Annotated in this window: 46 protein-coding genes (2 of these 46 cut by a window edge); 6 read left to right on the forward strand and 40 right to left on the reverse strand. The window is 48.9% G+C overall.

Features of this window, described 5'->3' with window-relative positions; genetic code table 11:
- The 7 genes from AC506A_RS17540 to AC506A_RS17570 all read right to left on the reverse strand — a co-directional run.
- Window positions 1-785 carry the start of an alpha-glucuronidase family glycosyl hydrolase gene (locus AC506A_RS17540; protein WP_495462299.1) on the reverse strand. 1291 nt of this gene lie to the left of the window's left edge, so the window shows 785 of its 2076 coding nt (coding positions 1-785); the start codon lies at window positions 783-785; its stop codon lies beyond the left edge, outside the window.
- Window positions 786-864: 79 nt separating this feature from the next.
- The gene (locus tag AC506A_RS17545; protein WP_495462300.1) at window positions 865-1989 is read right to left on the reverse strand and encodes a family 8 glycosyl hydrolase; all 1125 of its coding nucleotides are present in this window, start codon (window positions 1987-1989) and stop codon (window positions 865-867) included.
- The gene (locus tag AC506A_RS17550) at window positions 1989-2909 is read right to left on the reverse strand and encodes a carbohydrate ABC transporter permease (protein ID WP_495462301.1); all 921 of its coding nucleotides are present in this window, start codon (window positions 2907-2909) and stop codon (window positions 1989-1991) included. The genes AC506A_RS17545 and AC506A_RS17550 overlap by 1 nt, the downstream gene beginning before the upstream one ends.
- A 13-nt stretch (window positions 2910-2922) precedes the next feature.
- Window positions 2923-3873 carry an ABC transporter permease gene (locus AC506A_RS17555; RefSeq protein ID WP_495462436.1) on the reverse strand — a complete coding sequence of 317 codons (951 nt, stop codon included), beginning with the start codon at window positions 3871-3873 and terminating at the stop codon, window positions 2923-2925.
- A 127-nt stretch (window positions 3874-4000) separates the two neighbouring features.
- Window positions 4001-5710: an ABC transporter substrate-binding protein gene (locus AC506A_RS17560; protein WP_495462437.1), complete on the reverse strand. Its 1710-nt coding sequence runs from the start codon at window positions 5708-5710 to the stop codon at window positions 4001-4003.
- A 143-nt stretch (window positions 5711-5853) separates the two neighbouring features.
- On the reverse strand, window positions 5854-7572 hold the full coding sequence (locus AC506A_RS17565; RefSeq protein WP_495462302.1) for a sensor histidine kinase: 1719 nt from the start codon (window positions 7570-7572) through the stop codon (window positions 5854-5856).
- Between the two features lie 23 nt (window positions 7573-7595).
- Entirely contained in the window at window positions 7596-9170 is a 1575-nt protein-coding gene (locus AC506A_RS17570; RefSeq protein WP_495462303.1) for a response regulator transcription factor, read from the reverse strand.
- A 253-nt stretch (window positions 9171-9423) separates the two neighbouring features.
- On the opposite strand from AC506A_RS17570, the gene AC506A_RS17575 reads away from it, so the two are divergent.
- Window positions 9424-10002 (forward strand): GNAT family N-acetyltransferase, encoded by a 579-nt coding sequence (locus tag AC506A_RS17575; protein WP_495462304.1) that lies wholly within the window; start codon window positions 9424-9426, stop codon window positions 10000-10002.
- Between the two features lie 282 nt (window positions 10003-10284).
- Here the strand turns inward: AC506A_RS17575 and AC506A_RS17580 are convergent, their stop codons facing one another.
- The 4 genes from AC506A_RS17580 to AC506A_RS17595 form a co-directional block, all read right to left on the reverse strand.
- Window positions 10285-12336: a tetratricopeptide repeat protein gene (locus AC506A_RS17580; RefSeq protein ID WP_495462305.1), complete on the reverse strand. Its 2052-nt coding sequence runs from the start codon at window positions 12334-12336 to the stop codon at window positions 10285-10287.
- Between the two features lie 25 nt (window positions 12337-12361).
- Entirely contained in the window at window positions 12362-13204 is an 843-nt protein-coding gene (locus AC506A_RS17585; protein WP_495462306.1) for a carbohydrate ABC transporter permease, read from the reverse strand.
- Between the two features lie 17 nt (window positions 13205-13221).
- Window positions 13222-14136, reverse strand: a complete 915-nt coding sequence (locus tag AC506A_RS17590; RefSeq protein WP_495462307.1) for a carbohydrate ABC transporter permease — start codon at window positions 14134-14136, stop codon at window positions 13222-13224.
- A gap of 83 nt (window positions 14137-14219) precedes the next feature.
- Window positions 14220-15662 carry an ABC transporter substrate-binding protein gene (locus AC506A_RS17595; RefSeq protein ID WP_495462308.1) on the reverse strand — a complete coding sequence of 481 codons (1443 nt, stop codon included), beginning with the start codon at window positions 15660-15662 and terminating at the stop codon, window positions 14220-14222.
- 315 nt (window positions 15663-15977) lie between these two features.
- Between AC506A_RS17595 and AC506A_RS17600 the strand changes: the two genes are divergently transcribed.
- Genes AC506A_RS17600 through AC506A_RS17610 form a run of 3 tightly spaced genes read left to right on the forward strand, consistent with a single transcriptional unit; the run spans window position 15978 to window position 20825 of the window.
- Window positions 15978-17777: a sensor histidine kinase gene (locus AC506A_RS17600; protein ID WP_495462309.1), complete on the forward strand. Its 1800-nt coding sequence runs from the start codon at window positions 15978-15980 to the stop codon at window positions 17775-17777.
- Window positions 17770-19218, forward strand: a complete 1449-nt coding sequence (locus AC506A_RS17605; protein WP_495462310.1) for a response regulator transcription factor — start codon at window positions 17770-17772, stop codon at window positions 19216-19218. The genes AC506A_RS17600 and AC506A_RS17605 overlap by 8 nt, the downstream gene beginning before the upstream one ends.
- A 5-nt stretch (window positions 19219-19223) precedes the next feature.
- Window positions 19224-20825 carry an extracellular solute-binding protein gene (locus tag AC506A_RS17610; RefSeq protein WP_495462311.1) on the forward strand — a complete coding sequence of 534 codons (1602 nt, stop codon included), beginning with the start codon at window positions 19224-19226 and terminating at the stop codon, window positions 20823-20825.
- Between the two features lie 55 nt (window positions 20826-20880).
- On the opposite strand, the gene AC506A_RS17615 is transcribed toward AC506A_RS17610, so the two are convergent.
- The 15 genes from AC506A_RS17615 to xylB form a co-directional block, all read right to left on the reverse strand.
- The gene (locus AC506A_RS17615; protein WP_495462312.1) at window positions 20881-22887 is read right to left on the reverse strand and encodes a carbohydrate-binding protein; all 2007 of its coding nucleotides are present in this window, start codon (window positions 22885-22887) and stop codon (window positions 20881-20883) included.
- 307 nt (window positions 22888-23194) lie between these two features.
- Window positions 23195-25201 carry an RICIN domain-containing protein gene (locus AC506A_RS17620; RefSeq protein ID WP_495462313.1) on the reverse strand — a complete coding sequence of 669 codons (2007 nt, stop codon included), beginning with the start codon at window positions 25199-25201 and terminating at the stop codon, window positions 23195-23197.
- 72 nt (window positions 25202-25273) lie between these two features.
- Window positions 25274-25798, reverse strand: a complete 525-nt coding sequence (locus tag AC506A_RS17625; RefSeq protein ID WP_495462314.1) for a hypothetical protein — start codon at window positions 25796-25798, stop codon at window positions 25274-25276.
- 114 nt (window positions 25799-25912) lie between these two features.
- Window positions 25913-28021, reverse strand: coding sequence for a glycoside hydrolase family 36 protein (locus AC506A_RS17630; protein ID WP_495462315.1), 2109 nt, complete (start codon window positions 28019-28021; stop codon window positions 25913-25915).
- An 11-nt stretch (window positions 28022-28032) separates the two neighbouring features.
- Window positions 28033-28878, reverse strand: coding sequence for a carbohydrate ABC transporter permease (locus AC506A_RS17635; RefSeq protein ID WP_495462316.1), 846 nt, complete (start codon window positions 28876-28878; stop codon window positions 28033-28035).
- 4 nt (window positions 28879-28882) lie between these two features.
- A complete protein-coding gene (locus AC506A_RS17640; protein ID WP_495462317.1) occupies window positions 28883-29773 on the reverse strand; it encodes a carbohydrate ABC transporter permease in 891 nt (296 codons plus the stop codon).
- Window positions 29774-29898: 125 nt separating this feature from the next.
- Window positions 29899-31248: an ABC transporter substrate-binding protein gene (locus AC506A_RS17645; RefSeq protein ID WP_495462318.1), complete on the reverse strand. Its 1350-nt coding sequence runs from the start codon at window positions 31246-31248 to the stop codon at window positions 29899-29901.
- A gap of 101 nt (window positions 31249-31349) precedes the next feature.
- Window positions 31350-32975 (reverse strand): response regulator transcription factor, encoded by a 1626-nt coding sequence (locus tag AC506A_RS17650; protein ID WP_495462319.1) that lies wholly within the window; start codon window positions 32973-32975, stop codon window positions 31350-31352.
- Window positions 32953-34710 carry a cache domain-containing sensor histidine kinase gene (locus tag AC506A_RS17655; protein ID WP_495462320.1) on the reverse strand — a complete coding sequence of 586 codons (1758 nt, stop codon included), beginning with the start codon at window positions 34708-34710 and terminating at the stop codon, window positions 32953-32955. The genes AC506A_RS17650 and AC506A_RS17655 overlap by 23 nt, the downstream gene beginning before the upstream one ends.
- A gap of 244 nt (window positions 34711-34954) precedes the next feature.
- Window positions 34955-36826 carry an RICIN domain-containing protein gene (locus AC506A_RS17660; RefSeq protein WP_495462321.1) on the reverse strand — a complete coding sequence of 624 codons (1872 nt, stop codon included), beginning with the start codon at window positions 36824-36826 and terminating at the stop codon, window positions 34955-34957.
- Between the two features lie 736 nt (window positions 36827-37562).
- Window positions 37563-38687 (reverse strand): sensor histidine kinase, encoded by a 1125-nt coding sequence (locus AC506A_RS17665; RefSeq protein ID WP_495462322.1) that lies wholly within the window; start codon window positions 38685-38687, stop codon window positions 37563-37565.
- A complete protein-coding gene (locus AC506A_RS17670) occupies window positions 38680-39375 on the reverse strand; it encodes a response regulator transcription factor (RefSeq protein WP_495462323.1) in 696 nt (231 codons plus the stop codon). The genes AC506A_RS17665 and AC506A_RS17670 overlap by 8 nt, the downstream gene beginning before the upstream one ends.
- A 63-nt stretch (window positions 39376-39438) precedes the next feature.
- Window positions 39439-40308: a M15 family metallopeptidase gene (locus AC506A_RS17675; protein ID WP_495462324.1), complete on the reverse strand. Its 870-nt coding sequence runs from the start codon at window positions 40306-40308 to the stop codon at window positions 39439-39441.
- Between the two features lie 95 nt (window positions 40309-40403).
- Entirely contained in the window at window positions 40404-42266 is a 1863-nt protein-coding gene (locus tag AC506A_RS17680; protein WP_495462325.1) for a glycosyl hydrolase, read from the reverse strand.
- Between the two features lie 17 nt (window positions 42267-42283).
- Window positions 42284-43783 (reverse strand): xylulokinase, encoded by a 1500-nt coding sequence (xylB, locus tag AC506A_RS17685; RefSeq protein ID WP_495462326.1) that lies wholly within the window; start codon window positions 43781-43783, stop codon window positions 42284-42286.
- Between the two features lie 159 nt (window positions 43784-43942).
- Here xylB and AC506A_RS17690 point away from each other — a divergent pair, with 159 nt between their 5' ends.
- Window positions 43943-44554 carry a nitroreductase family protein gene (locus tag AC506A_RS17690; protein WP_495462327.1) on the forward strand — a complete coding sequence of 204 codons (612 nt, stop codon included), beginning with the start codon at window positions 43943-43945 and terminating at the stop codon, window positions 44552-44554.
- 72 nt (window positions 44555-44626) lie between these two features.
- On the opposite strand, the gene AC506A_RS17695 is transcribed toward AC506A_RS17690, so the two are convergent.
- The 8 genes from AC506A_RS17695 to pdxR form a co-directional block, all read right to left on the reverse strand.
- Window positions 44627-44854, reverse strand: a complete 228-nt coding sequence (locus AC506A_RS17695; protein ID WP_495462328.1) for a DUF896 domain-containing protein — start codon at window positions 44852-44854, stop codon at window positions 44627-44629.
- Between the two features lie 16 nt (window positions 44855-44870).
- Entirely contained in the window at window positions 44871-45482 is a 612-nt protein-coding gene (locus tag AC506A_RS17700) for a flavin reductase family protein (protein WP_495462329.1), read from the reverse strand.
- 31 nt (window positions 45483-45513) lie between these two features.
- On the reverse strand, window positions 45514-46128 hold the full coding sequence (locus AC506A_RS17705) for an alpha/beta hydrolase (RefSeq protein WP_495462330.1): 615 nt from the start codon (window positions 46126-46128) through the stop codon (window positions 45514-45516).
- Window positions 46125-47075, reverse strand: coding sequence for a ring-cleaving dioxygenase (locus AC506A_RS17710; protein ID WP_495462331.1), 951 nt, complete (start codon window positions 47073-47075; stop codon window positions 46125-46127). The genes AC506A_RS17705 and AC506A_RS17710 overlap by 4 nt, the downstream gene beginning before the upstream one ends.
- 97 nt (window positions 47076-47172) lie before the next feature.
- Window positions 47173-47571, reverse strand: coding sequence for a DoxX family protein (locus tag AC506A_RS17715; RefSeq protein WP_495462332.1), 399 nt, complete (start codon window positions 47569-47571; stop codon window positions 47173-47175).
- 71 nt (window positions 47572-47642) lie between these two features.
- Window positions 47643-48044 (reverse strand): DoxX family protein, encoded by a 402-nt coding sequence (locus tag AC506A_RS17720; RefSeq protein ID WP_495462333.1) that lies wholly within the window; start codon window positions 48042-48044, stop codon window positions 47643-47645.
- Window positions 48045-48123: 79 nt separating this feature from the next.
- Window positions 48124-48570 carry a MarR family winged helix-turn-helix transcriptional regulator gene (locus tag AC506A_RS17725; RefSeq protein ID WP_495462334.1) on the reverse strand — a complete coding sequence of 149 codons (447 nt, stop codon included), beginning with the start codon at window positions 48568-48570 and terminating at the stop codon, window positions 48124-48126.
- A 557-nt stretch (window positions 48571-49127) separates the two neighbouring features.
- Window positions 49128-50567: a MocR-like pyridoxine biosynthesis transcription factor PdxR gene (gene pdxR / locus AC506A_RS17730; protein WP_495462335.1), complete on the reverse strand. Its 1440-nt coding sequence runs from the start codon at window positions 50565-50567 to the stop codon at window positions 49128-49130.
- Between the two features lie 189 nt (window positions 50568-50756).
- Here pdxR and AC506A_RS17735 point away from each other — a divergent pair, with 189 nt between their 5' ends.
- The gene (locus AC506A_RS17735; protein ID WP_495462438.1) at window positions 50757-51419 is read left to right on the forward strand and encodes an MOSC domain-containing protein; all 663 of its coding nucleotides are present in this window, start codon (window positions 50757-50759) and stop codon (window positions 51417-51419) included.
- A 7-nt stretch (window positions 51420-51426) separates the two neighbouring features.
- Here AC506A_RS17735 and AC506A_RS17740 read toward each other — a convergent pair whose 3' ends face one another.
- The 6 genes from AC506A_RS17740 to AC506A_RS17765 form a co-directional block, all read right to left on the reverse strand.
- Window positions 51427-52578: a Ger(x)C family spore germination protein gene (locus AC506A_RS17740; protein ID WP_495462336.1), complete on the reverse strand. Its 1152-nt coding sequence runs from the start codon at window positions 52576-52578 to the stop codon at window positions 51427-51429.
- Window positions 52575-53681: a GerAB/ArcD/ProY family transporter gene (locus tag AC506A_RS17745; RefSeq protein ID WP_495462337.1), complete on the reverse strand. Its 1107-nt coding sequence runs from the start codon at window positions 53679-53681 to the stop codon at window positions 52575-52577. Before AC506A_RS17745 ends, AC506A_RS17740 begins: the two co-directional genes overlap by 4 nt.
- A gap of 17 nt (window positions 53682-53698) precedes the next feature.
- Window positions 53699-55189 carry a spore germination protein gene (locus tag AC506A_RS17750; protein WP_495462338.1) on the reverse strand — a complete coding sequence of 497 codons (1491 nt, stop codon included), beginning with the start codon at window positions 55187-55189 and terminating at the stop codon, window positions 53699-53701.
- 111 nt (window positions 55190-55300) lie between these two features.
- The gene (locus tag AC506A_RS17755; RefSeq protein ID WP_495462339.1) at window positions 55301-55906 is read right to left on the reverse strand and encodes a CDP-alcohol phosphatidyltransferase family protein; all 606 of its coding nucleotides are present in this window, start codon (window positions 55904-55906) and stop codon (window positions 55301-55303) included.
- 3 nt (window positions 55907-55909) lie between these two features.
- The gene (locus AC506A_RS17760; RefSeq protein ID WP_495462340.1) at window positions 55910-56971 is read right to left on the reverse strand and encodes an ABC transporter ATP-binding protein; all 1062 of its coding nucleotides are present in this window, start codon (window positions 56969-56971) and stop codon (window positions 55910-55912) included.
- A gap of 3 nt (window positions 56972-56974) precedes the next feature.
- On the reverse strand, window positions 56975-57671 hold the 3' portion of the coding sequence (locus AC506A_RS17765; RefSeq protein WP_495462341.1) for an ABC transporter permease. 116 nt of this gene lie beyond the right edge of the window; only the last 697 of its 813 coding nucleotides appear in the window; its start codon lies beyond the right edge, outside the window; it ends in the stop codon at window positions 56975-56977.

Consider the following 57671-nt stretch of genomic DNA (forward strand, 5'->3'; position numbering starts at 1 on the left):
GTATCCAGTCCTCCAAGCTCCATCGGACTCGCATAGTTAACGCTCAAGTAAAGCCGGATGCCATACTCGCGGAAAACATCCGCCGTCTTCGCTACCTCCGGCAGAAACTCGTCGGTAATGAGCTTCGATTCCTGGCTGTGCACATTAACGTTATTAATCGTAAGGGCATTAATGCCTCCTGATGCCAGCAGCCTTGCGTAGTCCCGTACACGATCCAAGTCCCCGATAAATCGACCCTCATGGAAGAAAATACTTCTCCCGGCATACCCGCGCTCAATCGATCCGTCCATATTGTCCCAATGGTTGATCATGCGAAGATCATTGCTCGGCAGCTCGTGAATAGCGAGTTTCTCGATACTCTCCCCGGTTTGCAACAGCCGAATCAAATGAAAGACCGCATACAGCACGCCTTTATCCGCATCAGCTGACACATAGATCCGTCGATCATCGGATGCATGAATGACATACCCTTCCTCGCCCAGCTCATCGAAATTATAGAGGCTGGCCAGCGGGTTCAAGAGTTCGGAGCTGCCAATAGTACCGACCACAATAGTCGGCAAGCCCCCGTCAGCATCAGCAACATCCTCCACCTCTTGCGGAGCTTCTCCGAGCATCGCACTAAGCGCAAGCTTCAACTCTCTACGAGCCGCTTGTATCAGCGGTGAATTTCCTGTAATCACAAGCTGCGAGCATAGCTTCCTATATCCACTGCGTATTGGTTCATTCGCGATAAGCTTATAATCAAGCCAGCATGCATAGCCGCTCTCTGTTAATCTTCTATTCATGTCTGCAACAACCTGCCTCTCATTTGGTTAAATGAAAAGAGCCTCCTGTAACAGGAGACCCTACCTACTACATATCCATTTATTCTGCTGCTTCTGCTGACCATATTCGGTACTTCCCGCTTAGCGCCAACAAGGCAAATAAGTAGAGACAATTATCATAATAGCGACGGTCACCCTCGCGAACAGGCGTGTTCCAGAACAAGGCCACGCTCTCTCTCGCATGAGGGCCATTTGGCGCTGCTAACGATGCGGCTGCATTCGTCGCGATGAGCCCAATCGGATGAAGCGATCGCTCTTCGAACGGCTCACCGGCAATCGTATACCGCCGGTAATCATCGGGATGCTTATCGGCGAAGAACGCTTGAATAAGCTTCGCCTCCTGCGTCATCCACTTGTTTGCGCCAAACCACAGCGCCTCTAATCCGATATTGGCTGCGACCCGGTAAGAATCGCTGAAGAAATGTCCGTACCCGCGCTCATTGTTAGGCGTTCCGTCGTAATGGGCGTACTCCGGTGCTAGGCCGGTTTTCGGATGGCAAGCCAGCCTCAGATACGCTCTGCTGGCTTCCGCCGCTTCTCTCCAAAACGGGCGATCCGCTTCATTAGCCCATAGAGCGAACAGCTCGTAAAAATGCGGCAGATGATACGACGGATCAGAGTATTCACAGTTAGGCACGAATTTGATTAACTTATTGTCCGGGTTCCACATCGGGTAGCCGATGCCGTCTTCCCCGTTGTGTATGCAGTCATGCAGCAATGCACGCGCCTTTACGCTGTAATCCAGCGGCGCCGCTCCGTCACCCCACCGATGGGAAGCGAAGAATAGCGCAAGCGCGAAATATTCTTCCCCATCCGGCGCCGGTCCGTTCGAGCGCTTCGTTCCATCTGTGTTGCAGGACCAGGCGAAATACCCTTTGTTCTCGCCTGAGGTCATGTACATGTACTGATAACTCCATCTCCAAAGCCGATCGAAGACATCCTTCTGATCCAGCTGTACAGCCATCATCATGCCGTAGGACATGCCTTCGGTCCGAACATCGAGGTTCCCGGTATCGAGCATATAACCCATATCGTCACCGGCCGGGTAATACATTCTCGTCGCTTCATGATCGCCGAACAGCAGCTCCCACGTTTGCTCGACCTTCGCCTCGATATCCTTTGCGTCATAACCGTAAGCAAGCAATAGATTGTGATGCGCCCCCATTAGCCTTTTACCCCTCCGAGCGTCATCCCTTTAACAAAGTACTTTTGCAGGAATGGATAGACCATCACAATCGGCAAGCTCGCGACAATCGTCATCGTAGCTCGAATGGATGTCGGTGTGACGAAGTTAGCAGCCGTTCCGCCTGAGCCATCCATATTGCCGCCGGAAGAGCTGATCGAAGCATTCGAGTTTTGGAGCATCTTCATCAGTTCGTATTGCAGCGTGCTTAGGTTAATATGCGACGAGTTATACAGGAACACATCGAACCAGGAATTCCAGTGGTAGACTGCCGTGAACAACGATGTCGTCGCTAGCACCGGCATCGACAAAGGCATAACGATCTTCAGGAATGTCGTAAACTCGCCTGCGCCGTCAATTCGAGCCGATTCCAGGATGCCTTCCGGCAATGCCTCAATAAAGGAACGAATAACGATGATGTTAAATACGCCGACAATACCCGGAATAATGTAGACCCAATAGTTCCCCATAAGGCCAAGCTCACGAATCAGCAAGAAGTTCGGAATCAATCCGCCATTAAAATACATCGTCAGCACGAATGCCAGCGTAACGAATTTGCGCAATACAAATTCCGGACGGCTGATCGTATAAGCGACCATCGCCGAACAGAAGGTAGAGATGAGCGTGCCGAGAATCGTCCGCGAAGCAGAGACCATAGTCGCGTGCAATATTTCTCCCTGCTTGAACACATAATCATAATTTTCCCAGGTTAATACTCTAGGCCATAAGTAGACGCCGCCTTTAATGGAGTCCCCCGCATCGTTGAGCGAAACAGCCAGCATGTTGATGAATGGATATAGTGTCACGATCATGAGTAGTACCATGAACGTGTAATTGGCGATATCGAACAGCCGATCTCCTGCCGACGAATGACGGGCCATATTTTCTTGCGATTTAGCCATGCTGTTCTCCTCCTTAAAACAATCGTTCTTGGCCTAGCCGTTTTGCAAGGTAATTCGCCGAGAACAATAGCACAATGCTGATGACCGTCTTGAATATCCCTGCTGCGACGGACAGTGAATAGTTGCCCAGATTCATACCATATTTGAGAATGAAAATTTCAAGATTCTCGGAATAATCGAGGTTCGGTCCATTGCCAAGCAAATATTGCGGCTCGAAGCCAGTCTCTAGAATCTGTCCAAGGTTAAGAATAATGAGAATGATAATAACGGGCCGGATGCCGGGAAGCGTAACATGGAAGATACGCTGGAAGCGTCCTGCTCCATCAATCTCGGCAGCTTCATACTGCGCAGGATCGATTGTGGTCATAGCGGCCAAATAAATAATCGTGTTCCAGCCTACGTTCTTCCATACTTCCGAAATCCCGAGAATACCCCAGAAATACTTGCCTTCTCCAAGCCAGAGAATCGGTTCCTTGATGAATCCTAGGCCCATCAGAATTTCGTTCAACACCCCGCCATCTGCAGAGAGAACGGTTTGAATGATCGTAGCTGCGACAACCCAAGATATAAAATGCGGTAAATAACTGATCGTTTGGACGACCCGCTTGAACGCTACTTTTCTTAATTCATTCAATAGAATCGCAAGTGTAATCGCTGTCACGAAGCCCAGAACGAAATTGATTAAGCTCATGGCAAGCGTATTGCGAAGCACCAGCAGAAACCGATCATCGGAGAACATAAACTTAAACTGCTTCAGCCCTACCCATTTCTGATCGCTGAAGGATTTCGCCGGCTTATAGCTCTGAAACGCGATCGACCAGCCCCATAACGGAATATATTTAAAGATAACAAGCCAAATAAGGAACGGAACGGACATTAGAACAAGCGCCCGCTGCTTCACAAGCTTCTCCAGAAATAAGCCGATACCGGATTTCTGACCGAGAAGTATCCGATCGGCGGTCATATCCTGCTGCTTGGTTTTTATCATTGCGATCACTCCTCTCCATACCTACCCGGTTCTATGCGTTTAAAAATTAGGAAAGGCCGGCCCCGTACTGCATGCGAGTTCCGGCCTTCCCCCTTACACTTGATTAACCTTTAATCTTTGCTGTTTTCTCTTTCACTTCTTCAGTCATCGTTTTCTCGTATTCCGCTACAGGAAGCTTGTTGATTTCATCTACATACTCGTTCCACAGGCCGTCGAACTTATCCGGCGATGCAAGGACGATTTTCGCAAAATATTTACGTTGTACGTCTGGTTTCTTAGCGGTGTAGATTTGTGCATCTGTGCCTTGCTCAAGCGCGATGCTCCATGCTGGGTACCATGGACGGTCATCCGGAGCAGAGAACATTTCCGCATACGTTTGAACGCCGTATTTGGCAAGACGATCTTTCTCAGCAGGTGTAAAGGATGCTTGTGCAACTTCCGGTTGTCTGCCTGGGTTTACAGCATTACCATCAGGGAACGTGGAGCCTTGACCGTACATTGGCCAATAGTACTCGAAGTAACCGATACCCACTTGACGTTTGTAGTCGTTATCTTTAAGCTTGTCGATTTCTTCTTGTGTTCTGTACAATCTGCCTTTGTCGTCCACTTCATAGTTCTTGCCTTGAATGCCCCACTGTACCATCTTCTGGTTCTCGTCAGTAAGCAGGTTGTCGAAGAATTTAATGATACGAACAGCGTCTTTTGCGCTTGTCGTGATACCCACGCCGCGGTTGTTAACAAAGGAAGCCGGATCGATATATTGGTCTTTCACGCCTGCGTCGAATACGATTGGCAGCGGGAAGTACTCCAGATCGTCGTTGCCGCCGTTTTTCACCGTTTCGGTTTTCAACGTTTGCAGCGCTTGGTTCACCTGCCAGCCGTAATCGAAGAAGCCAAGTACTTTACCGGAAGTCAGCTTCGCCAAGTATTGATCGTAGTTGTCTACGAAGGAGGACTTATCGAACAAACCTTCAGCATTAAACTCATTCAACTTCTTCAACCAACGTTTCGTGTCATCGTTAGCTGCGTAGATCTTGGAATCCATCGAAGTCATATCGACTTGAACTTCGCCATCATTCGGGTAGCCTGCAAGATGGTTCGGCGGGTTCGTTGTTGCAAAGAAGCGCCAGTCGTGCGTCAGGGACATGAAGCCCGTCAGTTTGTCGTCTTTATGCTTGCCTGCATAATCTTTAATCAGGTTAAAATACTCGTCGAACGTTTTGATTTTCGGATAGCCGGCATCCTTCAGGACGCGGTTTTGCACCCAGAAAGCGCCTTGGTCAATCGTTGGGTTTGGTTTATATTCGCCAACTGTGGCACTGAATGGCAGGAAGTAAATGTTGCCGTCGTCCGCTTTCATCAGGTTCATGTAAGGGCCGTATACGCGCTTGATGTTTGGACCATATTGATCGATAAGATCGTTCAGCGGAATGAATGCGCCCGCTTCCAACACTTTATCGATGCCTGAATCCGGCGCCAGGATATCCGGATATTCGTTACTTGCGATCATCGTTCCGATCTTCGTATTCAAGTCGCCTACAAGATGCTCCATCTTGAAGTTGACGCCCGTTTGATCCTCCAGGATTTTACCGATTTCCGTCTTGTTCGTATCCGTGTCTTTGTTCGCTGTAGCATTGAAAAAAGTAAAGGTTACCGGCTCCTCTTTCGCCGGTTCAGCTGCCTCTGTTGTGTTTGTGTTCGTGCCCGTGTTGTTCGCAGCTGCATTACCTGTTTCCTTTGGAGCGTTTTCATTTGCATTGTTATTGCCGCTGGAACAGCCGACAATACTCATGATTAGCGCGAGCGACATCATGCCTAGCTGCCATTTCTTTCTGTTTTTCAAAGAAAAGTCCCCTTCCTGCTCTATAATTTGTAAGCGCTTCAATTGAACATCTTCAGTATACAAAGTAGAACAATCTTTGTTTACCAGGTAAACTATATGTCGCGCTTAGAAAATTAAAGAGATCGTATTTCGATCCGAATCGACGTCCCCGAACCTTTGCTGCTCTCCAAGTCGAAGGTCGCTTGGTCCCCATAAAACATCTTCAGCCGCAAATACACATTGCGAATGCCAATGCTTTCCCCGCTCTCTTCCTCGGTCGAATACAAGTTTTGCACCAGCTCGTTTCGTTTCTCTTCCGTCATCCCCACGCCGTTATCACTAACCACGCAGAGGAGTCCCACCGGGGATTTGCGCACGCTGATCGTAATGAAACCGGCATTCTTCAGCGGCTCGATGCCGTGGATGCTCGAGTTCTCTACAAGCGGCTGCAGCGTCATCTTCGGAATTTTCTCTGTGATACAGTCCGGATCTACCTCAATGCTGTAATCCAGCTTGTCCCCGAATCGGTATTTCTGAATCTGCAGGAAGCTCTCGACCAAATCGAGCTCATCCTTAACCGTTACCATATCTCTGCCCCAGGATAGAGACTTACGGAAGATCTTCGCCATATGATGAATGATTTTGGCCGTCTCTTCCTCGTTCTTCATCAAGCTCCGCATACGGATCGTCTCAAGCGAGTTAAACAGAAAATGCGGATTGATCTGGCTCTGAAGTGCATGAAGCTGCGACTGATTGCGGCTAAGCTCCAGTTCCTTCTTCTGAATGTCGGCCATATAGACATCGTGAATCAGACTCTTGATCTGCATCGTCATTCGGTTGAATTCCGTTGTCAGCTGGCCGATTTCGTCATTGGTCTCTTCGTTGTCGATCAGCTCGAAGCTGTGGTTCTTCACCCGCTTCATCTGTCTCAAGATCCGGAATAATCGCTGATTCAGCGATCGGGTAAACCAGACGATAATAAGCGTTGGAACAAGAATGTTCGGAAGCGCCATATAAATAACGAATTCTCTCGATTTTCGAACCTCTACCAGCACTTCGCGTTCCTGAAACTTCCCTACAACGCGCCAATTTATCAAATACTCTTTGTTCGCAAAACCTTCTTCGAATACGATGCCGTCATTCTCCGAATTCTCCTCGGTGTACTTCTTGCCGGACGCATACTGAACCTTATCCCCTTCAAGCAGATAGACGCTGCCCTCCAGCGTTACATTGCTTAATACTTGCCGGATGAGGCCGGGATCAAGGTCAATCTTGATGATTTTCTCAAAATTATTTTGCCCCGCAGAGCTGCTCATTCGCCTGACAATGCTGATTCCGGGATCGGATGTCGACAAGTTATTCTTAACGAGGATCGGATTAGCCGTGCCGGAGCTGACCAACCTCTTGTACCATTCTTCATCAGGGTTAATTTGCGAAATAGGCGCGACATAGCCGCCATAAATAATCGTATCGTTATTCGTATAGATGGTAATGTTCTGAATCGCTCTGTATACCGGTGCGTATTTCTCCAGCATGTCCGTAATATAGGAGTGGTAATTCAACACGTAATCAGCCGAATAGACATAGCGTTGATCCAAGTAGTCATTCATGATGGAATCGTTATAAAGGACGGACGAGATGCCGATTACGGCATCGATCTGATACATGAATTCGTTGCGCATCTGCTCAATAGCCAGCGACAAGTCCTTCAGCTTCTGATTCTTCACGTTATTCGTCGTAATATTGTAGAAGATGACGTTCGTGAGAACGACCGGAATTAACACGGATAGAAAATAAATCATCAGCATCTTGCTTCGAAGCCTGATGTTATGGAAGGCGCTGCTTATTCTCATGAAATTGAATCCTCCCGCGCCTTCTATGTTTTGGCAATCATCGCATTTTTGTATTCGGTCGGGGTTTTCCCTTCCACTTTCTCGAATTGACAGACGAAATAATCCGCATTGCCGAACCCGACGTTTGCCGCGATCTCATAAATTTTCTTATCCGTCTGGCGAAGCTGACTCTTCGCTTCTTGAATCCGGATTTGCAGCAGAAACTCATTGAAGTACATGCCATATGACTTCTTAAAGAGCTGCCCTAAGTAGACCGGATTCATATAGAAGAGTTTGGCAATGCTCTTCAGGCTGATATTGCTGGCGTAGTGGCTTTCGATATAGCTTTTGATTTTGCCAATCTCGCCTTTCCCTATCTTGCTGCGCAGCGACGCCATATATGCCGTGCATTCCGTTAGAAATTCCATCAGCAGCCCTTTCACGCTCTCCAATGTTCGAGGCTCATTATACCAATGCATGATCGAATTGAAGGCCGCCAGCTTGTTCACGTCGCCTTGCATCGTCTGGATGATGCGAGTTGCGCCGTGTACGCATCTGGAAATCGAAGCGCGTATCGATTCCGAGGCGATTCCTTGCTCCCTAAAGGCTGCAAACATCGCATCTACGAGCTTCGCTATCGCCTCACTGTCATGCTCTTCCAGTCGCTCCATCAGCTCTGTATATTGCGTCTGCTCGATCTCTTTGTACTGCAGAACCGTGCCTTTAATATCGTCATAGAGGATGGCCTCCTTGGACGACTGCGCGAATTTATATTTCATCGTTTCCATCGCTGTGGAATAAGAAGCCTTCACATAGCCTGGTCCAGCAGTCCGCTCGCCAACATACACTCTCGGGGCGCCTTGGCTTTTTCCTGCCGTTGCCCTTATCAGATCATCTGCAAGCCGTTTCACCCCATCCGGACCTTGGTCCGATGAGACAAGAAATCCAAGCCCATAAGAGCTCGGAATGTAGATGAATGGTTCTTTATCCGGTGAATGCCTCTTCAACACTTTAAGGACGGCTTCTTTGATCTCACCAATCTGTCCGGTCTTCTCTTCTTCACTCAAGTGAGAAGGGACATTATTAAGCTCAAGTGCAATGTATCGCAGCGGCTTATTGATCGGCAGTCCCAAGAACAGTGCCGCATCCGCAAGCAGTTTCTCATCTGATTTGCCCGAGAGGAGCTGTTCAAACAACGAGATTTGAAAAAGCAGCTTGCTGCCTTCTTGCCACGGCGGACGCTCATCGAGCGTCTCATTAATGCGCACCAAGGTTTCCATGAGCTCGTTCTCGTCAATCGGCTTCAGCAAATAATCATGAACGCCGAAACGAACGGCTTGCTGCGCATATTTGAAATCACCATATCCGCTGATAATAATAAATTTAATATCCTTGCTGATTCGCTCCTGCACCGTCTGAATGAGCTCAAGCCCATCCAGCACAGGCATACGAATATCGGTAATGACGAGATCCGGCATCAGCCGCTCGATTAACGCGAGCGCTTCTTCCCCATCCTCAGCCTCGCCAACGATCTGAAATCCGCATTTCTCCCAAGGGATAAGCCCAACAAGCCCTTTGCGGGCAAACATTTCATCGTCAACCAGAATCGCTTTTCTCATAGGAATGCCTCCGATTTTGGTTTATTTATCTGCTGTAATCGCTTACAAGTCATGTCACTAGAAAGTTTCTGTTTCGTTAGTATTTTCAAATTCAATCCATTTTACTAAGGTATCCTGCTTTCGTAAACTTAAGGAAGTATAGGTTTTGCTTAGTATTCTAAAGAAATTACAGCTGCTGCGCTTGATTACCCGTTCTGTGATACTCTAAGGCTAGGCATTTGGGCAGCAACCGTCAAGTTAGTAATGAGGTGAAATGATGGGAAACATAACGATTGAAGTGATAGAGGATGATGGCAACATCGAGCAATGTCGGGCGCTTTGTGATGAGCTGATGGCGTTTCAGCAATCCAAGGCAGCGATAATGCCGGAAGTTTTTGATGCGATGAATTTCGACACGCGGATGAAACGAAGCTATGACCATGCGCTGGAAAGTCAGGTTATTGTCGCGAAGGACGACGGCGTCCCGATCGGCTATGTATTCTCGACCATCGATCAGATCGACGAAAGCAGCAGAATTGCTTACCCCGATTGGGCTCCTCGCGGAGGAAAAGGCTTCTATCCGGATTGGGATGATCTTCCCGCGAAAGTCGGCTGCTTAAACAATTTGTATATCCGTGACGGCTATCGGGAGATGAAGCTTGGCTCCAAGCTGTTCGACATGGCAATAGACTGGCTGGAGAGCTCCCCTAATGTGGATATCATCTTCATCTATATATCCAATGGCAATGAAGCGGCACTGAACTTCTACCTCAGTCGCGGGTTCACGTATAGTCACGAGGTGTTTGGCGGGTTTATTAAGGCGGTTTACAAGTTTACAACACGGGACCGCTAACGAACCCAGGAGCCCTTATTTACGCGAAAATAGCGTCTCCTCGATTCTAACGAACCGTAGGGACGCTATTTGGGGGAAATGGAGCGAAAAAGGTGTTCTCGCCACGAAATAGCGCCTGTACGGTTCGTTAGAATTTCAGAACGAGCCATTTAGCTGAAATAAGGGCTCTGAGGTTCGTTAGCGGTTTGAGCGATTGGCGGCCTACCATCAGCGATCGGTGTTCGCAGTCCAACGGTCGCTATCGGCGGTCGGCGTGTTTGGCGGTCTGTGGTGAGTATCCAGTTAGCCGATCATCCGAAAATCAATATGGATCGGCGGCGGACATTGCTGCATCGCTTCCCCAATTAGCTCCTGCGTCAGCTCGACATTCCTTTGTTCCGCGAGCTTCTTGGCGTTGTACTTGAACCACAGCTCGATGACCAAGGTTTCGCCCTCGCGGATGACGGCAAACTCCGTCGCGAACAGCTTCTCCATGAATGCGTCATGGCCAAGCTCCAACGCGACTGCACCTACAATAATTTGAATGCGGTCGCTGCTGGCGAATGCCGGCGGCAACGATTCATATAAGTGCCATGCCCGCTCGTAATCCTTGTTCTGAATGACAAGATTGAGGTACTCTTCCACGAATGCCCGGTCCGGGAAACGACCGGAAACCGCGTATGCCTGCTCATAATAAGCCAGCGCCCGATCCGTCTCGCCCCGCTGCTTCATCACCACGGCTAAATTCCGGTATACCCATGCCGAAGGCTTGAGCCGCAGCGATGCTTCCCACGCTTCAATCGCTTCCACGTCCAGCCCCTTCTCATAACGCATGACTCCGTCATGCAAGAGCGCCGTCCAAGAGCGATGAGAAGCATGCTCAAGGCTGCTGTTCAGCATGTCCATCCACTGCTCTTGAATCATCCAGGATGGCGGAATCTCTTCTACATCATGCTCCGGAAGATAACCTTCCCGCAGAAGGACAAGCCATGGCTCCTGCTCCGGCCCCAGCGTCTCATCCGCGAAGACGAAGCCCTCTGGAATCGCGGCAGCAGCAGCACTCTCACCGCCGCCTCCGACTTTGACTTCCCTGCGCAATCGCTCTAACGCGCCCCAGCCTGAACCCGTATGCAGCGACAATTCCGGTGTTTTGCACGCCTGCGCCTGATATCTCGCATGCGAAGCGTACACCTCTTCCTCGCTGAGCGCCTGACTGACTTGCTCCTCTATATAGTCTCGGGCTTGATCCCAATTCTCCTGATAAGCCGCTTCCCTATCGTCGATGCTCAGCATCCCAATTATTTGCGTGAAATCCCACACGGAATGTGCAGGCATTTCGATACCGTGCAGTTGCGTTGGAGCGAACCCGCCCTGCACTTCGATATAGTGGCCTTCGCCCGGTTTCGCCAAGAAGTCGCACCACCGTCTGCCGCCTGCATGATTGCCCCAGCAAAACATTTTCCGATACCGGAGCCGTGAAGTCGATCGCTCGTAGAACAATCGGCCATCCTCATAGGCGACAGCTTCCCACGGCGACTTCTCGGCAGCAGGCGTCTGAAAGAAATACTCGCTCGCATACGGGAATCCCATCGGATACGACACGTCCACGCCCGGAACAGATGGAAGAATCGGCAGCTTGTCAGCACCGTAGCCCTTCTGCGTAGGATCGATATAGATGACTTCGCCGGTCCCCGAGAACACCCGCGATTTCTCGGTCTCCTCTACGGCAATATTCGTCCACCAATACATGGGCACCGCCGACGCTTGATCATTCACGATACGGACATAGACCCCTAACTGACTCGCACCCGGCGGCAAATGAAAATCGATATGCCAGAACAGATTCTTGCACCGCTCATACTCATAGATGCGAAGAAACTCGTTCCCTTCATCATCGGTAAGCTTGGCCGCATGTATCGGCGAACAGGTCGTAAACGTATGGCCAATGTGACCGATGTTCCACTCGATCCCGCCCGAGAACCAAGCATTCAGAATCGCCAAATTAGCCGGCTGAAACACCGGATTCTTATACAGAATCTCTCGCCCCGTTGCCTTCTCTTGCAGCGAATACAGCCTCCCGCCGAATTCCGGCAGAAACACGGCCTTAAGCACATCGTTCTCCAGCACGATCGTCTTAAGCTCTATGTTCTCACGCTTCCTCGAATACCGGTCCTGCATCCGATATGGCAAATACCGCTCCCCTGTATGGTCACCCATATATAGTTTCTGTTCCGGCTTCAGACTGCCGTTATCCGTTACTTCGCGATGCGCATCCTTGTTTCGGAACATCGGCAGGGGGTTCTCCCCTTCCGGCCGTGCTCCCTCGATTACCAGACTTGCGGTCGTCACCAACATTGCAGCCCATCAGCTCCCCACGATTTTATCCCTTAACAGCGCCTACAGTCAGTCCCGAAATGATACGCTTGGACACAAACAGATATACGATAAAGCTTGGCAGAAACACGACCATACAAGCCGCGAAAATCCCCCCGTAATTGCCCGTATTGGCATATCCGTAAACGATCGATTGCAGCGATAACGCGAGTGTGCGCGAATTGGCATCGTTGGAGAAGATCAGTGCGAAGAAGTATTCGTTCCACACCCCTAGAAAGTTGAAGATCGATAACGTAATGATGCCCGGCTGTGCCACCGGCAGAATGATTTGAATGAACGCCCTTATCGGACCGCAGCCATCCATCGAAGCGGATTCCTCGAGTTCCTTCGGAACAGAGGAGAAGAAGCTAGTAAGAAAAAACACGGCAAACGGTACATTCGTACAAATATAAACGAGAATCAGCGTGATGATCGAACCGGTCAGCTTCAATTCCACAAAAATCGAGAACAGCGGAATCGAGATGAGGATACTCGGAATCGCCAGCGCAGACATGAACATCATGTTCAGCAGCCCGCGTCCCCTAAACTGAGCTCGACCCAGCATGTACGCTGCCGGAGCCGCAACGACGACAATCCCGATGCAGGCTGTAACCGTATAAATAACACTATTCGCAAAATACCGCCCAATGTCCTGCTCCTTGAACAAGTCCGTGTAGTTGGAGAAATGGATGCCGCTTTTCAATAAGGAGTTCGTGAAAATATCTCTCGTTGAACTCAGCGAAGCCAGTATGACCCAACCGAATAGAATGACGGAGAATAACAGCCAAGCATAGAGCGGAATGTAAGCCGGCAATAGATTCATTTTCTTTCGCAATACTACGCTGCGCATGAAGGTTCCTCCTCCTCTTAATATTCCAAACGGTCCCTCGGGAAAAGTCGGCTGATGAGCGCAGAGGCGACCAGCGTTGCTAACGTAATTAAGATGCCGACGCTCGCCCCTGAGCCCACGTTAAATGCCCCTTCATTCAACACCGAAGTTCCTTTCGACATGCCGAATACCTTCTGGTACATGTAGTACCCCGGTGTAACCGTATGCGGATCATCGAGCCCGAACGTCGCCGACCATACGAAGAAGTTGAAGGCTGTAATCGTCCATAGGACCAGCGTTGTACGAAACACGTCCCGCAGGAGCGGCAGTGTAATCTTGAAGAATTTCGTCCACGGATTCGCACCCTCCAAGGTAGCGACTTCGTAGAAATCGCCGGGAATCCGGTTGATGCCGGCATTCAAGATCAGCATGAAATAACCGATCGAACCGAAGCTGAACGCCATAATCATGGCATAATAAATATGCTCGTTATCGGTCCACTGTATATTGGCAAGCGCCGTTAAGCCAAGGCGATTAAATACGGAGGTTAGCAATCCGAAACTCGAATTGTAAATATACTGGAGCCATACAACGGACATGACCACCGCGGAGACCGTATTCGGCAGAAAAATAAGCGATCGCCAGAAGTTCTTCCCCTTCACCCCGGAAGTTAGGATCGCCGCATAGAGGAAAGCAAAGACGAAGATCAATACGCCCCCTAGCGCCCATATGCCAAGTACATTTTTGACCGACCCGATAAAATAAGTGCTGCTCGTTACATCCTTGTAATTGACGAGGCCAACAAACTTCCACTCCGCAATACGGCTCGAGAGCGTCGGGATATTGTAGAAGCTCATAGCGAATGTTCGTAAAGTAGGATAAAGGAAAATGGCCAAGTAAATGATGACAGCCGGCGCTAAGAACAGCGCAATAATTGATTTTTTCATTCTCATGACAGCACCCCCGCAACATGTCAGCCTATATTCAGAAACGCGGCGTTCCCACGAACGCCGCGTTCCGATTGCAATAGCGTTACTTATTTACCGTCATAGAACTTTTTCGCTTGCTCCGCCATCTTGCTCACGTACGCTTCTGGTTTGATCTTTCCAGTCGCCAGCTCCATGAACACAGGGAGAACGGTTCCGCTCGAGAAATCGCCTCCGTTATCGATACCAAAGCCCCATGGCATGTTGACCTTCGCATTGCCAAATGCAACCGCAGCTTCCGCGAGCGGAGCCGGCCATGTCGAATCGATCGTAGCCGGAATCGCGAGCGCTTGCGTCGACATTCCCTCTTGTGCCTTCTTGCCAACAAGGTACTTCACCAGCTCGAATGCGGCAGGGATGTTCTTGCTGTTTTTATTCATCAGCAGCCCTTGTGCGCCGAAGGAAAGTCCTTGTTGGCCGCCCTTGTCATTGCCGTTCGCCACGACAGGGAATTGGAAGGAGCCCCATTGGAAATCTGGACCGGCTGTTGCCGCCACTTCGTTAGGAAGCCAAGTGCCGTTCAAGTACATCGCCACTTTGCCCAGTGCCAGATCCTGCTGTCCTGCCGGATACTTATTACCTGCGATCTTCTTAGAGAAGTAGCCTTTATCATTCAGGATTTGCATGTCTTTCGCGAACTGGAGCACGATGGGATCGTTCCACATCTCGCCTGTTTTGTCCTTGACCAGACTGTCGGTCCAATCGCTGCCCATCGCACTGCCGAGGTAACCGCCAATGAAAAGATCGCGGTAGGCATCATCGAACGTAATCGGATCTACGCCTGCTTGCTTGAGCAGCTCGCAATCCGCTAGAAACTCTTCCCACGAAGTAGGAACTGCAGTAATGCCAGCTTGAGCAAAAAGTGCTTTATTGTAGAAGAATAGTACCGCGTAAGGCTGCTGAGGAATCGCATAGTAGCCCTCTTCAAGACCTGCCGGTGCAGCCAGTGATTTAACCCAATCCATCAGCGATGGAAGCAGTGAATCCTTCACGGACTTGCCATCGATGCCGACAGACGGCTGCTCCAAGAGCTCGTCAAGCTTCAATACATGATCCTTGAGATTGCCGAGCGCCGAGCCCGGGTCTTGCTCGAATATATCGATTTGCTCTCCGCTTTCGAGTGCAGGCTTAATCAGCTTGTTAATATCACGACCGTTGTATTTCACTTCGACATCCACTTTCGGGTTGGCCGCCTCAAACTCTTTGACAGCCTCATCAATGACTTTAGCCTGCGGCTCCGCATTGCTCCACATCGACCAGAAGACGACTTTCCCTTCCAGGCCAGCAGCGGTGCTCTCGTCTGTTGTCGCATTGGCTGCATTCGTATTCGCATTGGTAGTTGCAGCTGTGTTCGTGGATTCCTTCTCATTCGCAGAAGCATTCGTCGTTGTAGATGGTGAATTCTCGTTGTTTGACTTCCCGCAGCCCGACAGTACGGTCAGCGCCAGCATGGTTGTTAACGTTAATGCGGCTAATGGTTTTCTTTTGATCAAAGTGAATTCCCCCCGGCAAGTAATGGCTTACAAGTGTGATTATAGGGGCAATTCTGCCAAGTAAGTATGACTGTGGATTAGATAAAACTGGATAAAACTAAGCCTGCTTCGAACGCCAACAAATAGAGAGGGGACATTGGTCCCCTCTCCTATAAGCAACCTGAAGAGCAAAAAGTATGTAAACCAATTATAAGAATATGGACTAAACTAAGAGCTTTGCCTGAAACCGTCTCTTTCGAAAACGATGATGGTATACTCATTTACATAAACTCAATCTCGATACGGACAGGTGCTGCCATGGGGATCTTAACGAGAATGCGCATTAAGACGCAGCTTAAGCTAGCCGTTGCACTTATTGTCATTATCATGCTGATGATTATTTATTCTTTGTACTCCCAAACCTCTCAAATTGTCATCAAAAACAACAATCAATATACCGAAGATACCATTCGGAAATTCAAGCTTAACCTCTCGCAGAAATCCGACGAAATCAGCCAGATTATCCTCAGCCTAGGGTTCGACCCTTTCGTGCAGAAATTCATGACACAGAACGATCCCAGCTTGCTATATGAGATGAGCAATGAGCTAGACCGCAAAATCATTTCATTAAAGGCTGGTAGGAAAGGGTTCCAGGACATCGTCTTAATCGGCACCAGCGGCATGCGGTACAGCCTGAACGGCAGCATCGATTTCGTGCAGCGCTCCAATAAGGAAATCGAGTCCAGCAAGACCGTGTATGTCAGCGGCTTGGAGCCCTACGATTATAGCTCCGCTTCGAAGAACAGCATGCTGTTTGCTCAAAATATCTATTCCAGCGACCTCGGCAACGGCACGGACGGCAAACGAATCGGCTATATTGCCGTCATTATCGACGTGGAGGCGATGTTCTTCGATGACGACAGGAGTATGACGGAGCCTGGCATAGGCTTCTATCTCATTGATCGACTCGGCAGCGTATATCCGGAGACGAATTCTCCCGATATTACTAGAAGCATTAGCGCGCTAAGCAGCCAGCATAATAGCGAGCAGAAGCTGACGGATTCCATAGGCGGGGTCAAGGGAGCCATCCAAATCCAGCGGCTGGACCAGATCAATGCCTCCGTGCTCAGCTTCGTTCCCCAAGAAGCGCTGCTGGCGGAGCTCGACTCTGTGCGCAACCGCAGCATTCTCATTGTCATCCTATCGATCCTATTAATGGCTGTTCCTTTCGCGGTGATTACCAACAACATCGTGCAGCCCATTCAGCTGCTCGTGCGATTCATTAACGGTATAAAGTCCGGCAGCATCAAGGATTTAAAGACAACCATTCACCTTGAAGGCAATGTAGAAATGAATGTAGTCGCCGAGAATTTGAACGGCATGTTAAGTGAGATCGACAATCTTACGCATCGACTCGTCGAGACGAACACCCACCTGCTGGAGGCTGAGATCGAGAAAGAGAAAGCCGCCACGGCTTATCTGCGCAGCCAAATCAACCCGCATTTTCTATATAACACTTTAGAATCGATCAAAGGCGTTGCCCTGGAAGCCGAGGCTCCCCAAATCGTCGACATGACGAAGGCGCTCGGCAAGCTTTTTCATTACAGCATCAAGGGCTCCGGTTATGTCACGCTCGATCAGGAACTAAACGCAGTGAAATCGTATGTCTACCTGCAGCTGATCCGTTTCGAGGATCGTTTCGACGTTACCTACCAGTTCACGGACGAAGCCCTGCAAGTATCGGTCTTGAAAATGATTCTGCAGCCGCTCGTGGAGAATGCGATTTTTCACGGACTTGAACCGAAAACAACCAAAGGAAACCTCACAATTACCGGCGAGGTCGAGAATGGTAAGACGCTCGTGCTCCGCATCACCGATGATGGAATGGGCGGCGATGAGGATACCGTACGCCGTATTCAAAGCAAATTACTGGAGAAATCATCCTCATTAAGCCGCGAGAGTCAGGATTCGCCTGACAGCGACAGTATCGGCTTGCTTAACGTGAATAATCGATTGCGTTTAGCTTACGGCTTTCAATATGGGCTCACCTTCGAGAGTGAAGCCGGCCAAGGAACATGCATAACCCTTACGATGCCAAGTCACTACGTACAACCGGGAGGGGATATCCGTGTATAAAGTACTTCTCGTGGATGATGAGAACCTTGTTCTAAAGAGTTTGGCGGCAGGCGTGGATTGGAAGAAGTCGGGCTTCTATGTCGCGGGTAAGGCCAACAACGCCACCAAAGCGCTTCAACTCATTCAAGAGCTGCAGCCGCATGTCGTGTTCACCGATATTCGAATGCCGGGGTTATCGGGCCTAGAGCTAATTAAGCAAATTAAAGAGCTGAACAAAGACATTCAAATCATCGTCATTAGCGGCTACGCTGAATTTGCTTATGTGCAGAAGTCCTTGAATTACGGCGTGCTCGGCTATTGCCTCAAGCCCTTCGACGATCACGAGATCCATACCCTGCTTCAAACGGCAGCGGGCAACCTCGATGAAATCAAGCACAAACGCGAAGGCAAGCTGCTAGAATTGCTTGATGATCCGGCTACAACAAGGGCACAATCCGCTTTCAACGAAATCTTGCATGACGCCGGCATCACCTCAGACACCCTTTATCTGCTCGTTTCCGTGGGCAAAGGTCGACTAACCTTCCTAGCGGAAACCAACTATGCAGGCATTAATCTCGGTTATGCCCGCAGTGTTTATTGGGTGCAGGCGCCAGATCGGGATGCGTTATTAGCAGCTCTCTCCTCACCTATCCCGGATGGGATTCTGGGCATAGGCATCCTGCATTCGGATCGAAATATAGAAGGCATGATGCAGCGAATCGAACAAAGCACGGTACGCGCATGGGATTTCTTTATTCATAATCGCAAGGATCTATACTGGGAGGAACAACAGGCTAAGGATGATCATGCAGCGCTGTTGATCCGAAGGCTTGAGAGAGCAGTCGCTAAGAGCGAGTTTGCCTTAGCTAAAGACTTGCTGGATGAGATGAGTCTGCCTTCAAACAAGCAATGCCTTACGATCTACCACACGCTGCGGATCTATAATATCGTTTATTTTCATTCTGCTTCTCATTCGTCCGAGGACGATTACATCTTTAGCAAGGAGCAGTTGTATCATCTCTACCCCAGCTTCGATCAGATGATCGACAGTTTGCAAGAAAGCTTAAATGACGAGTCCTTAGCCTCCGAGCCTGTAAGCGCATCCCGCGTTGTTAAGGGGGAAACCGAACACGCAAACTTGAAAGAAATCATCAAGTATATGAACGAAAATTATCGCAATCATATCTCCATCCAAAGCATCTCGCGCATTTTCTACCTGCATCCGAACTACTTGAGCCAGCTGTTCAAGCGTGAGATTAAAGTGACATTTACGGAATATTTAACGAATGTGCGACTAAAGGAAGCCAAGAACCTGCTCCGAACGACGAATCTGCCGATTGGCGAGGTTGCGGAAACGATCGGGTTCCGAGACTACTTCTATTTCACCCGGATCTTCAAGAAGAACACGCTGCAAACCCCTAAACAATACCGAATGCTGAACAATGGAGGCGGCGAGGAGTGATGAATATGAGCACCGTGCCACGGCGATTAGCCGCTCTATTAGCAATCATAGTGCTGTTTGCTACTGCTGCAGGCTGCCGCGACACCAGTCAGCAGCGACTGCCGGCGCAGCCTGCCTCCTCCGGACCATCGGAGCCTATGGATATTTCCGTTGCGATCTGGGAGCTGACGGCTAACTCGCTTGCTGAAGACCCGCTTATCCAACGCTTAGAGAAGAAGCTCAACATCTCAATCAAGCCGGTTGCCATCACAACCGCAAATTACGTGCAGCAGTTTCAAATGTGGGCGTCCACGGGCCAGCTTCCTGATATTTTCGCAGTCGATGCCGTAAACTCGCAGTACTACCGCAATTGGAGAGATCAAGGCGTTATCAAGCCGCTGCCCAGCGATTTATCCGCCTATCCTTATTTGGCCAAGTATTTGGCGACACCTGAATTTCAGGATCTTAAGGATCATGACAAGCTTTATTTTATCCCGCGCAAAACCTACGACAGCACCGACTATAACGTTCTGGACCGATTGGTCGCCTATCGTTGGGATCTTGCGCAGCAAGCAGGCATAACTAAAGAACCGGAGACGTGGGATGAGTTCCGAGCCATGATCAAGGCCATTGTGGATAAAGACCCGGAGAACAAGCATATTACGGGACTCACCTCCGTCTCCAAGCTGCTGCTGGGCGGATTGTTCTGGCTGTACGGCTCACCTGCCGCAACAAGCGACGGAAGCGGAAGTGATTTTAAATGGATGAAGGAAGATGGGCGTTACATTCCTGCCGTATTCTCGAAACATGCGATTGCTTCCTTGCAGCTGCTTCGGGAGTTCTATACCGACGGTTTAATTGATCCGGATCTGCCGATCACCAGAGGCAATATGGGATTTGATAAATTTGCCGAGGGTAAAGTGGCGGCTCTCATCACATCCGGCATGTTCCGCTCCGTGGACGCCAATATAAACAAGAATCGCTGGCAGAAGCTGCACCCGAAGGATGAGGATTTCTACGATAGCGTCCGGTTCCTCAAGCCCCTTCCAAGTATGGACGGCAACAGATACAGCGCGGTGTTCAAAACCTTCTGGTCCGAGAGCTATATCTCTTCGCAGGTATCTGAAGGTAAGATGGATCGCATTCTGCAGTTATTTGACTACATGAACTCTCCGGAATTTCTGGAGATGCGGCATTACGGCCTCATGGATGTCGATTACACCAAGAGCGGAGATGCGATACAGAAGAGCGATCCAAGTACCAACATTCTATTAAAATATCCATCGTTTACGGCCTTCGCGAATTTGGTCAATTGGGATGGCATGTTCGGGCTGGATCCGAATTTTTCCGGCATTTCTCCTGCAGCCTACGATGCGCAGCAGGAGCTGATTGACTACGCTTTGCGCATGACGAGTAAGCAGGCGTACGAGCCGCGGCTGACGAATCTATCTACGCCTACGAAAGATACGTTTACCATCTTCGACAACGATGATATGATTCGCGTTATGATCAGCAAGCTGCCCGTTGAAGTGATATGGAAATCCATTATCGACGGCTACAAGGCCAAAGGGCTGGACCGGATGATTAACGAGGTTAATGCGGAAGCGAAGAAAATGGGCATCCAATAAAAAGGTACAGTCCCACAACGTTATTGAGGGACTGTACCTTTTTCACCCTGCCTGCTTACTGCACTCTCAAATTATCGAAGTAATAATCCAGTGTCGTTCTGCCGTTAAGTTGAGCGGTAAAGCCGGACCACACATACAAATTCACATTGTTAATTTGATGGCGGTTAGCCTGTGCGATTCCGGTTAAACTGATCGTCACCGTATTCCACTGGTTGGCCGTCAAATTAGGCAGCCGATTCTCGTAGATGACACCGCCTGTTTGATCCTGGAGTTTCAACACAATGGGTTCGGTTTGCCCCGATGGGGATTGGGTCGTCGGATAAACATCGATCTTCAAGCTGGTGGCGTTAGAAATATCTACATAAGGACTGCTAATGTTGTAGTAGCCATTAGCCCAGCCGCTGGCAGGTACTGCGTAGTGGAACTTGATGGATTGAGCGCCTTCGGTTTTCTTCGTAGTATCTGCTGTTCGCGTAGCCTCGCCTGCCCACTGCGCCACATTTTCAAAACCGTTAATCAAGAGGTTCGATGATGACGACGTCGTTGTAACCGTGTAGCTGTCGATATCCGCTGCCGGATTATCGGCGGAGTCTCTCTGAATCTTAATCGTATTCGTTGCACCCGCATTAAGCGGAATCGTTATGGAGCCCGTATTGGCGAAGGTGTTCCAGCTGCCCGTTGGCGCGAAGCTGGTTTGCTGGATTTTCACATTGTTCACGTACAAACTTAACGTCCTGGCACTCGTATTCGCATTGGAGAAACGGACGACCAATGTCGCATTGCCTCCTGCGCCGCCATTTACACTATTGACTTGCGAAGACGCACCGACACTGTTCAAATTACCGACAACCTTGCCATTAGACGCATTCGTTGCATTCTGCTGCTGCCCTCCGCCGGCATAGGTGCCGTTCTCCGCCTCATAGACCGTCGTTCCTCCCGTAGGAGGCGGCGTTGTACCGCCATAACCGGAGGTTGCCGGAGCCGGTGGTGGAGGTGAATTCGTCATAACCGAGAGAAGCTGGCTCATGACAGGCTTAAACGTATTGTTGTTGCGCAGCAATCCGAAATTGGATTCCGGATCATTCAAATTTGTACTGCCATCTTTATACGTGTACAGGAACATCGGCCCCGTCCAAGCTGCCCAAGCAGACTGCGTCCACACTTGGAAAGCAGATACAATGTAGTCGCTTTGCTGCTGCTCGGTTACCGTATTCGGACCTGAAGTCGGGTAACCGAATTCCGTTGCCCATACTTGTTTGCTTCCGTCCCCATTATTGGCCATAATCGTATGAATTTCGTTCGCCCGCAGCAGGGCGTTCCATACGCTCGGCGTCGTTGGAGCTGCAGGCCAGCAATAAGGATGAATCGCGAGCGCATCAAAATAGTCCTTTCCACCGTTCGCATAAATCCCCGTCACCCAAGCATAGGGATCCGTGATACCCGATGTGTTGATCAAGTTCGCCGGTGCGCCATTGACGATCGTAACCGGTACATGCAGATCTACGGAAGCTGCACGGATAGCTGTCGCCCCCGGAATGAGAATATTACTGACAAATAAAGATGGGCTGGATTGTACCGAATAATTCGGCTCATTCCATATCTCATAGGTAGTAACGCCAAGTGGCAAATAGCGTCTTACGCCTAAGTCGAGGAAGTTCTTCCACGCATTAATATTAGCCGTGTTCGGATAGTAGCGAGTATCGGAATTCCCGCCATTCGCCCAGCTTGGCGTATAGCCAGCTACGAGCATGACTTTTAGCCCTCTGCTCAGAGCTGTATTGACCATTTTGTCCGGCCAGCTCCAGTCGTAGGAGCTCGCCCCTCCGGCTTGCACGATGTCCCATCTCAAATCTAAACGGACCCACTTCATGCCTGCGGCTACAACGTTATCCGCGGCCGTGTTCAGCTCGGCTTGTGTCCCAAAATACCACTGCCCCATTACCCCGCCTCGAGTATTAGGTGTACTGTAAGCGCTAACACTTGCTGGCATGGCTAATGTTGAGATTAGCATGGCGAGCATGGCGATGACCAGTACAACCGATATCCTGCTGCTTCTTTTCATGATAGAACCTCCCAATAGAGTTTTAATCATGTCGACCCGTGATGGATAGAAGCCTTCGCCTTCGTGCGTCGTACATTGTACGGTAACCAATCTTCCCCCTTTTTGTGAGTGGATTAGCACATCACTTCAATAGCGCTTGTCGCATATCGTACTTTACAGCCCGACTAGGCGTCAATTGAAGATCTTTACCTCTCAACTATTGGAATTATGATTGTTTACAGCATCTCGGTTGAACGGGGGGACCGCCGCATGAGTGGAGACAAGAAGCCGGACCCTCACTCGGATCCGGCTTCTTGTCATGTATCTTTTACGACGTTACAATGGTCCACTGCTGATTCGTTCCACCGTTGTCCGTCCACTGAATGACGTCGCCGCCATCGGCAGTCGAGCCACCGTTCAAATCTAGCACTAAACCGCTGTTACGGTTGATGAGCTTGAAATAGCCGCCGCCCAAATCGACGATACTCCACTGCTGGTCGGTTCCGCCATTATCCGTCCACTGTACGACATCGCCGCCATTGACCGTCGAGCTTCCGTCCACGTCCATCACTTTCTGGCTGTTGCGATTCACGAGTTTGTAATAACTCCCCACTGCAACGATTTTCCATTGCTGATTTAATCCCCCGTTGCTCGTCCATTGGACGATATCGCCACCGTCAACGGTAGATAAATTGTACACATCGAGCGCTTTGCCGCTATTGCGGTTCACGAGCCTGTAGTAAGCATCCGGATCAAATGCGCTCCCGCTTCCGGTTCCGGAACCCAGTGGTGCAGCAATCATGATTTTATCCATATTAGGCGCGTAAGCCGCACTGTTGGAGAATTTAATCGTGTTATTGCCTGCATTCAAATTGACGTCAATAACAGTCGTGTAGTAAGAATTCCAGGACAAGGTGTTCCGGAACGTAAACCGATTGGCCGTGCCGCCGTTTATGCTAATGAAGCCATATCGATCAACCACATTATTGTTGTACTCGTGCGTCCCAACTACTTCCGCATTCGCATAGCTAACGATCATGCGATACAGACCCGAGGCTGGGACATTCACGTTATTAAATTGAAGCGTGTTCGCTGCTCCCAGTCCGATGTAACCTACGAATTGTCCACCTGATGCCGCAGCGTCAGCCGTTACAACCGCCGTTCCCGCACGGGTATTACCGGATGCTTCGGCCTCATAGCTTGTTATTGTGCCGCCAGTCGAAGCGAGATCCAAATAATCGATATTTACAGCGTCCGAATCGTCGCTGGTAAACGCCTTTAAGTCAATTCGGTTTATGCCTGCCGTTAAAAATATGTTTGTTGTGACGCTGTTCCACGTACTCCAATTCGCCGTCCCTGGCAGCGAAAGGTCAGTTAGGTTAGCGCCATTCAGCACCAGTCGCAGCGACCGATTCGCAGGCGCGGATCCAATTGCTCCTGCTGCATAGCGAACGGTTAGATTATAGTAACCGTTCGTAGGTGCAGTGACGACAAATCCGGTCGTCGCATTATTGGAGCTGCCATAGCCTTCCACGAAATACGTACCGGAATAACCCGTATTGGTGCCATAAGTAATCGCAGCCGAACCCGATAGACGTGCATATTCGGCTTCATAGCGATTATTATTCGTGGCGGCAGTCAAATCTTTGTTTGGCGTAATGACCATGAGATAAGCGGACGATGCATTCATCGAAGCTACCGGCACCGTAATTTGACCACCGCTGACCGTATAATCGCCTTCTTGTTTGAAATATGGCCCGCCGGATGCCGCTATGCCGACATTATCGACACCCCATACCGTGGCGTGAACGGAGGTCCCTAAGTAGGAGGCTGACCCGAAGCCTTGTACGACAACATTATTGCTCCCGGAACCGCCGCCGAATACGACTCTGGCCTGCTTCGTCGCACTATCTAGTGAAGCAATACCCTGCAAACCGACGGCATTTGGGTTCGTAGGCGTAACCGTTACTGTGTTGCCTGTCATTTCCCCATACCATTTGTACAGCCACCAAGCGCCGGTTGCCTTATTGTTCTGTACGACCAGATCATTTAACGTTCCCGCCGTGGTCCAATACCCCAAGCTTCCATCTACTTTGCTGTTCTCAAACCGGGTAATCCATTGAACCAAATTGCCCGGATTGCCCAAATCTCCTGAAGAACGGCCATATTCATTAATGGAAATCGGACGTGCTGTAATGCCATTGCTCGTTTCGATGCTTCGATAATTGTTGTAGTTGCTATACCAGTTGGTAAAGAAATTATTCTGCAATTCATGCCAGGTAACCACATCCGGCAGGACGCTGTTATTCTTGGCAAACACCATAAACTGACTCATCGCCGAGCTGTTATAGCTGGAGAAGTTAGGTCCGGCTATGCGGGCCTGCGGGTCAAGCTGCTTAATCCGCTGTTAAACCGTCTTCCAGTCGTTAAAAAACGTCTGCAGAAGATTGCTCGTATTGTACCAGATCAGATCCGGCTCGTTAAACGGCACATAGACATAACTGGAATGATAGGGATCCGCGACGACTTTCGGTACCATCACGTCCACTTTGCTTAAGTAATCGTTGATGCCAAGATTCTCATAAGGCCAGTTCTGATAAATATCCTGCATATAAATCTGAATTTCCTTGCCGCCGTTCCGCTTAAACATCGGCGCAATTTTCAAGGCATCGCCATTGGGATGCTGCAAGCCGTCCGGCGCTTTCTGCGCGGTGACTTGCGGCTTTAACGCGGCAAGCATCGTATCCGTGGGCACACCTTCATCACCGGGACCATACAAAAAACCTGTAGCCCCGTATTTAAGTGCCCCTGTGCTAGATGCCAAATTTACCGTTAATTGCTCGCCGGCCGCGGACGCCGTACCCATCGGCAGCAACCCCGAGAGTAATGCAGCCCCTAACACGCCCGACAAAAACCTGCTCTTCAATTTCATTAATTACACCACCTTGTGTATGAAGTTGCTTACATCACTTATGGTAACGATTATTTTAATGGAATTAAATGAGAGAAAATTCACAAAATACGGTGATAAAATTCAGAAAACCGTTTATTTCGACCTTTTGATTTCCCATAGCCTAGCTGAACGTGCGTTAGGCAAGGTCACGTGCAGCGCTCCTATTCCGGTCTCCCATGTCCATTCGGCGTCACTATCGCTTGGATAGGCGAGCCTGATCTGAACGGACGCGTTTTTAAGCTCCGGCAAAAAAATGGAACAAGAGGGTTGGCTATGATCCATTCTCCAAACCGCCAGCAGCCATGTATCGGCATCCCGAATGCCAAAGCTAAACCATGGATCCTCGAAGTTCGGTAATTCTTGGGGCCAGAAAGGCACCCCTGAAGCGATATGATGGCGAATCTGTTTATAGTAGCAAATGGCCTCTTTAACAAGTGCAAGCCGTTCCGCGCTAATTTCAGCAAGGTGCCCGCTTTGATGCACCCGCAGCAGCAAGCTGTTCACCATGTTCATCACGACTTCTTCTCGGTCGCCTTCCCTAAGCGGGTATGACCATACAGCGGCCTGCTCCGGAGTAACCAGCGAGGCGCTTGCCGCTGCAATGACCGCGTTTTTCAAATAATCGGTTTGGTCGCTGGTGGATTGGATACTGTGTCTGCCGAGCAAGGCGTAGTCAAGGCGCATGCCTCCGCTGCCGCAGTTCTCGATGACAAGGTTCGGATATCTGGCGAAGACGCCGTCCAACCAAGCTAAATAGGCGCGATTATGTTCCAATAACCCGTCTCCAAAGCTATCGGCAGAATGCTCCGTGCCAATGCCGGCATTAATGTTGTAATCCATCTTGATATAGCCCACACCATATTCTTGGACAACCCTGTCTATGATCTGATCAGCGTATGACCGTACAGCGGGATTTCGAAAATCAAGCTGATAGCGTGCGTGATCAATGACTCGTTTGCCATGCCGAATAAAGAACCAATTGTCCGGTACCCGGGATGCCAGACTGCAGTTAATCCCCATAACTTCAATCTCCAGCCATAACCCTGAGATCATTCCCTTGGATCTGATATAACGGAAAACCTCTTGAATGCCTCCGGGAAACCGGGCCTCAGAAGGCAGCCATTCCCCAACCCCGTCCCACCATTCGCCATCGGAATACCAGCCGCAATCCAAACAATAGTATTCGCAGCCTGCATCCGCAGCCGCATCAATAAGCGGCAGCAGCTTCTCCGTCGTGGGATCGCCAAACAAGCAATTCATATAATCGTTGAAAATGACAGGAAGGTTGCGATTATCATCGTTCGGTCTTCTAATCCGTCTGCGATAATGTGTCATTGCGGCAATTCCCTGCTCGACTCCGCCCGTTACAGCTCCGATCGCTGCAGGTACCGTAGTAAAAGTCTCCCCTGGAGCGAGCGACTTCCACCAATGGTTCTCATCCTCCGTCGGTCCGCTGATTTGCAAGTACAGCTGGTCCGCCATGTCGCTGATTTCCCAGTGCCAAGAACCATTATGCTCGATTTGCCACACTAGACCTGTTCCCATTTCCTCGTTCTCAAGAAAACCCATCGGCGCGTATTGCGAGCTGGACCATGTGCCTGTACTCGAGAAGGCAAGTCGTTTCATTGAAAATTCGTTGACCTTCTCAAGCCCCAGCTCCGGCAATCGATAGCTGCGCCACTGCGCTTCGCCATACCAGGTGTTGTGCGGAACATGAAGGCGTATTTTATCATTGCGATGCTGCGCTCCTTCTTTATCCAAGCCGAAATACGCGAAGGTGGATACGTACTCCAAACCGACATCTTGAGAGCCTGCGTTCGTTACTTCTGTCCAAGTCCGAAGAACCGGAATCCCATCGTAAAACTGCAGGTGATGGCATACCTTCAAGCTTGTTCGATTGTCCTTAAACAATAACCGTACAATCCGGCCGTACTCATTCCTCGAATCGTTCGTTTCTAGAAGGGTCAATCTCTTGCCCGGCTGCGTTCCCGTATGCTTCGAGCCGTGATGGTCGTCATGATTCTCACCGCTTACATGCAGCTCCAGCAAACGATGCTTGGCTCTCTTCTTCTCCTCCCACAGCTCAGCGCCCGAAGGCTCGAGTGCGCCGACATGCAATAACCGAACATCTCCGAGTGCAGTTGCCTCCAGCAGCACATGCAGCCCATTTTCCGAAATTCGGATCCACTTTGAATCCAGCATCTTGTTCCTCCTTATCCTTTGACCGCGCCGGCCGTCATCCCCGCAACCAGATAGCGTTGAAGGAATATGAAGAGGATGACAACAGGCAATACACTAAGAACAGAAGCCGCCATCATGCTTCCCCAATCCGTTTGGTACAGACCTTTAAATAGGCTAATTCCGGGAGTCAGCGTCCGATGGGCTTCGTCATTGATGAAGACGAACCCGAACATAAACTCATTCCAAGCGTTAAGAAAAGCGAACAATGCGGTAGCGACAAGGCTTGGCAGGGAAACCGGAAGCAGGATTCGAAAAATAATGCCGACACGAGAACAGCCGTCGATTTCGGCCGATTCTTCCATTTCGATTGGAATGGTGTCGAAGAAGCCTTTCATCATAAACGTACAAAGCGGAATGGTAAACGTGGTATACGCAAGAATCAAAGAGGCATAAGTGTCAATGAGCGAAAGGTTCTTCATAACCAGGTACAATGGGATTAAGAGCAATACGCCCGGAATCATCTGAGATAACATCATCGCAACGCCGAACAATTTCACGCCTTTAAATCTGACGAATCTACTGAGCGCATATCCGGTAAATATAGAAACCACCAAGGAAAGTACCGTCGTCACGGCCGCAATGAACAGACTATTCTTAAAGAACGTCAAGAAGGCAGATCCGTTCAGCACGTTATCGAAGTGACTCCATGTAAACTTCTTCACCATAAAGCTCGGGTTAAGCGTACGAATCTGATCATCAGGTTTGATGGATGTGACAAGCATCCATAGAAATGGCATTAAGCAATAGGCGGAGAAACCTAGCAACACCGCATAGGTTAGAAACGTGACAAGCTGTTGTTTTCGCCGACTGATCAGCATACCTTCACCCCCGATTTTTTTTGACGCTGAAGAAGTAGTATAAAACAAATCCGCTTAGCATAAATCCAAGCATCATCGAAGCCAGCGCGGACGCATTCCCGAAGTTATATTCTTGCATCGCGTAGCGATAGATCATGATCGGCAATGTCTCCGAAGCGTGAAGCGGACCGCCTTCAGTCATAACCCAGATAAAATCGAAGTTGATCGCCGTCCATATGACATGGATAAAAATAATCGTTAATGAGATAGGCTTAAGCTGCGGCAGCACAATGTGCCAGAACCGCTTGCGAATGCCGGCTCCGTCAATCGCTGCCGCTTCCAATATATCTTTCGATATCGATTGAAGGCCGGCCAACAAGCTGATTGTATAGAAAGGAAAGCTTCTCCATATGTTCACAAAGACAACGGTCAATAGCGCCGTATTTAATTCACCCAGCCAATAATAAGGCTCGTTAAGGATCCCAAGCTTGACCATCCACAGATTCAGAATGCCGTAGTCTGGGGTGAGCATCCACGTCCAGGTCAGGCCGGCAATTACAATGGGGACCACCCACGGAATAATGATAATGCCTCTGAAAAGGGTTCTCCCCTTTACGTTCTGGTTCAATGCCAGCGCGGAAACGATACCTAGTATGTATTCACCTGCCACAGAGAGCACGGTCCATACCACGGTGTTCCAAAGAGCGGTTTGAAAGTATTCGTCTCGGACGACTTGCGCATAGTTTGCGAAGCCGGCAAATCCATTCACTGCTTGATTAAGTAAGTTTTTGAGCTGAAAGCTGTCCCACAGAACTTGAACCAATGGAAAGGCGTTGAACAAGATAAAGAACAGTACGGCAGGAACAATAAATCCGATGGCCAAATTTCTTAGTTTCTTCTCTCTTAGGGTCAGCATGATATTCACCACTTTACTCAGTATAGAAAAAGGCAGGTATGGCCGGAGAGCACGCCTTTTCGTCTGCAGCCCTCCGGTTCATGCCTGCCCGTGTTCATGTAGAAGTTGCGATTACATAACCCGTATTAGTTTCCGCTTAATTCGCCTGTTTGCGATAGGCTGTCATTAATGGCCTGGGACAGCCATTTCGCGACGCTTTCCGGTGATTCTTTCTTAAGGAGCGCTCTTGCCAACGAGTCTTGCATTGCCGTCGTAATGCCTCCCAGGGAGACGGTCGGGAAAACGATACCCTGCGGTGCCAGAGCCATGAAATCCTTGCCCCAGCCATCGTTCACAACATCATTACGAGGTGCATTAGAAGGATTGACGGCTTGTTGGTAATCGGCGCCAAGCAGGAAGGATGCCAGCTCCCATGTTTCGTCCGCATGCTCCGAGTTATAAACGAAGAGCGGCGCGATTTCCATGAATGTCGAAGGCGTATTCTTGTACATTGGCGGCGCAACCTTCACGTCCTTCATGCCTTCCGGATTTTCGGACGCGCGGCCTTCAATCCATGGGCCGTTTACAACCATGGCATATTGGCCCAATACGAAGTTCTGATCTTCTTCTTCCCAGCCCCATGTTCTTGCATCCGCTTTAATGGCTTTCTTCTCTACCATGCTTTGATAGAATGAGAAGACTTCCGTTGCTTTCGCGAGCTGATCCGGGTTATCCGCCCAAGTGTTTTTATATTTACCATCCGCTTGTTTTTCGGCCAATTGGACGCCATTCTGTCCGAGGTACATAATCAATTCTTGCGGTGAGCGCACGCCGGCGCCGGCGATACCGAACGCTTCTTTGCCTGTTTTAGATTTGACGGCTTCTGCCATGCCAAGCAGCTCATCCCAAGTTTTTGGAGGCGCGCTGATCCCTGCATCCTTCAAAATATTCTCGTGATAAAGGAGCGCCCGGATGCCAAGGTAATTGGGAAGCGCTTTGACCTTGCCATCCACTTTCAAGGCATCCAGCACGTTCGGATAAATCTTGTCCTTCTCGGCCCAACCCTCGATATAAGGCGTGAGATCCGCAAGGGCATTCAGCTTATTGAATTCCCCGAACCATTCGCTAAGTCCCCAGCTGATATCCGGTGCATCGCCTGCGTTGATTGCGGCTACCAGCTTGTCGTGAAGCACGTCATATGTAATCACCTGCAGGTCTACATTGATATTTTCGTGGCTATCGTCAAACTCTTTAACCTTCTGCTGAATCGTCTTGCCCTGATCGGAGCTCGGATCAAGCGCAGACCAAAACTGCAGCGTAACAGGGTCTTTCGCCGGCTCTTCGGTTGTCGCTGTCGAAGATTCCGTCGCTGTGTTCTCCGGTTCGCTTGCTTTGTTCGATGCTGCGGGCTCTTCATTGTTTCCTCCGCATGCAGACAATACGGATGCCAGCATAAGCACTGAAACGATTGCTGATAATTTGTTTGCAACCTTCATTGTTTGACCCCTCTCGAAGAACGAATATGGTTTACGCTTTCATCTTATAAAGTTTGGGGCCCTTTCGTAATGACGAAAAATTCACCAACATGTTGAATATATTAAGATTCATTACTTTCATTCGACAAGTTTCGCCGATATTGCGTCGGCTGGACGCCCGTGTATTTGCGAAACACTTGGCTGAAATAGCGCTGATCCGTATAACCGACATGACTTGCAATTTCATACGTTTTCAACGAGCTGCTTTCCAGCAATCGCTTGGCATGGTTCATCCGAAGACTTGTCAAATACTCCATGAAGCTGATTCCTGTGGCGGTTTTGAACAATGAGCAAAAATAGTTTTTATTAATATAAAACTGCTCGGCGATCTCATCCAAAGACACGGTTTTATAGTTTTCTTCCATATACTTTTGGATGACGGCTACGAGAGGCTTACCGCTCTTCGTACGGCTATCCGCCGCATTTTTCTTCACGACAGCATTGATCCACGCCATGATGCAAGCCTGTACCTGAGCAACCTGAAACGTATTTACGGCAGCCTTTGTTTCGTTCAGTAACACTCTCTGATCCTCATCCATCGGGTGTTTTTCGACGATGTTCAGAAAACCCATGATGGACTTCTTCCATTCCAAGCCGGCAGTGGCATAAAGCCTTTTCTCGCTGAACGCGGCGTCCAATAACTGAAACATATTTTGATCGTTTCGCAAGGACCCTGTCTCCATCATGAGGTCGAAGAGGAGGCCAATCTCCGTCCACAAAGCAGCCATCCCGGAATTAGAATCCGGGGCTTGCGCTGCACTCTTGTCATACACAGCGTACGCCGCTCCACCCGACATAGGGAGCGATTGCAGCGCTTGGTTCGCCTCCGCATAGGCCGCATTTAACTTAGTGATGCGCTGCTTATACGTACTCACACCTATTTTTAACCGTAGTCTTAAGCCATTTTGGAGGGAGCTCGTCAATTTAAGAAGCATCGGCATCAGCTCCGTAATGTTCTTATCCCATAAAGGCCGCACGATGACAAACTCATTGCTCAATTGCATATTGCGAAAGCAAATCGAAGAGGCGCCGGCTGTTTCACGAACGACATTGCGAACCGCATAATAAAACGTGGAGCGCTCGCCTTTATATCTGCTTTGTACTTGCTCTTCAAAATCGGTAAAACGCAGTAAAATAACCCCATACCCTGCGTCAGGCAGTTGGATGAGATGCCTCTGGGCTTGAACGTGCATCTCATTCTCATCAATTGGCGATACGCCGATCATTTGGGTCAGAAAGTCGTCTTGCATCAGCAAGAGGCCTTCGCCAAGAACCGCCTTTTCATTAATGCGGTCGCTGAGCGACTTGGAATCCTTCCGTATCTGTTCGACTGCCTTGCTCAAGGCGAGAATCAGCTGCGCTTCTTGAATGGGCTTCAAGAGATAATCGCGCGCGCCCAGGAGAAAGGCCGATCGCGAGTATTCAAAATCATCATATCCGCTAACGACAATGACCTTAGCGGTGGAGTTCGATTCCTCCTCCAGCCATTTCATGAAGCTAATGCCGTCTGTAAGCGGCATTTTCAAATCCGTTATGATCAAATTCGGCCGGAAGGCCTGCGTAAACTTCTTTGCCTCTTCGCCATTGTAAGCATGACCGACGATTTCCCAGCCCAGATCCTCCCAAGGCACCATTTTCTCCAGCTGTTCATGCACGGATGACTCGTCATCTACGATTAGTACTTTCACTTGATGCTGCCTCCTTTAGGGGTAACCGGTAAATAATACAGGTGCCTCTGCCTATCCCGCTCCTGATCTGAATGCCGTAGTCCTCGCCGCAAATCAATTTCATTCTGGATTGGACGTTTAACAGTCCGATCGAGCTTTCTTCTTCCCCGTCGATAACGTGCATAATCGTGTTCGTCTGATCATCCTTCAACAAGTCTTCTACCTCGTTAAGCTTAGACTCGTTAAACCCGATTCCGTTATCAAGAACAAACAAATACAGCGCGTTCTCTTCTCTTCGGATCCTGGCCGAAATCTTTAGGAGCTTTCTTTTCCTTGCGCTGGGAATAAGACCGTGTTCTACCGCATTTTCAACGATTGGCTGCAAGATGAGCTTCGGAATTTTCAAATCATGCACACCCGCATCGATATCTAGGCGGAAGCCAATGCTTTCCGGAAACCGCTTGTTAATAATGACTAAGTAATTGCGGATATGCATGATCTCATCGCGCAATTTGACCCATTCATTCTGAATGTTCATGTTGTAACGGTACATATTGCTTAACGATTGGCAGATGAGATTGAGGTCCGGGACCTTGTTTACTTCCGCAATTCCGGCCATCATCTGCAGCGTGTTAAAGAGGAAATGCGGGGAAATCTGAGCCTGCAGCGCTTTAATCTGACTCTCCTGGTTCATGAATCGAAGCTTCAAATCATGCTCGATCAATTGCTGGATTTTCTCGGCCATGCGATTAAATTGATTGCCTAGAAAAGCGATCTCGTCTTTGGCGAAGACATCCACCCTGGCATTGTAATCCCCGATCTGAATGCGGCCCATCATCCGATGCATTTGAATAATAGGCTTCGTAATGGTGTAGCTGAGCCAGAACGAGATGACCAGTGCGAGCAGGCCGGTCAGGATCAGCATCGTAATGGCGATATTGCGATAGTAAATTTGCTTCGGATTGATGTCATAGACGTAATTCAGCGTCCAAGCTGCATCCGTTAAAACGGAACTGATGTGGACGGTACTGCCTTCGTTATGCTGCAGCTCGCTGCTTTGCTGACCAACCCTTTTGGGATCCGTGCCATAGACTATGGTGCCATTAGCATCCGTAATCGCAATCTCTCCGTGATAAAAGGTGTTGTATTTCTCGACCAGGCTGCGAAACGACTTCTCCCTCAGGTCAATAACCAAGAGGCCCGAAGGCGTTCCGCGATAGCGCACGGGATACAGAAATTGAAAAATCGGCTCCTTGTATAAGCTGTCATAGCTCGCACGCATAAGCGGTTTATAGTGATTCTCCTTCGATAAAGCGAGCAGCTCATGAAGATAAGCAGGTTCCAGCTGGGGATAGTAGTTAGGAAAGAAATTGCCTACGACCTCTCCTTCTAGCCGCGTGACGTACATGCCTAAAATGTTCTTCACTCTCGACTGGTTATATACGCTCAAAAAATATTCATGAATATCGCGAACCGTGTTATACGTTCGGCTATCCGATAGAAATTCCTTATTTAAAGCAATGCTTTCGATTAATTCAGAATTCGTATAAATCTGGTAAGCGGTTTCATTTAAATCTCGGGCAAACTCCTCAATTTGTCCCTTCAAATCCTGTTTAATGCGATTGTCCGCAAACGTCTGGTCCGTTTTAATTTGCTGTGATACTTGGTAGAGGACGATGAATGATGTGATGCAAAGCGGAAGAGCGGCTGTAATGAGCATAGCTAAGAAAATTTTGATTCGAACGCGCCTAAACACAGCGATCTCCTCCTCCTTGTTTGATGTCTGTGGCAAGAAACGGATTTCTGCTATTTATTGTATATCACCCGCGCGAAACATTCAGGAAAAATGTCGAAAAAAGGCCGCATGTATATGCGGCCTCTTGCCCGTTTGATCATGATATCCCTTCCCGGGGGGCTACTATTAGTTTAGGATAACTAGTTACGGGAAGGGAATGCGATCATATTCAGCTAAATGTTCAATATATTTCGATACGTTAACTTCAATTCACTTTAACGAGCTGCCATTGCTGATTCGTTCCGCCATTGTCCGAATACTGGATGACATCGCCGCCATCGGCAGTCGATGCGCCGCTGACATCTGCGACTTTGCCGCTATTTCGGTTGATCAGCTTATAGTAGCCTCCGACCAGCACCGGCTGCCAATGCTGATTAAGACCGCTGCCCCCTGTGTACTGGATGACGTTTCCTCCATCTGCGGTAGACTGGCCCGACACGTCGAGCACCTTGCCGCTATTCCGATTCACCAGCTTGTAGTAGCCGCTGCCGACGGAAACGAATTGCCACATTTGGTTCATGCCGCCGTTATCCGTCCACTGAATGACGTCTGCCCCGTCCGCCTGCGATGCTTGGCTAACGTCCATCAGTTTGCCGCTCTTGCGGTTCACCAGCTTGTAATAGGCTGACGTATCTATCGTCGGTGTGCTGGTACCCGAAACACCGGTGATGACAAATGTGCTGACAGACCCTGCCGGCACCGTCGCAGTGAATTTCTTATTCGACAGTGAAAGACCTGAGACTGCAGCCAAATTCTCGGTGCCGCTGGTCCGAGTCCCTGTCACCGAGCCCGTCACGTTCGTAAATTGCGACAGGTCGTACGTCACCGTATTGGAAGCAGAAGAGTCGTTGACTGTGACAATGACGAGCTTACTGCCCACGCTATCGTACGCTGCAATCGAATCCCCATCCGCGATATCGAGGATTTTGTACCCTGGGCGGATGTACTTGCTCCACTGGGCCATGGAATAATACTTCTTCTTCACTGTAAAAGTGCCGAGGTTCGCGCTCGCATTGTTCAGATCGGTCTCGATCATTCCCCAACCGCCCGGCGTCTCCACCGCCTGCCAATAAACCCATGCTGCATTTTTCATATATTTGATATCCCACAAAATATTCCGCGACATCGTAATCCCGTTCGCTTCCCCGTCGCCGTGCTCGGAGTTCCAGATCCGCTTGCCACCGGCCGCGGTGTTCAAGCCTACACGATCACTGCCCCCGTACGTATGGGAATTGTACTGAACGAGCTTCGCTTTAGTCGCCGCCGAGTAACTATTGATCGTATCCCTCGCAAGATCGATGCTCGTTTCTTCCGGCGCGCTGATCCCCGTCGTTAATCCCTTGGCGGTTAGCGAGTTATACAGTTCGCCGATCATGATCTGCTGATTGGCGGGGTACATGCGGTTGCCCTCTTGGCGGTTGCCAAACGTCCAATAATTGGAGCTAGGTTCGTTAAAGGCGGAGAGGGTACGGAAATTAATGCCCCAGCTGCTCTGAAAATGCTGCGTAACGCTCGTCAGGTAATCCGCGAAATCGTCATACATGTCAGTCTTCAAGTTCTCGTCAGCGTTGGTATTCCCGGTAACGCTGCCGCTCTTCGTCATCCACCACGGAGGCGAGTTAGAGAAGGCCTCGGCAATGAACTCGCTCGAGTTGATTCGCGACTTAGCGGCATTCAACATCCAGCGCTGATTCGCATCCTGCGCCCAATCATAGCTTGCCGCAGCCGTAGCCTTGTAGCCAGGTATTCGCGCCCGCAAGTCCATATGGTTCGGATAGGCGGGATTCTCGCCGCCTCCGATATTGTAGCGTACGATATTCAAATTCAGTCCGCTAGTGCTGAACAGACGGTCCGCATAATCGTTGCGTACCGAATCCGTTGCACCCCCGACACGGTGCGCCCACCAGGCAAGCGTCGTACCCCAGCCTTCCCAAGTCTGATATTGAACACTGGGATTAACGACAGCCGTATACGCAGCTGCATTTACCTTGGGAACATTCATACCTCCCAAGCCCGATCCAATCATGGTCACCATCACCACCCAACTGAAAATGGACAAACCGATTCGTTTCAACATAACGCCATTACTCCTCTCATCTTCGAATGTTCATCAGGCAACTGATAACGCCACTCAGGAGGACCGCTCACAGTCCTTCCCCTCGTTTCGCCTCACCCCCTTTACGATCAGATCGATAGGCAGGAATAGAGCAATAGACTTGCCGGCTGAGCTAATGAAACCCATTTCATCAATGAGCGGCAAGCAACTAAATTGTACCATATTTATATGTAAGCGTTGTCAATTTATGCGCTGCAAGAACATGCCCCCTTGCGGTGGCGGCTGAGGGTTCGAAAAGCAGACTCTCAGCGACGAAAGCTCGCCCGAATAGAGCGGAGAGTCCCGAAATCGAGTTGTCCATATAGATCTTGAACGTGAAGCTGCCAACATAGTCGGTGGCTTTTTCTCGATGTGGAATGCTCTAACGAATCGTACAGCGCTTATTTACCCGAATATAGCTCCAAAAAAATGCTAACGAATCGTACGGGCCTAATTTGACGGTTTTTAGGTGTATTGGAGCTGATTCTCCCACAATAAGACCTCTACGGTTCGTTAGAATCTCAGAGCCCCAATATTCGCCGAATAAGGCTCCTACGATTCGTTAGATTTTTACGGCAAGAAGGACGCCGGTTCTGGCATGTGGCAGGGTTGCGGCATGCGGCATGCCACATACGGAACTCTCAACTCTCAAACTAACCTTGCTCCCCCCGCCATGGCTGCTGAGATGATCCCCCGCGACTGGAAGCTGAAATAGCCCTTATTCAAGCTCCGCTTCCCATGCCCCGTCGGATCCCATATTTCGCGGCAGACGAACTTCAAACAGCGTGCGAATGACATCGCTTTGAGCTGTAATGACCCCTTGATGCTGCGTGACGATACTCTTCGCAATGGACAAGCCTACACCGGTGCTTCCTTCGCGATGGGTTCGTGCTTTATCGCCGGTATAGAACATGTCGAAGATATGCGGCAGCTCCTCCGGAGGAATACTATCGCCATAGTTAACCACCTGAAGGACCGCTTCCTCGGCTTCCATTTGGCCGTTGATATCGATAAACTGACCCTCTTTGCCATAGCGAATCGCATTGGTCAGCAGATTTTCAAATACACGTGCAAGCAGCTCGCCGTCCCCCAATACGGTCAAATGCGGAGCTACATTCAAGCGGGTAGTCAGGTTGTTTTTCTCCAAGGCCGGATAGAGCTCCTCGTTTAACTGGATGAGAAGCTCGCTCAGATCGATCGGTTTCATCTCTACAGGCAGCTTGCCGTAATTCACTCGCGTAATTTCGAACAACTCGTCAATCAGCTTCTCTAATCGCTGCGATTTGGTGTACGCAATGCTCGTATAGTGGTTAATTTGCTCTGCTGTAAGCTGGTCGTCTCGCAGAATGAAATCCAGATAACCGAGCACCGAGGTCAGCGGCGTCCGCAAATCATGCGCCAAGTTTAGCACCAATTGTTCCTTGCTGTTCTCTGCAAAATCTCCTCTTTCCAGCGCTTGCTGCAATTTCTCACTGGCCAAATTAATATCTCTGGCAATATCCCCGAATTCATCGTCCGATGCCAGTTGAACACGATTGTTGAAATCGCCATTGGCCAGCTGATTGATGCCGCTCGATATTTCACGGAAATAAGCCGCATATCGGTTCGTAAGGAGGAAGAAGAACAAGATGGCCAGAGGAATAAAGACAAGCAGGAAGATTCGAATATCTCCAATTTCCCCAATGAAATGCCGGATTTTAGCCAATGTACTTCCATACTTGGCCGTTGAATAATAGAGCTGCAGCAATTTATAGAGCAAATAAGTAATCCCAGCTGACAGAATCATACTTAATCCAAAAAATTGAATCATCTTAAATCGGAAGCTGCGGAGCATTTCAGCCATGGAACGAATACCCCACTCCCCATACCGTTTTAATCAGCTTGTTATGACGAACGTCTTCACCAAGTTTCTTCCTCAGCGTGCGAATATGGACCATGACCGTGTTATTGCCTTCATAATAAGCATCGCCCCACACCTGGTGAAAAATTTGCTCCGCGCTAAAGACCTTCTTCGGATGACTTGCCAGCAAGTACAGAATATCAAACTCTTTCGGCGTGATTTCGATCGTTTCCCCATAAAGGATAACGGTGCGTTGTTCCTGGTTAATCACCAATCCGCCCGCTTCCACAACCGATTGGATTGCTGCCGCAGGCTGATTGAGCTGCATGGAACGCCTCAGCTGCGCATTCACGCGAGCAACCAGCTCCATCGGATTGAACGGTTTGGTTACATAATCATCCGCTCCGCTGACGAGTCCCGTAATCTTATCGAGATCGGTCGTTTTGGCGCTTAAGAAGATGATAGGCAAATTATGATGAGCCCGAATTTGCCTTGTTGCTTCGTAGCCATTCAGTTTCGGCATCATAATATCGAGAATGGCCAGATCGATAGCATGCTTCTGCACAGCAGCAACCGCCTCCTGCCCATCCGAAACTTTGATGCAGTTGTAGCCCTCTTTGTGTAAATGCAGCTCAATTAAATCGGCAATCTCTTGTTCATCGTCTGCTATCAGAATTGTGATCGGCTTCATTCGTTCCTCCCTGGATTTCTTTAGCATTAGGCTTGCTCTAAGGTTTCATACTCGTCACATGAATCACGCGATTCGTTTGGTCACAATGACCCCGTCCATATTGTTGCCTGACAGCTCATAGCTGCCATTCGCCGGTACCGGTATTGTCGTATTCTTAGAGACCGGATAATAAGAGATCTCATAGGTTTGATCATCTACAGTAGTCGTAATTTGCTTCTTTTCTTTCAAGTAATCCAGATATTCCTCCAGGACAAAATTCTTCTTCTGCATCACGGCGCTGTGCGGCAAACCGACATAACGGAAATGCCATGGCTCCGATTGAATCCCTGTGACCTCCGTTTTGTCACTCGGATAACGCAAAATAAATCCATATCGCCATGCGTTCTTCTTTAGCCATTTTCCTTCTAGTGCTCGACTCATTTCCTCTTGCGTCGAACCGATATCAAGCGATAACCCTAAATGATGTTCACTGTAGCCTGCCGGAAGCGCGTAGTCAGCGCCTTTCTGATCAAAAAGCTGATTTTGCACCTCATGATTCCGATAACCGCTGTTGATGGTAAAATGGTTCACGCCATCGTCCTTTGCAGCCTTTATCATAGCGGAGAATTTACGGGCCAAACTTGGCGAGAGCTCAATCTCATTATCCAGCAAAATGAATCCATTCACCAGTTCCGGATGCTCAGACAGTTTGACCGCCCCGGTCTCTTCGCTTCCCGGAGGTACCGGGTGATCTTTATTAACGAGCAGCAGATCGCCTTGATAGATTTGATCAATACCTATGTTAAGCTCACTCATTGAGGACGTTGCCCCCTGTTGAGCTCGACTGCCTTCATTCAGTTGGATTTCGTTATAGGCATTCAGTTTGGTCTCCCGAATTCCGTAGACGAACAGCACCGCCACTAGTATAACAAAACAAAAAACCCACTTCTTCATCGATCTTCAAGCCTCCCCTTATCCCTTCATGGACTTAAGGATAAAGAAAACTTGTTAAGAAGAAGTGGGGATAAACATAAAGGATTTCTTAAACTTTAAATGAACGGCTGCGTTAGTTCTTGAATCTGGATATCATCGAATGAGACACTGCCAAATTGAGCAAACAAACGCAGTTTAGACGATGCTTGTTCCTGCCTTTGCATTCTTGAAATTAATGTCCGATTGCCATTCACGCAAAGGTCGATCCAATCTTGTTTGATCACAACCACGATTGAGGTAGGTTCATGCAAGGCTTCGAGTTCATAGATCGATGCCGCTTCATTCTCAAGCAAGGATGAACAATGCGCACGATGAATGCCGACTTTACGCCTTGAAGGATCAAATCGGATATCATAACCGTCCTCGAATCCTTTCGGGCCGGCAAGCGATAATCCGTAGTATAAGTTGTTGTTTCCAGGGGTAGCCTGACAAGAAATGATAAGATCAGCGGTCCCTTCGAACTCGATATCGTGAAAAATAAGTCCGTTATCATCGCTCAATGTAACGGGGTCAATCTCATGCGAAGCAATCGGCTCCTCTGCCAATTCCATCATGGGCTTGAACCCTAATGTACCATCCGCGTGCTGCAGAAGTTCACGAATGACGAGCTCTCCTGCGTACCTACCCGGCGAGGAAAGAAATCCGGCAGCAATCCTTCTCCCATGATGATAAGCGGCTGTCTTAGGCACACGCCATTGCACGCAATCGAATACATCCATGGATGGCCGCAGCCACGGTCCCATCGGATTCCGCGAATATCGATACCGCGCTAAACCATCATTACTGAAAATCAGATAATACCAGCCATTCCACTGAAAATAATCCGAGCATTCCGGTTCATCATGATACCCCGGGACAAGAAACGGCTTCTGCTCCGTCCAATTCACGAGATCCCCTGACGTCAAATGGGCTAAGCAGCCTTGATTGCGAGAAGGCGAGAGAAGACTCGTTGTGAGCAGCATATGATACTGACCGTCCTCATCCTGAAACACATGCGGGTCTCGAACAGAGGCCAGCGAATACTTGTTGGAAAGCCCTATGTACTGTTCTGTTTTGTGAAAAATAGAACCATCCGTGCTTGTGGCCCACGTTAATTTGGCCGGCGAACCATCCGTAGCCCTAACGGCATAGTAGGCATAATAAGTATGATCCTTCACGATTACGGAACCTGTGCAAATAGATCCTTCCCAATCCTCAGTAATGGCAACCGCCATGGGATGATGCTCCCAGGATTTGAAATCACTTGTACTAATCTGAGCCCATTGATGCGCGCCAAGATTCCATTTGCTTGCATGACCTCTGCGGTCAAACAAATAAAACAAGCGGAATCGTTCTCCATCAAAGAATGGCATACAGTCGCCAACTCCGGTATTGTGTCCGCGCGGCTTCCAATATTGAATGGACGTTGGCTCCACGCCAAGATATTGATCCTCCAGCTGTGCTAGCGGCTTATCTGGCGTGAGCGCGTTTTTCCATACATGGAGCTCGTCGCTGCCCGCTCCAACCTTGATCTCAACATGCTCGAGCGGCAGTGAACCCATCGGCCACTCTTCGTCCACAAGAACGCCATCGACATGGAATCGAACCGAGTGACCGTTATAGCTGATGAATAGGGTGTGTCTCTCGCGGCCAATCGAATCCCACGGAACAGATAATGTTAAGGGAGTAGGATGTGCGTCTGTACGAAATTCCACGATGATCGACGGCATCTGAACAGCAGCCGACGTTCCTGAATAAACTCGAATGATTGCCTTGCGCTCCCGATCACGCTCCTGCTGAACAATGGACACGTAGTCATCGTTAGACTCTTGCGTAATCGCAACTTGCATCGACAAGCTCTGAACATCACCCCAATTGAAATCGATATTCTCGTGCCTATTTAGAATGAGATCGCAAGACTTCCCCACTAGCTCGCTCATGAATCATTCACTCCGTTCTATTCCGTTTCTGATGGCGGAAGAAATAAGTCCCGATTACGCTCATATAGCTGCTTGTATGTCTTATAGCCTCGGTTATACGTATCTAGGTTTGCTTGAATGGGAACAGTTGGCTGCTCGTGGATGCTAACGATAGCAGAGCAAGCCGCTTCCACACTACTGTAGACTTGTACACCTACACCTGCGATCATGGCTGCACCGAAGCAAGCTTTCTCCCGCATGGTGCTTACATACACCTCAATACCGAGAATATCAGCGAGAATTTGTTTCCACAGGTCACTCTTCGCTCCGCCTCCGGAAACAATCAGCTTATCCATCCCGACGCCTAGCGACTTAAAGATCTCCAAGCTATCACGCATGGAATACCCGACCCCTTCCAGTACCGACCGAAAGAGGTGGGCATCGCTATGCTTTAACGTTAAGCCAAAGAACATCCCTTTAGCATGCGGATCCATATGCGGTGTACGGTCACCTGCCAGGTAAGGCAAGAAAATAACGCCTTCGCTTCCGGCTTGAATCGCTTTGGCTCGTTCATCTAATCGCGGATAATCGGATTCATGCAAAATCTGTCCGGCCAGCCATTTTAGCGAAAGTCCGGCACTCATGGAGGCTCCGAGCACATACCATCGATCCGGCACAGCGTGAACATAGGTGTGCGTTCGAAGCGATTCATCGTAAACAGGCTTTACGATTGGAGCAAACAATTGTCCGCCTGTTCCAATGGTACAGGAGACGGTACCCGGTGAAATGACGCCGTTGCCAATGGCCTGCATCGGCTGATCCGCCCCGCCGTACACGACCGGAGTCCCTACAGCGAACGCTCCTTCAGCCGCCGCTTGCTGCGTAACGGACCCGCTGATTTCCCAAGGCTCCCCCGTGGATGGGAATAAAGCTTGATCAATGTCCATCTTCGCGAGAAGCTCTTCAGACCAGCATCTTCCCGCGACATTGTAAGCCGACGTACTGGATGCGTCCGTTGTTTCCACACCGATGACGCCCGTCAGCCGGTAACGAACATAATCCTTCGGGAGGATCACAGATCGAATGCGACGATACAATTCCGGTTCCTTGCTCCTCATCCACATCAGCGACAGCAATTGGAACCCGGTCGCTACCGGATTTTGAATAAGCTCGCCCAGTTGTTTCGAAGTAAATGCCTTCTCAAGCTCTAGCTTCTCGCCAATAGTTCGTTGGTCGCACCAGATGATCGACGGTCGAATGACTCGGCCATCCTCATCAAGAGCTACCAGCCCGTGCATCTGTCCGGAAAGGCCAATGCCAATAATTTGATCCGCTTTAAGGTTCGCCTGCTGCAGCGCCATAGCTGTTGTCTTGCAGGTCAGATTCCACCATTCCTCCGGATCTTGTTCGGCATAACCTGGGGATGGAATGTGCGTCTCATATTCCAATTGAGCCAGCCCGAGCATTCGGCCTTTCACATCCATAAGCATGGATTTGACGCTTGAGGTTCCAATATCGATCCCGAGCAGCGCTTCCATTGCCTCCACCTCCACGAGTTTCCCTCTATAACATATAATGAATATACAGAATAGTCACAACAATCATACACAAGCTTCCAAATGAAGACAAGCATACATATCTATTCGTGTTTTACCAAATAATAAGGTGCTTTTAAAACAGCTTTAGAGGAGGTACTAATGGCTACTACCACTAGCAAAGAGTTTCTATCGGGGATTCGCGAGAGACGAACCATCTATGCACTCAGCAAAGAATCACCCATTCCAGATAGCCGTATTGAGGAAATCATTAGTGAAGCAGTAAAGCACACACCATCGGCCTTCAATTCGCAGAGTACGAGGATTGTTCTGCTCTTGGGGGAGCAGCACGATAAACTTTGGGATATTACAACGCAGGTGTTGAAAGCGATCGTACCGGCCGAACATTTTGAATCCACGCAGCAGAAGATGGACAGCTTCAAAGCCGGCTATGGCTCCGTTCTGTTCTTTGAGGATGAGAGCATTGTCCAAGGGCTGCAGGCACAGTTCCCTACATATCAGGATAAATTCCCGGATTGGTCACAGCACACGAGTGCCATGCATCAATTTGTCATCTGGACCGCTTTGGCTAATGAGGGGTTAGGCGCTAGTCTTCAGCATTACAATCCGTTAATCGATGAGAATGTGAAAACCGAATGGGGCATCCCTGAGAATTGGAAGCTAATCGCTCATATGCCATTCGGCAAAGCAACCGCGCCGGCAGGGGAGAAGCAATTCAAGCCCATCGAGGAGCGGTTTAAGGTTTTCAAATAATAAAAGGAAGCAGCGATTATCTCGCTGCTTCCTTTTATTATGAGGATGAATATTTAACTATGCCGGCTTGTATTAGTGCGCGGCTCTTCTCGCCTGTTCCTGTTTTAGCTTCTCCGGTGTAACATCATTGCCGTCAGGATCAATGATGGTGGAATGCAAAAGCAGGCTGCCTACAGAACCGCGAAAGATGCGAAGATACTCTTTGCGCAAATCGGCTTGTTCTGCTTTCTCGGCATCCGTTAAGCCGGATTCTCTCTGTTTCCTTGATAGCTCATTAATTCGATTAAGTATGTTCAGCATATAATGGCTCACTCCTTTATTGCGGACGTTCAATCTCAAACATGCTGCCCAAGGTTGCATAGAAATTGCCTGCCATCCGGCTGACAGGAGCCAGCTTCTGCGCATCAATTCTTCCGTGCTCCAGAAGCTCTTCCGAGATCTGAAAACGGACAACTCGCGCGATTAAGAGGTCGCATCCCGGTGTACCGCCCGTTCCGCCAAGCTCCAACGCCTGTTCCAGCACACATTCCATTCTGATCTTGGATTCTTCAATTCCCGGAACATTCACCGTTTCACTATCAATTGGCGTAAGCCCTGCTAATGTCACTTCGCTTTCATCAGGAGGCAAACTCTCCGCAGTCTGATTAATAGCCTCCACATTAGATTCATCCACAATGTGAATAACAAGCTCGCCCGTTGCAATCGCATTTCGTGCTGTGTCCTTCATCTGACCATTCTTGCGCTGAACAGCTACCGATAATAGCGGGGGATTGCTGCTAACGATTGAGAAATAACTGAACGGTGCACCGTTCAATACCCCCTGCTGCGAAAGTGTGGTCACGAACGCGATGGGACGCGGTACGACACTGCCGATAAGGAGCTTATAATTATCTCGGTCACCTTGAGCTGCCGGATCTATGGAGATCATATCGTTCCTCGTACCTCCCTATGAGCATCAATTATGCATCTGCAAAATGCTCTTGAAACCACTTTGTGGCCGCATCGACTTCGGAAGCGGTAAGTTGGTGACCGTAATTCTCCCAATGAACGGAGACATCGGCTCGCGCTCCTCCGAGCAGCTGCTGCAATTCTTCGGTTTCACTGGCCGAGCAGATCGGGTCGTTCGTACCGGCACCGATGAATATCGGGGTACCCGACAAGTCGGGCAGCTCCTTTCCACGCAGCGGAACCATGGGATGATGCAAGATGGCGCCTTTGAAAGCATCCTTATAATGGAACAGAAGACTTCCGGCGATGTTAGCGCCATTCGAGTACCCGACAGCCACGAAGCTGCTGCGGTCAATTCCATATTGAGCAGCGGCTTCATCCAGGAAGTCGTAAAGCTCCTTCGTTCGAAAAACAAGATCCTCTTCATCGAAGATGCCTTCGGCCAGACGCCGGAAGAAGCGCGGCATTCCATTCTCCAAGATGTTACCGCGAATGCTTAGCAAGGAAGAACCCGGAGAGAGCCTTTTCCCAAGTGGAATCAGGTCTCTCTCTGTTCCGCCCGTACCATGAAGCAGCACTAAGGTTGGAGCACTAGGTGATGAACCCTGTTCGAAAATATGCTTCATGACTTACCCACCTCCAACTCGCGAACTTGGATCGGATGCAGATTGGCTTCGATCTGCTCACGTTTCGGTTCGAACCAAGATGGCAGCATCAATTTCTCGCCCAGCGCATCAGCAGCCTCATCATTAGCAAATCCCGGTGGATCCGTAGCGATCTCGAACAGGATGCCGCCGGCTTCCCGGAAATAAATCGCGTTGAAGTACTGTCGATCAATGATTTGCGTCGGTTGATAACCGGAATTCAGCACTTCCGTTTGCCACTGTGCATGCTCTTCGAAATCCTTCGCTCTCCAAGCAATATGGTGCACCGTACCAGCACCGCTTGCTCCCCATTCCATATCTGCTACCGGTACGTCGATAAGGTTACCGAGATCTGAAGATGTTTGGAACCGTGCATACCCTTGATCCTCGCCGACTTTGGTCATGCCCATAATATGCTCAAGGGCGTGAATCGTTTGCGCCGATTTGGTACTAAACAATACCGCTCCGCCAAACCCTTTGATCGCTTTATCCGTTGGAACTCCGCTGAATGACCACTCGCTGTTCGCTCCTGCTTCACGCTCCACGATTTCAAGCTGCAGCCCTTCGTTATCCGAGAACTGAAGATATTCCTCCGAGAACCGAGTCACTTTCTTCGCAGCAATCCCGAAGCCTTTCAACCGATCTTCCCAGAAGCTGAGCGCCCCTACAGGAACCACATAAGTGGTAATCCCCACTTGCCCGCCGCCAACCTTTCCCTTGCGGGAATTCGGCCATGGGAAGAACGTGATGATGGTGCCCGGTGTACCGGCTTTGTCACCGAAGTACAGATGATAGACATCTGGAGCGTCGAAGTTAATTGTCTTTTTCACAAGGCGAAGTCCCAGTGTACCTGCGTAGAAATCGACATTCGCCTGCGGATCTCTTGCAAAGGCAGTAATATGATGAATACCAGCAGTGTGTAATGACATGAATAATCACTCCCATTGGATTATTAGTTTCACGTGCAGATCTGTAGCTAATGCAGTTAGTATACGTCAATTTGCTGAAATAATAAGGCGTTCGTGATTAGTTAAACAGTGCGTCCAACGAATACGAACCTGCTCCGGCGAAAGCTACGCCAATCACAACTACGAGAATGACAAGCGGGTATTCATATCCATTTGCCGTTACCCAAAGCCCGTTCTTGCCATGCACTTTAACGATTGCTCCCAGCATAGTCAGTGCAATAAGTGCGGCTGCCAGCGGCGTGAATAATCCTGCTGCGAAGAGTGCTCCTCCGACTAATTCCATCAGCCCTGCAACAACAGCCATCAATACGCCGGGTTTCATCCCGATCGATTCCATCCATCCGCCTGTTCCCTTAGGACCGTAACCGCCAAACCAACCAAACAACTTCTGTGCACCATGTCCGATAAACAACAATCCAATCACTACGCGAATAATCAATAATCCTAATGCTAACATTTTATATCTACCTCCATATAGTTTTATTTCAATAATCTTCGATTAAAGATATTTGATCTGAATTTACGGTATTAATTAAAAAACAGTGCGTCCAGCGAATACGAACCTGCTCCTGCAAAAGCTACGCCAATCACAACTACGAGAATGACAAGCGGATATTCATATCCGTTCGCCGTAACCCAAAGACCGTTTTTCGCATGCACTTTCACGATTGCTCCCAGCATTGTCAATGTAATTAGAGCGGCTGCCAGCGGCGTGAATAATCCTGCTGCGAAGAGTGCCCCTCCGACTAATTCCATCAGCCCTGCTGTAACAGCCATTAATACGCCGGGTTTCATGCCGATCGATTCCATCCATCCGCCTGTTCCCTTAGGACCGTAACCGCCAAACCAACCAAACAATTTCTGTGCACCATGTCCGATAAACAACAAACCAATCACTACGCGAATCATTAACAATCCTAATGCTAACATTTAAATTCCTCCATTTTGTTTTGGATTTAATAATCTTTAATTAAAGATATTTGATAAAAAAAAGTGGTGCATGGAGATTCTAACCTTCTACGCCTTTCCCTAATTTCTTCAGAAGCTCAATGAGGGTCAGCTTTTCTTCATGGGATAAACTTTGGGACATCAGATGAATGGAAGCCGCATGTTTGGGAAAAATGTCATCAAACAAGTCGTTCCCCGCTTGTGTGATTTCCGCAAAGATGACTCGTCGATCTTCTTCACATGGGACCCGCTTAAGCAGCCCTTTCTTCTCCAGCTTATCGATGTTGTACGTGATGCTTCCACTGGTGATTAGGATCTTCTCCCCAATTTGCTGCAGAGGAATGCGTCCCTTTGTGTACAGCACTTCAAGAATCGTAAACTCCGAAGATGACAGCTCATATTGCTTCATATCTTTAACGGCTCGGTCCATCACCGTTTTGAAGGCTTTGGAAAGCACAACGAATGTTTTCAGCGAAACCGATTGGTCGTCATCGATTTGGAATGACATTGCATTTCACCTCCCGCAGATGTCTTTGATTTAATTATCTTGAATTAAAGATATATTATTTTTGAGGTGATGTCAACAACTTTATTACCCCCTAAATCCCCCTGAAAGGGGGACCCCGAGGGACCCGTCCCTCTGGACACCCGGAATTTGAATAACGTTGGAGTTGCAGAGAAACGCTCGCGTGAATCATTCGTGCGGGTCCACGCTTTCGTCCCATCCGGGACACGCTTTACATTTGGCGGAGTTTATCTACCTGGTGTCCCTCACGGGACCATCATAACGTGGTCCGCTTAAGAGGCGCGTGTGTGTAGGTGCGTGCTTGTGCTCGCTTTCGTCCCGTTCGGGACACGCTTTACAATTGGCGCGGGAAAGATGGGATGATGGTTACCAGGTGCGAGCCGCTTTGCGACTCGCACGGTAACCTGGATGCCCGCTCGTACCCCCGCGGGGATGTTAGTTTACGTACATTAATAAGACGCCTGCCTTTATTCCGTGTTACGGAATTCCGGGTCGTCTTATCTTTTGCTGCGCAAGACCACACTAAACAAGAGTTCTTTCTATGAACGCAATAATACATCCGCAAGCTGAGAAATTCCCTCTTCGATTAACCGCTCCTCGACGCTCGCAAATCCCAATACCCAGCCCCTTCGGGGGCTGGCCAAACAGTAGGAGCTGAGCGAATACACGCGAACACCTCTTTGCAGTAACTGCGAGGTGACTCCTCTATCGTTAAACAACGGTTCGGCTTCTAGCAGCATATGCGATCCTGTTTCGATGCCGGTTAAGGTGAACCGCTTGGCTAAACCACTGGATACGATTGCTTTGGTCATGAGCTCATGCTTTCGCCGATACACATTCCGCACTCTTCGCATATGCCGCATAAAATGACCTTGTTCAATGAAACGAGTGAGCGTTACCGTCTCCATAATCGGAACATGACGGTAAACCAACTCTTGTACGCGAGCGATCTGAGCAATGGCTTGGGCAGATCCAACGAGTGCGGATACACGAAGACCAGGTGCGATCATTTTAGAGAAACTCATCAGATACAACGTATGATTAGGTGCCTGGCTAAACAGCGTCGGCAGCGGATCTCCCCGATAACGATACTCGCTGTCATAATCGTCTTCTATGATCCAGCTCTGATTCTTCACGGCCATATGGAGCAGTTGCTGCCTCCGTGGCTCCGCCATCACAGCCCCTACTGCACATTGGTGAGAGGGAGTGACGAAAGTCAGTTTGGATTCCGGGGGAATCCGATCCACGACGAGCCCATACTCATCAATGGGAATAGGTATGATCTGCATGCGGCGATTGTTCATGACCATCCAGGAAGCCGGGAATCCCGGATCTTCGACTGTAACCACGTCCCCTTCAACTAGCAGGGACTGCGCGATCAGGTCAATACTTTGATTTGCGCCTGAGGTCAACAAAATTTGGTCCGTTTGAACATGGATACCGCGTTCGAGCGACAAATAACGTTTGATTTGCTCGCGCAATGGCAAATATCCATGAACATCCCCGTATGCCCAATCACAAAGGTTCATGGAGGCAGAGGCATGAAGGAAGGTTTGCCGCCAATGCTTCTGGAATAAATGATCCATATAAGGCTCATGCGGACTAAAATCAATCGTTACTTCACGAGCTTCCTCACCAAACAGCCAATCCTGCAAACGGTCGGCAGAAGCATTGATAAGCGGGAGCGAAGGAAGCGCCGGGCCTTCGGACATGCCTGTATTCGCTGCTCCGCTTACATGATTCCAGCACGAGCTGACCCGCGTCCCCCCGCGCCTTGAAGTAACGATGTACCCTCTGGCGAGCAATTCTTCGTAAACGAGTTGTATGGTTGAGCGAGAGACACCCAGTTGCAGCGCTAACTCGCGAGACGGAATCAGCTGCTCGCCCGGCGGCCAGTTCCCGTTTGAAATATGGGCAATGGCTTGGTCCAGCAATTGCTGCCATATCGGTTTAGGTTCATTGCGGTCCACTTTCAACATGGGATACACCTGCATTCCTTGCTATGGTAATGGCGTTATGGACTGTACGTAAATGCACAGTTTGGATGTGTACCGGCAATCCATTCCTTGCTATAGTATCAAGGGCAAATATTGATGTTTTTCCTAATCTACACGCTTTAGGTGGTGAGTCCTACGAAACAAGGACAATTGATTTCGCTTAATGTCGGCATGCCGACTCTTATGCAATATAACCAAAGAGATATAACTACAGGTATAATCAAAAGGCCCGTCTATGAGCCCGTGGAATTGGATTGGGAACACTTTGAAGGAGACGGACAAGCCGATCTGAAGCATCACGGAGGGCTGGATAAGGCGGTTTGCGTCTATTGCTACGAGCATTATCCATTCTGGGAACAGGAGCTCGAGAGACCGCTGCCCTTCGGTGCCTTTGGAGAAAATCTGACGATTGACGGCATGCCGGAGTCGGAGGTTTGCATTGGAGATACCTTTCAGCTCGGCAGTGCCATTGTACAGATCAGTCAACCGAGGCAGCCGTGCTTCAAATTGGCAGCCCGTTATGAATATCCCGAGATGCCCTTGAAGGTTCAGGATACAGGCTTTACAGGTTATTATTTGCGCGTGCTCCAGCGGGGAACGGTCTCCGTCAACGATGAACTAATCCGATTACAGCAGCACCCGCAAGCGATAACGGTAGCTTTCGCGAATCGGGTCATGCATCACGACAAATATCTTCTAGGTGACATAGAGAAGCTGTTGAGCGTAAAAGAATTGTCCGCAAGTTGGCGGACCACCCTTGAGAAACGGCGCTTAGGGTTACAGATCGATACCAGTGAACGCATCTTAGGTATCAAACAGAACGAGCAGCAATAGCAATCGATCATTGTTCGTTTAACGGAATCACTTTGGTTCCTGAATTGAGTATTTTCACTTTTACGTTTACATGAATCGGAAGCTCTGGAAAAACCTCATCCCATTTGGGCTTAAATGTACCCTTCCATTCTTTGCGATGCTGTTGATAGAAATGAGACCCGATTCCCAAGAAATCGGATTTACACTCTTTTTGCGCTTTTGTTATGGCGGCTTCGAGTTCTTTTTTCACCGTACCTTCCAGATCCTTCTCGCATTCGCGAAGGATTTCGGGTGTTATGGCTTTAACCGTGCTGTCGAATTGGTACATTGAAGCAGTGGCTTTTATCGTAATGAATACTTCGGGTACCTTACTGCCCGTTTTAATTTTTATTTTCGACTTATTATCTTGAAGCCTGAATACGGCTTTTACAGAAGCTCCCGTGTCAGGTGCCTTTACGGATACCGAGGACAGTTCTTGCACTTTTTGATTTACAATTCGTCCATATCCCTTACTTTCGTTTCCAGACAGCACGCCTGCCAGCTTGAAGCCTTTGAATACAACCATATCCGACACCTTGATATTACCTTCCCCAATCATTTCTACTAATGGGGCGACAGGCTCTATTCCCTCTGCCATCAGCATTTTATTGAAATCTTTGATCCTGACTGGAAATGAAGCACCTGTACGAGGTGTAACCTTAAAAAAACCCACTAACGCATCCCCTACCAACAGCCCCGATTTCCCGACCGGCATCCTCAGTATTTTGTCCGGTTTTTCCTTGGTAAAGGCCAGAAATACGGACTCTCTTATATTGGGCGTAATAAATAATAAATCCATGAAATTTTTCAGATGTTGTTTGGCCGCTCTTTCGCTGATGATCAATGTTGTAACATAACCTAAGAACAGTTCTCCCGGAACGTTGGTTTGCATGTTATCGAAGGCTTCCGGCACGGTTTTCCCTGTCCCTTGAACCACTAAATTGGAATTCCCGCCTTGCTTGTCTTGTTTTCGTGTTTTTATGATTTCGTAAGTCAACAGAATTTGACCGTTGTTGTCCATATCAAGACCGATTGCGCGAACTAAAGCCATGCCTTCATACTCCATGTAATCCCAGCATCCGGTGCATGCGGTCAGAATGACCATACTTAGAAGGAGTCGTATCCATTTCGAAACGTTCATGTTTTCCTTACTACCGCCTTTTTTCCTTTTGCAACGATCAGGATGGAAACTGTACAAAGGACAACGATATAGAATGGATAGATACAATATTGAATGACCCGTATGTAATCGTAGAAGGCTTCGTTAAATGAACGTAAATTCAACGTTATGATGAATGTAACCATCGTAATGATGATGATAAGAACCTTGGAGCTTCTTTTCATGACCGATTCTGAAGCTACCCAGCTGCTGTAGAAATTACCTGCCAGCTTCAATACAGTGATGATCACGTAAGGAATAAATATGAAAATTTCTAAGCCTTGAATGAACGTTCCAATTGTGATCGAAGAAGCTACATTGACGCCTGCAAAAGAAATTCGGGAAGCCTCCTCCGGAGAAATGGCGGCTGAGAATAAGAAAGATGTGGCTCCAGGCAATAATACAACGGATACCAGCAACCCTACTGTAAGTGAGGTGAATTGTTTCCCCGGTTGATACAGCGATTCAACCATAATGAACAGGAACAGAATAATCTCAGAATGCCCACCTCCTACCAGTAATACAGCCGTTAGAAAAGAGGGCACATCGCTGTCAAACATAGGGAAGATGTTCGAAGAATCGAACTGTGTGATTACACCGATAACGAGAACGGGACAAAACATGAGGCCAAGCAAAATAATCTCGAGCGTTGCGCTCATTCTGGCTAAGCTTTCAATACCGCTGCTTGCGATTAATAAGGACAGTAAAAGGATCAGAAGCATGGGAACCCACATCGGGGTATTGTGCAAAGCAATGGTCCTCACCAGCCCACCGCACATCATTAACAGCAAGGATGACAGGACGATGTTTAATGCAACGTAAGCTGCAATGAAGATCGTACTGATCCATTTCCCGCCTAACATCTCAACAATTTGGAAGATGTTTCTGCCCGGAAATTTCTTCGCAACGCTCAATACCCATAAGGCAAAGCCGATATTGATAAACCCGCTTACGAGCTCCGCCATCCACGCACTTCTCCCTGCCAAACTCGTAATGAAGGAGTGATAGAAAAAAACGCCGCCATAAGCGCTCGCAAAGGTAAGAAAGATGGCCTGCAAACTCGAAATCTTCTGCTTTTGCAACACGTTCCCTGATCTCCCCTTTATTCTTTGGGACTCGGCTTCCTAGTGTTATCCCCCATCGACGTTTCGTTTTCGGACAATACCTTGGGCCGGCTTCTCAATTTCCACACCGGTAACCTCACGAGCAGATCCTTCATCAGGCTCATATTACCGCCATCCAGAGGATGAGAAATCGATACGCCGAACGAGCGCAGCGTAACCAATCTCCAGTGCAAGAACAAGATGCCGATAATGACACCGAACAGTCCTAATATAGTAGCCATAAATATCAAACCGTAATTGGCTACTCTTGACATATTGGTGAGGTTTATCGAAGGCAGCGCAAAGCTTGAAATCGCAGAGACCGCAACAATGATGATCACGACTGGGCTGACGTAACCTGCTTCCACAGCCGACTGGCCGATAACGACGGCCCCAAGGAAGCCGATGCTCTGACCCAAACCTTTCGGCAGCCTTATTCCTGCTTCTTTAAGCACATCAATCATGAATGTCATGAGCAGCACCTCAATGACGGATGGGAATGGCACGTCGCTTCTTCCCGCAGATATCCGAATGGCTAAAGCCGGGGGAATAATGGAATGATTAAAGGCTACAAACGACACATAAAGGGCAGACAATGTCGAAGAAAGAAAAAAGGCGCAAATTCGAGTAATTCTCATAATCGAACTGAACATCCATTTTTGCGAGTAATCGTCGGGTGTCTGAAATTCCTGTAAAATCAATAAGGGTACTATGATGACAAAAGAGAAATTGTCGCATAGTATCGCTACGCGCCCTTCGGCTATATTAGAGACGGTTACATCCACGCGTTCGGTCAGCTTATATTGCGGCCAAATCGATAACGGATTATCTTCGGTTAGTTCCGTTAAGACCGATATGGAATGGACGATATCGATGTCGATCCGAGCTAATCTACTGCATATTTCTTCGATTATTTGAGGTTTGGCCACGTTCTTCAACCACACGATTCTTACTTTCGTATGGGAAGTCCTTCCTACCTCTATCTGTTTAAACATGAAGTTTGGGGACGGCAATCTCATTCGTAAGAGGTTGAAGTTTTTGCTTAAACTTGTTGTAAAAGCTTCATTCCCACTCTGTATGGTAGGCTCTGTTTCTGATTTTTCGCCTGCTTCACGCTTTAGCAATGGGATAACTAACGCACAATCCGTATCGTCACTTGTTACGACAACATGACCTGTAAGGATCGCTTGTACGAGTTGATCTTTATCGTCCGAACTAAACACTTTCGCTGCAGAGATGACCCTTGATTTGATTCTATCCATGAACTCGGCTGACGATTGATCACGTTCTTCCGAATTTCTGTCCTGCAATCTTTCGATTACATAATGGTTAATGAGTTCATTTTCAATTAGATTCTCGATGTAACTAACACTTACTTCAAAATTCCCGCTCCGAACAGGTATCGCTCTTGAAACGAAATCACCATCGTCGCAAAAGGCAGCCTTTAAATAATCCTTTAAACGCAGCTTCGTTTCTCCATTCATAGACATCGAGGATAAGGCCTCCTAAATCAATGACAACATTACAATAGTTATGTTCATTTCGCTTCTAAATTATGTAAAAAATGCAGCCCCTTTTTTATAGGGCTGCATGACTCTTCTTTATGGATTCCGTTCACTGTCGTTCTCTCGAAGCCACATATACACATCCCGGAGATGCTTTATGATGGTGACAAGAAGCAGCACTAGAAATAACCATGCCAGCTCCCAGACCGCGTTTGGAAACAGGATCATCAGCGTAAAGAACAGAAACGCTTCCGTACGCTCTAAAATCCCCGGGTTATAGTGGAATCCTTTGGCTCCTGAACTTGGAATGACATTGCCTGTTACAAGAAACGTCGTAATCGTAACGAGGATTGCGAATAGATTGAGCGCAATGGGCAAATAAGCATCGGGATTCACGAGTATTAGAGCAATGATCATCGCGCCTTCCACTACTCGATCAAACGTGATATCCAAGATCGTTCCCCACTTGGACGTCTTGGTCAATCTAGCAAGCGTGCCGTCCACCGCATCGAGATAACCGGATACCCAAAGAATCGTTACGGCTGCCAGTGGACAACCAAGTGTAACTGCGACCGCGCTTCCTACCCCCATCACCATAGCGACCCAAGTAATCGTATTCGCTGATAAACCGGCGGCCTGCAGCCATTTTGAGCCTTTTTCAATTGCCGGCTGGACGGTGTGACGTGCATACGAATCCAGCACTTGTTAGATGACCTCCCTAGGTAGACACCAGACATAGGATACGCCTAAGCGAATACCAATTTGACTTCCAGATTCATAATGAGAATAGCCAAGCTGCTTCAGTACGACTGATTCCTTATTTACACTGGCCCTCACTTCTGTATATTCTCCGAGAAACGTACTGCCATTTATCGTAGCTTTTATCGATGATGCAGCATCCATTTGGAACCATTCCGATCGAAGAACAATACGAATCGGGCCATCCGGTACGTTTAAACAACGCGGATGGACCTTCAAATCACCTAGAAAGGTGGTTACCTCAGTTCCCCTCTTGATGCCATCTACAACGTTGTCGATTCCCATGAAATCCGCCATCCATCGATTGACAGGCTCGTAATACAAGTTATCAAGTGTTCCCGACTGCTGCATTGCACCATCCCGGAGGACTAAAAACCGATCACCCAGTGTTAAAGCCTCTTCTCTGTCATGTGTGACCATAATGATCGGAATATCCCACATTTGCTTCATCTCGCTGAGCCAGCGCCCCATTTGTCTACGAAGCAATGGATCCAGTTGGCTGAAAGGTTCATCCAGCAGCATAAGCTGCGGTTCAATGACAAGCGAACGTGCTAACGCCACCCGCTGCTCTTGTCCACCGGAAAGTGAAGATAGCGGACGGTGATAGAAGCCCGTCAACCCGACTTGTTGCAGCATTTCTTCGGCTTTGACTCTTCGTTCATGGGGAGGCAATCCTTTTATTTGAAGTCCGATCTCTACATTGGCTCCTACCGTGAGAAAGGGAAGCAAATAAGGCTTTTGAAAAACCATGGATAGGTTCCTTTTCTCCGGGGGAAGATGGTGAATCGGTTTCCCTCCCAGGAGGATACTTCCCTGCTTCGGCCTTAATAAGCCTGCAATAAGCTGAAGTAACGTTGATTTTCCGCTGCCTGAAGGCCCTAGTATAACAAGCAGTTTACCCTTATCGAGCGTAAGAGACTGCTTGTCCAAGGAAAACGATTTCGCAGCATCATAGTGGTACATCAGATCGGTTACTTGTAAGAATGGCACAGACACTCGGTTCAACACGATTCACCTCCTATCCTTCGTAGAATACATATCCTTCTTCACTGCTGTGGCGCTGATAATAACGATGATCAGCGCAGGAACGACAAACATCATGCATATGGCGCCCATGAGCGAGTAATCACCACTGGCTATCACACTAAACAGCAGCATCGGAATTGTAATCAGACTGCCGCCGCCAATGAACACGGTAACCAAATATTGACTCCATGAAATCAAAAAGCTAAATAAAACACTAAGTGATAAAGCCGAGCGCATTAGCGGCAGCTCAACAAGCCTGAAGGTTTGCAGTCTGTTCGCCCCAAGCAAACGGAGCTGCTTCTCGTAAGCCAAGTCATATCCAGCATAAAATCCGTACAATACATAAATGGAATATGGAACAGCCGGAATCAAATGGGACAGCAGCACTCCAAGCCATTGATCGGACAATCCGAGCCGAAGGAACAAGACATGCACGCCAATCGCAATGGAGATGCCGGGAGTCAATATAGGCGCTATGAGCAACAACCGAATCGTTTTGTTCCATCTACTCACATAAAGTCCCAATGCACGAGCTGCCGGATACGCTGCTGCTTGAGACAGCAAGCTTGTAGCAGCAGCCAGTCCTAAGCTGTTGAACAGCGCGTCCTTCACTTGTGAGTGTGCTGCAAATACATAACGCCAAGCACGGAGCGAAGCCGTTGGAATCAGATCAGGAAATCGC

The organism is Paenibacillus sp. N22P23 (assembly GCF_059383735.1).

Coding starts and splice junctions, on each gene's coding strand:
- AC506A_RS17545 (WP_495462300.1), bottom strand. CDS start 1,989: ATGGGGGCGCATCACAATCTATTGCTTGCTTACGGTTATGACGCAAAG.
- AC506A_RS17550 (WP_495462301.1), bottom strand. CDS start 2,909: ATGGCTAAATCGCAAGAAAATATGGCCCGTCATTCGTCGGCAGGAGAT.
- AC506A_RS17555 (WP_495462436.1), bottom strand. CDS start 3,873: ATGACCGCCGATCGGATACTTCTCGGTCAGAAATCCGGTATCGGCTTA.
- AC506A_RS17560 (WP_495462437.1), bottom strand. CDS start 5,710: ATGATGTCGCTCGCGCTAATCATGAGTATTGTCGGCTGTTCCAGCGGC.
- AC506A_RS17565 (WP_495462302.1), bottom strand. CDS start 7,572: ATGAGAATAAGCAGCGCCTTCCATAACATCAGGCTTCGAAGCAAGATG.
- AC506A_RS17570 (WP_495462303.1), bottom strand. CDS start 9,170: ATGAGAAAAGCGATTCTGGTTGACGATGAAATGTTTGCCCGCAAAGGG.
- AC506A_RS17575 (WP_495462304.1), top strand. CDS start 9,424: ATGATGGGAAACATAACGATTGAAGTGATAGAGGATGATGGCAACATC.
- AC506A_RS17580 (WP_495462305.1), bottom strand. CDS start 12,336: ATGTTGGTGACGACCGCAAGTCTGGTAATCGAGGGAGCACGGCCGGAA.
- AC506A_RS17585 (WP_495462306.1), bottom strand. CDS start 13,204: ATGCGCAGCGTAGTATTGCGAAAGAAAATGAATCTATTGCCGGCTTAC.
- AC506A_RS17590 (WP_495462307.1), bottom strand. CDS start 14,136: ATGAGAATGAAAAAATCAATTATTGCGCTGTTCTTAGCGCCGGCTGTC.
- AC506A_RS17600 (WP_495462309.1), top strand. CDS start 15,978: ATGCGCATTAAGACGCAGCTTAAGCTAGCCGTTGCACTTATTGTCATT.
- AC506A_RS17610 (WP_495462311.1), top strand. CDS start 19,224: ATGAGCACCGTGCCACGGCGATTAGCCGCTCTATTAGCAATCATAGTG.
- AC506A_RS17615 (WP_495462312.1), bottom strand. CDS start 22,887: ATGAAAAGAAGCAGCAGGATATCGGTTGTACTGGTCATCGCCATGCTC.
- AC506A_RS17620 (WP_495462313.1), bottom strand. CDS start 25,201: ATGAGTCAGTTTATGGTGTTTGCCAAGAATAACAGCGTCCTGCCGGAT.
- AC506A_RS17625 (WP_495462314.1), bottom strand. CDS start 25,798: ATGAAATTGAAGAGCAGGTTTTTGTCGGGCGTGTTAGGGGCTGCATTA.
- AC506A_RS17630 (WP_495462315.1), bottom strand. CDS start 28,021: ATGCTGGATTCAAAGTGGATCCGAATTTCGGAAAATGGGCTGCATGTG.
- AC506A_RS17635 (WP_495462316.1), bottom strand. CDS start 28,878: ATGCTGATCAGTCGGCGAAAACAACAGCTTGTCACGTTTCTAACCTAT.
- AC506A_RS17640 (WP_495462317.1), bottom strand. CDS start 29,773: ATGCTGACCCTAAGAGAGAAGAAACTAAGAAATTTGGCCATCGGATTT.
- AC506A_RS17645 (WP_495462318.1), bottom strand. CDS start 31,248: ATGAAGGTTGCAAACAAATTATCAGCAATCGTTTCAGTGCTTATGCTG.
- AC506A_RS17660 (WP_495462321.1), bottom strand. CDS start 36,826: ATGTTGAAACGAATCGGTTTGTCCATTTTCAGTTGGGTGGTGATGGTG.
- AC506A_RS17665 (WP_495462322.1), bottom strand. CDS start 38,687: ATGGCTGAAATGCTCCGCAGCTTCCGATTTAAGATGATTCAATTTTTT.
- AC506A_RS17670 (WP_495462323.1), bottom strand. CDS start 39,375: ATGAAGCCGATCACAATTCTGATAGCAGACGATGAACAAGAGATTGCC.
- AC506A_RS17675 (WP_495462324.1), bottom strand. CDS start 40,308: ATGAAGAAGTGGGTTTTTTGTTTTGTTATACTAGTGGCGGTGCTGTTC.
- AC506A_RS17680 (WP_495462325.1), bottom strand. CDS start 42,266: ATGAGCGAGCTAGTGGGGAAGTCTTGCGATCTCATTCTAAATAGGCAC.
- xylB (WP_495462326.1), bottom strand. CDS start 43,783: ATGGAAGCGCTGCTCGGGATCGATATTGGAACCTCAAGCGTCAAATCC.
- AC506A_RS17690 (WP_495462327.1), top strand. CDS start 43,943: ATGGCTACTACCACTAGCAAAGAGTTTCTATCGGGGATTCGCGAGAGA.
- AC506A_RS17695 (WP_495462328.1), bottom strand. CDS start 44,854: ATGCTGAACATACTTAATCGAATTAATGAGCTATCAAGGAAACAGAGA.
- AC506A_RS17700 (WP_495462329.1), bottom strand. CDS start 45,482: ATGATCTCCATAGATCCGGCAGCTCAAGGTGACCGAGATAATTATAAG.
- AC506A_RS17705 (WP_495462330.1), bottom strand. CDS start 46,128: ATGAAGCATATTTTCGAACAGGGTTCATCACCTAGTGCTCCAACCTTA.
- AC506A_RS17710 (WP_495462331.1), bottom strand. CDS start 47,075: ATGTCATTACACACTGCTGGTATTCATCATATTACTGCCTTTGCAAGA.
- AC506A_RS17715 (WP_495462332.1), bottom strand. CDS start 47,571: ATGTTAGCATTAGGATTATTGATTATTCGCGTAGTGATTGGATTGTTG.
- AC506A_RS17720 (WP_495462333.1), bottom strand. CDS start 48,044: ATGTTAGCATTAGGATTGTTAATGATTCGCGTAGTGATTGGTTTGTTG.
- AC506A_RS17725 (WP_495462334.1), bottom strand. CDS start 48,570: ATGTCATTCCAAATCGATGACGACCAATCGGTTTCGCTGAAAACATTC.
- pdxR (WP_495462335.1), bottom strand. CDS start 50,567: ATGTTGAAAGTGGACCGCAATGAACCTAAACCGATATGGCAGCAATTG.
- AC506A_RS17735 (WP_495462438.1), top strand. CDS start 50,757: ATGCCGACTCTTATGCAATATAACCAAAGAGATATAACTACAGGTATA.
- AC506A_RS17740 (WP_495462336.1), bottom strand. CDS start 52,578: ATGAACGTTTCGAAATGGATACGACTCCTTCTAAGTATGGTCATTCTG.
- AC506A_RS17750 (WP_495462338.1), bottom strand. CDS start 55,189: ATGTCTATGAATGGAGAAACGAAGCTGCGTTTAAAGGATTATTTAAAG.